We start from the raw sequence: 56,020 nt of genomic DNA on the forward strand, positions 1-56,020 counted from the left end.
CGAAGGCCACGTAGGCGGTCACCAGGAGCATGATCACGCCGAGCACCACCACGATCCGGTCCAGTGCCACACCGGCCCGCTTGCTCACGAACACGCCGACCGCCAGCAGCGCGGTGAGGATCCCGCCCCACGTGGGGTCCAAGCCCAGCAGCGCGTCCAGGCCCAGGCCGCCGCCGGCGGTGTTGCCAATGTTAAAGACCAGCCCGCCGACCGCCACCAGGACCGCGATAAACCAACCGAGGCCCGGCAGCACCCGGTTGCCGAGCTCGTGAGCCTTGAGCCCCGAGACCCCGACGATCCGCCACACGTTCAACTGCACCGCGATGTCGACGACGATGGATACGACGATGGCGAAGGCGAAGGCCGCCCCGAGCTGGACGGTGAAGTTCGCGGTCTGGGTGATGAAACCCGGACCGATGGCGCTGGTGGCCATCAGGAACAAGGCCCCGAGAAGAGCGGACCTGCCCGTATCTTTCAGTCCCGAGGTGGTCTCCTCGGTCTCGGGGGTGCCCCCGGAGGGAGTGGGCGTAGCAGAGCTGGACATGGCGGGGCCTCCTCGGATCCGGAGCGGCGCCGGCACTCCTCGGCCGCGCAGTCGCTCGAGACGTGATCTGAATCACCCCCTCGAGTGTAATGATTGTTGAACAATACATTCAACTGCTGGACGTAATACTTTGGAGAAAATTTGCCCGTCTCTCCGTGGTCGCGGTCTCAGCCCGTCGCAGGTGCCCACCAGGATTCCGACGGAAGCCCCGGGATCTCATCGAGTCCGGATGATCCAGGGCGTCGTTGCGGATCAGGGGACCATTCAGGACTCGATCTACACCTGGGGTCATCAGGACCGACCCAGCAAGGGACTCTGCCCGGGTGTCAGCAACGGTCGAAAAGGGCGCGGTAGCGACGGGGCGATATCTGCATCATCGGCCCCGGGCCGAGACGGCCTCAGATTCTCCGCTGCGGCAGCTCCCGGATCCGCCGGTACAGGGTCGCCCGGGACATCTCGAGGTCGCGGGCGACCTGGGTGACCCCCCCCGGCATCGATCAGGCGCACTGCTGCTCGGATCTGGGAGTCGGTGAAGGTTGGGCGCCTGCCGCCGAGGTCCTTACCGGCGGCCCGGCGTTTGGCCACCGAGTCGGTGACCCGTTCGCGTTTGATCTCCAGCTCCATCTGGGCCAGGGCGGCCTTGACGGTGAAGACCATCGAGCCCATCGAGGTGTGGGTGCCCACATCTACCACACCGAGATCGAGCACCCGCAAACGGAGGCCCCTGCTACGCAGCTGCTCGGAGAAGGCCAGCATGTTCTGCATCGACTGTGATGCCCGCACAGGAACCTCAACTGCACCACCACCATCGGGGTGGGTGTCCGATAGCCGGCCTTATGTAAAGCAACGGGGTTCCTGGTTGCGTCTGTCGTGCTCCGCCCTGGTGGTTACCGCTCTGACGGATGCTCCCATCCGAGCCGCAGGAACTGACACGGCGGCTCCAGGCTTCCTTCCGGTTCACAGCGGTTACAGGCGGGTTGTGGTGGATTGTGGGTCGGGATCGTTGCAGTACGACGCCCCTCGAGCAGGCCCTGACCTGCTCGAGGGGCGTCGCGTCAAAGGGGCGTGGTAGGGGTCAGCCGCGGTGGCGGGTGCGGATCAGGGCGGTCACCCCGGCGGCCAGACCGAGCAGACCGGCCATGAGCCCAACCCATACCAGAGGACCGGTCCCACCGGTGGTGGTGTCCTCGGCGGCGGCGGTGGCCTCGTGAGCGGCCCCGTGACCGCCGGCCTGCGCCTCGGTGATGGTCACCGAGGGGGCGGGGCGTTCGGGCTCCTCCTGGCCCTCGGTGGCCGGCTGGTCCCAGGCGACGGTGCGCCCGTCGGTGTAGGTCTGGGAGACCGGCAGCAGGATCTGCTTGCCCGCCTCCTCCGGCAGCGGACCGACGGAGATGGTGAAGGTCTGGAACTGGCCGGGGTCGATGGCATGCTCCTCATCGGCCGTCCAGATGATGGTCGAGGCCGCCTCGGTGATCTGCCCCGCCCCGGCAGGCACCGGGGTGGCCAGCTTCTCCTCGGTGATCTCGGCCGTCCAGCCCTCCACGGGTTGGGTGCGCACGGAGGCGAAGGGCGTGTCCTCGGGCAGGTCCAGTTCGATCTTGGTGGTGGAGGCGGTGTCGGACTCGGTGGGCACCGAGAAGGTGACCTGGGTGTATCCGCCGGCCGCAGTGGAGGTTGCATTCGCCGTGACGTGGGCGGAGGCCGGGGACAGGCCCAGGGCCATGAGCCCGGCCGTGGCCGCGGCGACGCAGCCGCACCTGCCCAGGCGCGCGGTGAGAGAGGTGTTCGTCATGTGGGGTGTTGCCTTTCATCGGCGCCGTCGTGTTCCGGTGGCGCTGGGGAAACGTCAGGGTCCGCGATGCAGGGCGCCGCGCAGCACCCCGGGTATCACACCCGGTCGATGGCCCGCAGCACCCCTGCTGCCGGGGGGCCCCGCACCCGGTCCCGGCGCAAGCCGCGCCATGCCAGCACAGGTTGCTCCGCGGCCGGCATCAACGACCGTGCCGCGGCGGGAAGACCAGTTGGACGGACGAGGCCGAGCAGTGGTCGCAGCCACTCCAGGGCCAGCCACAAGGCGGCCTCGGCCCGGGTGATCACCAGGGCGATGACCAGCACCGCCAGCACGTGCCCAGCCAGCATGGCCGCCCCGTGTCCCGAGGGGCCGTGATGGCCTGCCTCCAGCACCAACCCGGTCGGGCAGGCAGTGTCCGGGCCCAGATGAGTGCTGTGATGGCTGTCAGGGACCGCAGCGCAGGCAGGAACGGTGGAAGTCAGCAGGAAGGCTTCGTGCAGGCCCCACTGGGCTACTCCGAGAAGCACAAGCAGGGGCCCCAGGGTCAGCCGGCGCCCGCTGGCCCAGGTGACCGGGCCCAGGACTCCTGCTGCCAGACCGATCAGGACGATCAGGGGTGGAAGGCCGCCCCCGCCGGCCAGGTGCCCGACGGCCGCCAGGGCGAGGACGACGGCGGTGACCAGCAACGCACGCGCAAGGCGCAGCGGGGCACGCTGTTCCATTCCCTGCTCCTTGCTCCTAAGTGGTCGCCATCCGGGGTGCCCTGGGCTGGCGGACTTGCCTCAGGGCAGCCCGCCGGCCCGGGGCGTCTTGGGGTTCTCAGCTCCCGTATCCGCGGCTGCCGTCGTCCCCTGCTTGCAGCGCCTCGAGGGGTTCTGCCAGGGCCTGCAGGTAGGAGTTCCGGAATCGTCCGCGCAGCAGCACAACGATCGGGTAGGTGATCCACCAGAGGCCTTTTCCCGGGCCGCTGAGCGAACGCAGAGTGAACCACACCGAGTCGTCCGGGGAGCGTTCGACGATGAAAGCCACTTCCCCGCTGACGGGATGCCCGGCCAGCGTGCCGAAGGCGAAGCCCTTGCGGTGGGGCTCGTCAAGCACGTAGACGACGCGGGTGGGCATGCTGATCGGCAGGGGGCCGAGACGACGGCGCAGCTGCACCGCTGCGCCGGGTGCTACCGGCGGCAACGCCGCCGCGGACCGTCCGTGGGGCGCCGACTCCCCATCGGCGTTGTGGGGGTGACCCAGGGGGACGACGGAGTAGCCCGCCCGGCGCTGGAGGCCCCAGGAGAGGATTTCCTTGCCTGCGTGCTCCCAACGGGCTTGGCCGACTCCGATCTGTACGCGTTCCTGGCTGATCCGGTTCCGGAACGGCGAGGTGCCCCGGTAGTCCTCCACCTGGGTGGCGCCCACCGGTGCGTAGTTGAAGGGTGGTTCTCGGCGTGCTGAGTGGGGCATGGTCAGGTTCTTTCCGGGTAGAGGGAGCAACGGCTGCGCCAGTTCCGAAGGAGTGCGCAGGAGTGTTCGGGGCGGGGAAGTCCTTCTGGGGGTCTGCAGCCCCGTGGCGGGGCGGGGCCCGTGGTCAGACCGCCACTGGTGCGGTGATCGTCGGGTGGTGGCGGTAGTCCTGGATCTCGATGTCCTGCCAGGTGTAGTCGAAGAGCGTGTCGGGTTTCCGGGTGAAGGCCAGGCTGGGAGCGGGGAACGGGGTGCGGGAGAGTTGCTCGCGGACCTGTTGGAGGTGGTTGTCGTAGATGTGGCAGTCCCCGCCGGTCCAGATGAACTCCCCGACGTTGAGCCCCAGCTGCTGGGCCATCATGTGGGTGAGCAGGGAGTAGGCGGCGATGTTGAACGGGACGCCCAGGAACATGTCCGCGCTGCGCTGGTAGAGCTGGCAGGAGAGTTTGCCGGGCCCGTGCTGTTGTGGTTGGACGTAGAACTGGAAGAAGGCATGGCACGGGGGCAGGGCCATGTGCGCCAACTCGGCCACGTTCCACGCCGAGACGATGTGGCGGCGGGAGTGCGGGTCCGTGCGCAGGGAGTCCATCACGGCGGTGATCTGGTCGATGTGCCGGCCATCCGGTGTGGGCCATGACCTCCACTGGACCCCGTAGACCGGTCCCAGTTGGCCGTCCTGGTCCGCCCATTCGTCCCAGATGCTCACGCCTTGCTCCTGCATCCACTCCACGTTGGAGTCCCCGCGCAGGAACCACAGCAGTTCCACGGCCACGGACTTGAAGTGCACCCGTTTGGTGGTGACCAGGGGGAACCCTTGGGTGAGGTCGAAGCGCAGGTGCCGGCCGAACAGGCTGCGGGTCCCGGTGCCGGTGCGGTCGGAGACGGGGGTGCCGTGTTCGAGGACTTCTCGTAGCAGGTCCTCGTATGGGGTGGGGATCATGCGGGGGTCTTTCTGGTCAGCGGTGGCGGGGGCGCAGGTAGGTGCGGCCGGAGGCGTCCTTCTCCATGACGTAGTCCTGCTGGAGGTTATGGTACCACTGCCGGGTCTGCTCACTGGGTTGGTCTTGACCGTGCAGGTTGCGGGGGCTGCGTTGGGCTGGGCCGTAGAAGCGCATCGCGAGGTCGTCGAAGCGGCGGAACCAGCTGCGCCGGGGCTGTGAGTACTCGTGGGGTGTCGGCATCTTTTTCAATGGTGTCTTTCCGGTGATGGCGGGGCGTAGCAGGGGCTGTCCCCTGCTACGCCCCGCGGATGACCGAGGTGGTCAGTAGGCGACGGCGAACCGCTGGCGGGAGTGGGCCGGGGTCTCGATCTCGTCGAGGATCGCTACGGCGTAGTCCTCGGCCGAGATGGCGCTGTCACCGGCCTCGTTGGTGATCAACTCCTCGGCGGCGGTGCGGTAGTTGCCGGTGCGCTCACCGGGGGCGATCTGGGCGGCGGGGCTGAGGTTGGTCCAGTCCACGTCGGTCACGGTGCGGTAGTACTCCAGCGCGTCGCCGTGGGCGTGCATGATCTGCAGCAGCGCTTCGGGCAGACCCGGGGTGTCCCAGACCTGGCCGCCGTCGGGGGTGTGCAGGGAGCCGGCGCCGCCGACGACGACCAGGCGCGGGGCCTGCTCCCCCAGGGTGCGCAGGCCCTCGACCAGCGCGCGGGCGGCCAGGGTGATGGTGGCCAGGTGACCGGGCCCGTCCCCACCGCCCACGGCGCTGACCACCACGTCCTGGCCCTGGGCGACGGCAGACACCGAGGCCGGGTCCAGGACGTCACCGGTGGTGACCTTCAGGCGCGGGTCGGCGTCGGTGAGCTTGGCGGGGTCGCGGAGAACGGCGGTGACGGTGTGGCCGCGCTCCAGGGCCTCGGTGACGATGCGGGAGCCGATGGTGCCGGTGGCACCGAGAACAGCGATGTTGACCATGAAGGGGTGTCCTTTCGGGGAACAGGGTGGGGTGGGGAAATCAGGAAGCGGCGGGCGCCAGGTGCGCGCCCAGAGCCGCGGTGAGGGCCTGGGCCGATGCGACCGGCCCGCCCAGGCGGTGCACCCCGGTGGTGGTGTGCAGCAACAGGGTCGGGTACTGGCTTACGCCCAGACGGCGCAGTGCCCGGAAGTCCTCCTGCGCCTCGGCCCGGGTGGCCGGATGCGCGTAGGCCTCCGTGACGGCGTCGACGTCGAGATCGTGCTCGACGGCGATGGAGCGGTACACCGCCGCATCCCGCAGGTCGCGGCCCTGCAGGTACCAGGCGTCCTGGATCGCGGCGGCGAACTCCACGGCCCGTTCGGGGGCCTGTCGGCGCAGGGCCACCAGGCCGGTGGCCGCGGCGGTGGAGTCCATGACCGTGGTGCCCTCGGTGAGCATCCGCTGATACGGGTCGCCGAAGGCCACACCGGTGAGCGCGGCGATGCGCTCATTGGCGGCCGGGATGTGCGGGTAGTTGCCGATCGGCCCGGCCGCCGGACCGGTGAACAGGCCTCCGGAGAGCACCCGCAGCTGGATCCGATCGGCGTTGGCGGCCGCGAAGCCGTGCAGCGCCGGGGCGAATCCGTAGCACCAGCCGCAGTAGGCGTCGAAGGCGTAGGTGAGCTCAACTCGAGTCATGAAGGTCTCCTCCAATGGTTGTTCCGGGCCACGCGCCTGCGCACTTCCGCCATGCCTGGTGGCGGCTCGCCCCGGTGATTAATTACCAATCTAGGGAAGAGCCCTCGGGTGATCGAGGTACAGTGACGACTCATCATGGTGAAAAAAGGACACGTTGAGGTTCAGCAGATCCACTACCGACCCCCCGGCCAGGACGCCGGCGGGATCGAGGTGATGTCGTTGGCCCAGCTGCACCAACGGATGCAGCGCCGCCCGGGCCTGGCGAGGGCGCAGCGCCTGAACTTCCACCAGCTGCTCACCGTGGAGCAGGGGATGGTGCGGCACATGGTCGACTTCACCGACTACACCGCCACCCCCGGAGCGTGGTTGTGGGTGCGTCCGGGCCAGGTGCAGCACTTCCGGGACCTGACCACCGGATCGGGGTGGCTGGTGCTCTTCCAGCCCGGGGTCCTGGACACAACGACCTCCGCCCAGACGCGGCTGGATGATCCGTTCGGCCGCGTCCACCGGGACCTGGCCGGGGAGGACGCCACGGCCATGGAGGAGGCACTGGGCCACCTCGTCCACGAGTACGAGGCCACGACCCCGCTTCCTGCGCCGCTGCGGGCCCGCATCCTCCAGCATCTGCTGGCCGTGGTGATGCTGCGACTGACCCACCAGGCCACACCGATCGGCAGCCCCGCCCCCGAGCACACCGAAGCCTTCCTGCGCTTGCGCACCGCCGTGGAGGAACACTTCACCCGCACCCGCCACGTCAACGACTACGCCCGGATCCTGGGCTACTCCCCCCGCACCCTCACCCGCGCCACCACGGCCGCCGCCGGTGTAGGCGCCAAGGAGTTCATCGACCACCGGGTCGTCCTGGAAGCACGCCGGCTCCTGGCCCACGGAGACGATCCCATCAACCGCGTCGCCGACCGGCTCGGCTTCGACGATGCCAGCAACTTCGTCAAGTACTTCACCCAGCGCGCCGGCATCACCCCCTCAGCATTCCGCCGTCAATTCCAGGCCAGCTAGGAAATATTGCCCGACCCCGCTGTAGGTCGCACCAGAGGCAACCAGCTAACCGGCAACACGGCAGCGCGAGGGTTGCGGCAAAATATTGACCAGACCGCAAGGGCCAACATATCCTTTGGCAAGGACTGATATATCAAAGACCCGCACATTTCCCCGCCTACCCTTACTGACGGCAGGGACACTCGAACGCCCGCTTCCCTATTTCGGAAGACGACATCCACCAGGCTCCGACAGCATGGAAATATTCATCTGCCCGGAAGACCTGCTCTTCAGCAACCCAGATGATAAAAATGCCTTATCTTGACGATCGGCACCGCACCATACGACAGTCCCCGGACAGGTCTTATGCTCTGGAGGTGGCGGGGAAAGACATCGCACAAGTCGAGGCCGCCAAAGCAGAAATCCCACCGGGGACACCGATCAACATCGCGTTCCTCGGAAACGAGGATCATGCCCAACGCATCAACGCTGCACGAGTTATACGCGCGTGCGGATTCGATCCCGTCCCCATCATTTCCTCACGCCGCTTGCACTCCGAACAAGACCGCGATGACCTCCTCGACGCCCTGAGCGCAGCGGCTGCACCGGCCCGGGTCATCCTGGTGGGCGGCGATCCGACGGTCCCGGCCGGTCCCTTCGAGGACTCGCTGGCCCTCCTGGGAAGCGGCCTCCTGGAACGCCATTCCATTCGCCAGGTGGGGATCGTGGGCTATCCGGAAGGACACCCGAAGATCGACACCGACACGCTCTGGCGCTGTTTGAAATGGAAGGTCGAATTTCTCCAGGACGCAGGCTGCTCGGTCGAGATCACCACGCAGTTCGGATTTGACGCCGATGCCGTCGTGCAATGGATGACGCGATTGCGCCACGAAGGAATCGACACACCCGTGCGCATTGGCGTGCCGGGACCGGCCAGCGTCGGAAAACTCCTAAGATACGCCCAGCGATTTGGCGTGGAACCATCGGCGGCCACCGCCCGACGGTACGGACTGTCCACGGCCGAACCTGATCGGCGAGTCGGCCCTGAAAGGTATTGGGATCAACTCACGACCGGGCTGGAAGGCGGGGATTTCGGAATCGTTCTTTATCACCTTTATCCATTCGGCGGGATGCTGGAAGGCGTTCGTTGGATGAACCGCCAAATGTCGAGCCTCTACGGCCCGTCACCCACTACATGAGCATTCTGCTGTACCTGTGGGGGAAGTACATGCGGTTGAGCAACACGCCTTAACGACCCCAAAAGCAACTATGACTGTCCGGCCCGGGGCAGGGCCTCCTCGGCGGCGACCCAGCCGAGCATCGCGCACTTGACCCGGGCCACGAACCGGGAGACCCCGGCGAAGGCGGCGGCGTCGCCGAGGACCTCCTCGTCGGGGACCACGGTGCCGCGGGACCGCAGCAGCTCCCGGAACGCCCCGATCAGCTCCAGTAGCTCGGCCCGGGTCATCCCGGGGGCGGTCTCGGCCAGCACGGAGGCCGCGGCCATGGAGATCGAGCAACCCGCCCCCTCCCAGCTGAGCCGCTCCACCACCGGCTCCGCGCCTCCGGCGCCGGTCGCGAGCTCAACGCGCACGGTGATCTCGTCGCCGCAGGTGGGGTTGTACTGGTGGGACTCCCCGGCCCCGTGCCCGGGCGCCGGGGCGGTCAGGCCCTCGCCGGTCCGCCGCTTGGCGTGGTCGAGGATGACCTCCTGGTAGAGCGCGTCCAGGCCGTTCACCGGGTGCTCCCCACGCGGAAGTAGGTGCGGACCCCGGCGAGCTCGGCCAGGAACCGGTCCACGTCCTCGGCGGTGGTGTAGAGGTAGCCGCTGGCCCGGGTGGAGGCCGTCAGCCCCAGCGCCCGGTGCAGCGGCTGGGCGCAGTGATGACCCACCCGCACCGCCACCCCCGCGACGTCGAGGACCTGACCGACGTCGTGGGCGTGCACCCCGGCCACGTCCACCGCGGCCAGCCCCACCCGCTCCGTGCCCGGGGGCGGGCCGATCAGCCGGACCCCCTCTAGCTGGGCGAGCCCGGCCGCGAGCCGCTGCCCCAGCTCGCGCTCGTGGGCGGCGACCCGCTCCATCCCGATGCCCTGCAGGTACTCCACGGCCGCGGCCAGGGCCACGGCCTGACTGATGCGCTGGGTGCCGGCCTCGAACCGGGTGGGGGCCGGCAGGTACCGGGCGGACTCCATCGTGACTTTGGTGATCATGGATCCGCCGGTGAGGAACGGCGGCATCGCGTCCAGCATCTCGGCGCGCCCCCACAGTGCCCCGATGCCGGTGGGCCCGAGCATCTTGTGCCCTGAGAACACCGCGAAGTCCACCCCCAGGGCCGGGAAGTCCACCGGCAGGTGCGGCACCGACTGGCAGGCGTCCAGCACCGTCAAGGCGCCCACCTCCCGGGCCAGGCCCACCAGGTCCGCGACGTCGGTGATCGCGCCGGTGACGTTGGAGACGTGGGAGAAGGCCAGCACCCGGGTCCGTTCCCCGATCACCTGCCGGGCGGCCTCGTGGTCGAGCAGCCCGGTCTCGTCCACGGGGATCCAGCGCAGGGTCGCCCCGGTGCGGGCGGCCAGCTCCTGCCACGGGATGAGGTTGGCGTGGTGCTCGGCCTCGGTGGTGACGATCTCATCACCCGGGCCCAGCCGGAAGCGGGCGGCCGCGTCTCCCCCGCGACCGGCCGCGGCGTTGGAGAAGGCGTAGGCGAGCAGGTTGATCGCCTCGGTGGCGTTGGAGGTCCACACCAGCTCCCGCTCGGTGGCCCCCACGAAACCGGCCACCACCTGGCGGGCCTCCTCGTAGGCGTCGGTGGCCTCCACGGCCAGGGAATGCGCTCCGCGGTGGACCGCGGCGTTACGGTGCAGGTAGAACTCCCGCTCGGCGTCCAGCACGGCCAGGGGCTTCTGGGAAGTGGCCCCCGAGTCGAGATAGACCGCCGGGCTGTTCGTCAGCAGCGGGAAGTCCTCCCGCAGCGCACGCACCTCGGAATCGGTCAGGGGCGCAACGGGGAGGGCAGTCGAGGAGGTCACTGGGGGTTCTCCGGGGAGGTGGCCGGACCGTCCTCGGGGCGGCGGGGCCGTAGGTAGGTGCGGCCGGTGGCGTCCTTCTCCGTGACGTACTCCTGCTGGAGGTTCTGGTACCACGCCTTGGTCTGCTCGCTGGGCTGGTCCTGGCCCCGCAGGTCCCGGCGGCTGCGCGCGGCCGGCCCGTAGATGCGCATCGACAGGTCGTCGAAGCGCCGGAAGAGGCTGCGCTTGGGTGGGACGGGCTCGTTGTTGTCGGGGCGGGGTCGCTTGCTCATGGTCTTCCTCGTACTAGGTCGTCGTGGTCGGTGGGCCGATGGGCCCTCCGGGTGCGCGGTGGGCGTTCGTCCGCTCAGGCCCGCACCGGCTGTTCCGCCGGTGCGCGGGTCTCCCCGCTCGTGGCGTGCACGGAGGTGCGGGGTGTCTCGTCCACGGTCAGGGTGAAGACGTCGGGTCGGGCGTAGTGCCCGACGGTGTCGAGGTCGAATCTCGCCCGGGTCAGCTCGTCCAGGTCCACCTCGGCGACCAGCACGCCCTCGGTGCCGCGCAGCGGTCCGGCCAGCACCTCGCCCAGCGGGGAGACGATGGTGGAGCCTCCGTCGATCAAGACCGTCTGCGGGTCCTCGCCCTGGACGGGGTGGACGTCTCCGGGCAGGTCCGCCCGGGCGAGGAACTGGTTGGCACTGAGCACGAAGCACCTCCCCTCCAGGGCAATGTGGGTCATGCTGGCCTGCCACTGCTCGCGGTCATCCACCGTCGGAGCGCACCAGATCTGCACGCCCTTGGCGTACATCGCCTGACGGAACAGCGGCATGTAGTTCTCCCAGCAGATGGCCGCCCCCAGCACCCCCACCGCGGTGGCCACCGCCGGCATGGTCGATCCGTCGCCCTGGCCCCACAGGTAGCGTTCGGCGGCGGTGGGCATGAGCTTGCGGTGGGTGGCCACCAGGCCCTCGGCCGGGGTGAAGAACAGCACGGTGCAGTACAGGGTGGACCCGTCGCGCTCGATGGCCCCGACCACCAGGTGGGTGCCCAGCTCGGCGGCCAGCCCGGCCAGGCGATCGGTCTCGGGCCCGGGCACCGCCACGGCCGCATCCGAGTAGCGGCGGAACAGCTCCCGCCCCTCCGGGGCGCGGGAGCCGACGGTGATCCCGAAGTCCAGGCCCTTGGGGTAGCCGCCGACAAACGCTTCGGGCAGCACGATCAGCTCCGCCCCTTGGGACGCGGCCTCGCGGATGTAGTGCTCGGCCTTCGCGAGGGTGGCTGCGGTGTCGAACAGGACGGAACCGGCCTGGACGACGGCCACTCTCACAGATGTCATACCCAAAATTGTCCTCCCCACTCCATCAGAAGGGAAACTAATATGGGCGATGATGACCATCGACGAACGTGATTTCCGGAGTGTGGACCTCAATCTGCTGGTGACCTTCGAGGTGCTCATGCGCGAACGCCACGTCACCCACACCGCCCACGCCCTGGGCATCAGCCAGGCCGCCGCCAGTGCGGCCCTGGCCCGGCTGCGCCGGCTCTTCGACGACGAGCTGTTCACCCGCACCAAGGACGGAATGGCCCCCACCCCGAAGGCCAAGGAGATCGCCCCGCGCATCCGGTGGGCGCTGCGGGAACTGTCCGGGGTGCTGTTCGAGGAACCCGTCTTCGACCCCGCCGCCGGCGACCGGGCGTTCGTGCTGGCCATGTCCGACGACATCGAGGCCCGCATGCTGCCCCGGATGCTCCAGTACCTGCAGGCGGAGAAGCTGGGAGTGTCTGTGCTGGTGCGCCAGTCCAACCGCTACACCGTCGAGTCCCTGCTGACGGAGGGTTCCGTGGATCTGGCCATCGGGGCCCTGCCCGGGTTGGCCGAGAGTTTTCAGCGGGAGGAGTTGTTCTCCTCCGGCTATGCCTGCCTCTACGACGGGCGCCGCTTGGGGCTGGGCACCCCGCTGGGGCTGGAGGACTACCTGGCCATGCCGCACCTGTTGGTCTCCTACGACGGGCGGCGCGGGATCGTCGATGATCTGCTCGAGGCCCGCGGGCTGCGTCGGCGGATCATCGGGTCCACCACCCACTTCTCCGGGGCGTTGACCCCCTTGAAGACTGCCGACGTGGTGGTCACCCTGCCGCGCCACGCCGCCGAGGCCTTCGCCGCGACCACCGACCTCGTCCTCTCCGAGCCCCCCATCCCGTTCCCCCGGTTTACGGTCTCGATGGCCTGGACCCCCCAGCGCGAGAACGATCCGGCCCAGCAGTGGCTGCGCGGTTTCATCCGCGATTGCCTCGGCAGCTGACGCGTCTCACCAGCACTCTCCGCCCCTCGGGCCTCCCAGGAGCGGCAACTCAGGCAGTAGGCATTGGAAGCTCGCGGATGCGCCGGTAGAGGGTGGCCCGGGACATGCCGAGGTCGCGGGCGACCTGGGTGGCCGGTTCCCCGGACTCGATCAGGCGCAGGGCGTTGCGGATCTGGGAGTCAGTGAAGGTCTGGCGTCGCCCGCCGAGGTCCTTGCCGACGGCCCGGCGTTTGGCCACCGAGTCGGTGATCCGCTCCCGCTTGATCTCCAGCTCCATCTGGGCCAGGGCGGCCATCACGGTGAAGACCATTGAGCCCATCGGAGTATGGGTGTCCACATCTCCCCCACCCAGGTTCAGCACCCGCAACCCCGCACCCCTGCCCCGCAGCGCCTCGGCGAAGACCAGCATGTTCTGCGTCGACCGCCCCAACCGGTCCAACGTGGTGATCACCAGAGTGTCACCCTCCTCGAGCGCTGCCACCGCCCGGCCGAACTCCGGACGCGACGCGCGTTTCCAGACACTCCATGATCGACATAGAGGTCATCGCGCTGCACGCTGGCATGTAGGAGATCAGACACTTGGCGATCTGCGTCCTGCTGCCGCGTCGACACTCGGACATACCCGATCAGCTTCCCCAAGTCCACCCCTATGTGTCTCGCAACTAACGTTGAGTAGCTGATTCTAGGGGCGTGGATAAAGCACATAGATGCAAGACATGCTCCACCGCGGAAACATGCGCGCGCAGAATCTTTGGACGAGACGTCTCGCATCCCTTGGCTTCCAAGGCATACAGCGGTCACTGTCGCGACTGTCGCTTCCAGTCATCGGCAAGGTCAAGAAGAGTGACACATCGAGCGCGACGGGAGTACCTTCCAAGGGTGGAGTTTGTCGAGGCGGATGGGCTCAAGATCGCCTACGAGCGGGTCGGTGAAGGCCCTCCTCTGGTCTTTGTCCATGGCGCGGCCGAGGACAGTCGCATCTGGCAACCGCAGCTTGCTGGCCTGGCCGACGAGTTCACAGTCATTGCCTGGGACGAGCCAGGGGCCGGCCGGTCCTCAGACCTGCCGGAGGGCTTCGCCTTGGCGGGCTTCGCGGACGGACTCGCGGCGCTGATCGAGACGCTTGAACTTGGTCCTGCGCATATCGCCGGCCTGTCCTGGGGCGGCACCGTGGTGCTCGAGTTCTACCGCCGTCATCCTGGGCTCGTCGCGACCCTGATCATGATCGACACCTACGCCGGCTGGAAGGGATCGCTGCCCCTGGACGAGGTAAGAGCGCGGGTTGCCGGCGCCCGCCGGATGCTCACCGGGCCGCTCGAGGACTTCGATCCCACGCTCCCGGGGCTCTTCGCCAACGATCCGCCGGCGAAGTTCGTGCCTTTGCTCGCCGCCATCGCCGCCGATGTCCGCCCCGCCACCCTCGAGCACGAGCTGGCCATCATGGCTGAGACCGACCTGAGCGATCTGCTGCCTCACATCGCCGTCCCCACCCTGTTGATCTGGGGAGACTTGGATGTTCGCTCGCCGCTCAGAATCGCCCGCCAGTTCCAGGAAGCGATCCCGGAAACGGAGCTCTTCGTGATCGAGGGCGCAGGACACATGAGCAATCTCGAGCGGCCTGAGCAGGTCAACGATGTCGTGCGCGAGTTCTGTCGCACCCACTCGTCGCGAACAGGATAATGACGTAGACAACCTCGAGGCGGCCGGGCCGTGACCTCTCACCTGTCCAACGGTCAGCTCGTGCGTGGCAAGGGCCACCCCGGATCCCAATGGTTCGGCTTTCCTATGACAGTCCTGGACTCGCACCGTCACAGCGAGAGCCTCGGGGAGGGCTGGACCGGCGGTGTGGAAGACTCCAGCCCACCCGCGGTGCGCCTCCGATCCCAGGACCAGCACAGGGTCGATCACGACCCCGAATCACCCCAGGACCGGGCCCGCCGGCAGGAACTCCAGCAACGCGGCCAGTCGCTGCTGCGGGACGGGAAGACGAGGCAGGCCACCGAGGCTGACGGCGGCCTCGAGAACAACGCCCCCCGTGCCACGGGGACCCGTCCCATGACCCGGCACCACGCACCGGTGTCGCCGGTGGGCGTTAACGGTCCAGCGTGCGGCTCGGTGTCGTTCCGTAGAGCTGTTGGTAGTACTGGGCGAAGCGGCCCGGGTGGGTGAAGCCCCACCGGGCGGCGATCGCCTTCACGGTGTCCCCGGCCTGGGGATCAGCGGCTTGCAGGTCGCGGTGGGCCGCATCCAGCCGTGCCCGGCGCAGGTACTGTCCGGGGGTCAATCCCAGCGGGTGGTTGGCGCGAAAAGCCCGCACCAGGGCCTTCGTGGTCGTGCCCGCCGCCCGGGCCGCGTCCTCCACGGTGACCGGCTCCGGGGCGTGGTCGTCGAAGAACTGGACCGCGATCCGATACCGCTGGGACTGGGCCTCCATGGACAGATACCGCCCCTGGCGGTCCCCGAGCAGCGGAAAGCACTCCAGCAGGCCCACGCTCAGGTGGCGGGCCAGCTCGGCCCGCACCAACGGTTCGGCGAAGGCCTCTGAGTCCCGCACACCGGCCCCGTAACGGATCAACCCTGACCAGTACCGTCCCAGCTGGGCACTGAGCGGGGCCGAGGACGCGAAGCCCACCGGGGCCTCGGTGCCGTAGACGGTGTCGGCCGTGGCTTGCACCAGATCCACCGGTAGATGCGCCATGGTCACATCCACGTCCTGGGCCACCACCAGGGACGGGTGCTCGGGGCGGAACAGCACCGAGGACCCCGCCGCCGCGTTGCCAGTCTCCCCGCGGATCCGCCAGTCATACCGGGCGGCTTGCACGTGGGCCACCGTGAACACCTCGGTGTCGCCCCACATGGAAATCGTCCCGCCCACATGCACCGATGACACAGCGATCTGCTCATCCCCGGCCCGGGAGAGGCTGTAGGAGAAGTCCGGATCGGTGGAGCTGTAGCCGAACCGCAGCCCGGTCCGCTCCCCGAGCACGGAAAGCACCTCCGGGTCGGTGATCACCAGCTCGTGGCGGAACATCTCACCCATGAACCAGTTCCCTCTTCCACCACAGGAACCGTTCCACCAGGCTCCGCTCTCCAAGGCCATTGCGCGGCCCCGCCACAAGGCCCGCATCATTGTGACCCGACCCCCCAGCGTTGTCCACGTCTCAGAGACGGGAATTGAGGCGCCACACCCCTCGTGCGGCCCCCACCACCGGGCACGGAGCCGGGGCCGTGGCCGCCGGCTGCCCGACAGCACTGGCAGCCCACGACGCCACCGTCGCCCAGGACTCCCTCCCGTCCCACGATGCACAGCGCCTCCAAGAGGTCTCGACCATGGTCCCGGCCAGACACCTCTTCAGGAGGGTGCTCGACGGCTTCGAGGACCAGACCTCCAGGCCCACCGCTGACCGGTCCCGCCCCGGACCCGGGAAGAAGGAGATCTTCCGCGATGACCCATCTCGCCCCGCCTGCCCAGGGCCACGAATCAGTCCCGCCACCGGCATCGACGCCAACCGTTGGGGGCCTATTACAGTGACGGCCATGGGGAAACTGCTCTACGAGGACATGATCCCAGCTCGGGCCATTGACGCTCCGGATGAGTTCATCGCCGAACGCTCCCCGGCGCTGGAGCAGCTGCGCTCCACCCTGGCCGCCCACGGCCTCGACCCCGACGGACTGCTCGACGGCACCCCCGAGACGGTGGCGCCGGTGTGGGAGTGGATCACCGCCCAGGCCGACGCACTCGGCGTCGACCCCAGATCACTGGAGGAGAACCCCACCCGCCCCTCCTGGCCCAGCTGGGCCCGCCACGGGATGCTGGTGGACCCCCACCCCCCGGCCGAGACGCTGACCCTGGTCGACGGCTTCACCTCCTACCTTGCCCAGGTCATCACCACCGCGGTCCCCGACGCGCACTGGATCGTCGGGGTGCACCGCCTCGATGACCACCCGATGCGCAACTACCCCGTCCTCGCCGCCGAGCACCACCAGATTTTCCTCCCCGGGATCCCGCTCTACAGCGCCTACCAATCCGCCCACGGCCGCGACCCGTTGAGCGGGACCGAGATGCTCAACCACACCCGCCGCACCATCGCCGCACTGCGCGGCGAAGGGCCCAGTGGCCGAGGCCGCCGAGGAGCCGCTGGTAACCGTGGTGGCCGAGGTGGACTGCTTCGACGTCGGACTGCGCGCCAACCTCGCCAAGGACCACCCGGCACTGGTGGACCGAATGATCGCCGAACTCACCGACCGAGACGGGGCCACCTCGGTCTACCGCTACGGACCCGAAGCGCTGGTCGTCGACGCCCCGGACTGGGACGAGACCCGCCTGAAGCTGTGGCTGACCCTGTGGCTGCAACGCAACCTCCACACCGACGACTGAGCACCACCGCACTCCATCGACCACTCAGGATCGGCGCCAGCCCACACGGACCCCAACTCCCCACAGCTCAGAGCTGCTCACGCCATGAGGACAGCCCGCTCGGAATGTCTCGCAACCAAAACGACTCACAACCCTTACCTTGCGGAGAGCTCCGCAATCGACTCGCCTCTCATGGGTGCACGCAGGACATGCGCACTGCCCGTCGGCGGTCCTGCTCTAGAGCTCGATCTCGTCCAGGTCGGCCCCGACGATGAGACGGCCGCTGTATCCCTGCTGCGCTGCCTGCCACTTCTCGAGCGGCCAGCTGCCGGGTACGAAATGGTTGAGCACGAGCGTCGGGACACCGGCCTTCTCCGCGATGGCACCTACCTCTTCGACGGGCGTGTGGGACTTGATGAGGTGCCGATAGGCGGCCTCGTCCTCGGCACTGCGGGGCTCTGGGTAGCGCTGTGCCGCCCATTCCGTGGCGATCACTTCGTGCACCAGCACGTCCGCCCCTCGCGCCATCCGAACAAGGTTGTGGCTGGGGCCGGTGTCACCGGAGAAGACGACGCTGCCGTCCTCGGTGTCGAAGCGGAAGGCGAAGGACGGGAAGACCGGAGCGTGCTGGACGAGAGTCGCTGAGACCTTCACCCGGTCGTCCTCGTAGAAGACCACCGGCTTCATCCGCGGATGCGGATCACCGTTCGGGTCGTCGACGAGCCGCTCCGGCAAGGGGATGTCGTAGCCGGCGAACATGTCCTGCGGAGCCGGCATGCCCCCGTCGATGGAGCGGTCGTTGAAGTCCGTGGCGAAGGCCCGCACGAGCAGGTCGACCATCTCCTGGGTGCCCGGGGTGGGATTCTCAGGCGCGGTGATGGGCGGCATCGGGTGGGTGCCGGTCTTCGGCGGCAGGACCCCGCGATTGCCAGGTCCCCAGACCGGGACAGGACGGTCCGCGGCCACCAGACCGTTGTAGGCACCCAGGCTGAGGATGTTGGACAGATCGCTGATGTGGTCCGAGTGCAGATGAGTGAGGAAGATCGCGCGCAGGTCGCTCAGCGCGGCCCGGGACTCCCAGTTTCCGAGCTTGGCGTCCATGAGCCGGAACCCGACGCCCTCACCGGTGTCGATGAGGTAGTAGCGGTCACCGACGACCAGCGCGCTGGCGATGCCCATCCGCGGCGGCTCGGTGGCGCCCCAGCCCGGTCCGCCGCTGGTGCCCAGGAGGACGACCTTGGTGCGTGCGTCGGAGCGCAACGGCGCCCTGGCCCCCGCCGCCGAGGCAGCAGTGACCGGCGTCAGCAGCGGAACAGCGCCGACAGCGGCGAGACCGCCGAGCACCGTGCGCCGCGACAAGGGATGTTGCTGGGATGACATCATGGACTCCTGGAGGAGGCTGCAACGGGACGCATTTCACACTAATGCGAAGACCGTCAGCTCGACAGACGGTGGGGCATTGGCCCTCCCCGTTCACCACGAGCGCGCCGGCCGGGCGATCCGTCCCCGTCAGGAGCAAAAGACGTCCCGGCCGCCTCAGCGTCCCGCCCTCGGGAACGGATCGGGTCCCACGACCTGCGTGCCGCACAACTCCCGGGACGAGGAACTGCCATCCACGTTCCGGCTGGAAAAGCTGCCCCTCGCCCTGCGGCTCGGCATCCTGGCCGATGGCCCTGCACGGCGCCCTGCGAGCGCTACAGCCCCTCGTGCGCCATGTTCGCGAACCGGGAGTAGTGGCCCTGGAAGGCCACCACGATCGTCTTGGTGGGACCGTTGCGGTGCTTCGCCACGATCACATCGGCTTCGCCGGCGCGCGGCGACTCCTTGTCGTAGACGTCGTCGCGGTGCAGCAGGATCACCATGTCGGCGTCCTGCTCGATCGAGCCCGACTCACGGAGGTCGGACACCATCGGCTTCTTGTCCTGACGCTGCTCCGAGCCGCGGTTCAGCTGCGACAGCGCGATGACCGGGACCTCGAGCTCCTTGGCCAGCAGCTTCAGGGCACGGGAGAACTCCGAGACCTCCTGCTGACGGGACTCGACCTTCTTGCCGGAGCTCATGAGCTGGAGGTAGTCGAGCACCACGAGCTTGAGGTCGTGCTTCTGCTTGAGCCGGCGGCACTTCGCCCGGATCTCCATGAGGGACATGTTCGGGGAGTCGTCGATGAACAGCGGCGCGGAGTCCATCTTGCCCATCGTGGTGGCGATCTTCGCCCACTGCTCGTCCTGCAGCCGCCCCTTGCGCAGGTCCTGCATGTTCAGCGTGGCCTCGGCGGAGAGCAGGCGCATGGCGATCTCGTTGCGGCTCATCTCGAGGGAGAAGATCACCGTGGTCTGGTTGTGCTTGATCGCCGCGGACCGCGCGACGTCGAGGGCCAGGGTGGACTTGCCCATGGCCGGGCGGGCCGCGATGACGATCATCTGCCCGCCCTGGAAACCCTGGGTCAGCTCGTCGAGCTCGATGAAGCCGGTGGGCACGCCGCGCATGCCCTCCCCGCGGGAGCCGGCGGCCTCGATCTCGTCGACCGTGGACTCGATGACCTCCTTCAGCACCGTGTAGTCCTCGGAGGAGCGCCGCTCCGCCACCTGGTAGATCTCGGCCTGGGCGGCGTTGACGATGTCGTCGACCTCGCCGTCCGAGCTGTAGCCGAGCTGGACGATCTTGGTGCCGGCCTCCACGAGCCGGCGCAGCACGCCGCGCTCGCGCACGATCTCGGCGTAGAAGCCCGCGTTGGCCGCCGTGGGCACGGAGGAGATCAGGGTGTGCAGGTACGCGGGACCGCCGACGCGCTCGATCTCGCCGCGCTTCGTGAGCTCGTCCGCCACCGTGATGGCGTCGGCCGGCTCGCCGCGCCCGTACAGGGAGATCACGGCCTCGTAGATGGACTCGTGAGCGGGCTTGTAGAAGTCGACGCCGCGCAGGACCTCCACCACGTCCGCGATCGCGTCCTTGGACAGCATCATCCCGCCGAGCACGGACTGCTCCGCGACGTTGTCCTGCGGCGGGGTCCGGCCGAACTCCCGGTCGCTCCCGGACGAGCGCTCCGACACCATCGACACCTGGTCCACCTCTTCCCCGCACACCCTGCGGACAGCACGGTGCGCACACGACGACACCGCCCGACCTTCCGGGCAGCCCCTCTATTCTCGCACCGACCGCGGACACGGCTTGCCGCTCCGGCCCGTCCGTGGACACCATGGATCATGACGCTCGCCACAGACCTCAGCGGCCCCTGTTCGTGGGACGTCCGGACCACCCGGGCGGAACTGGCGGCGGGCCGGATCAGCCACGTGGAACACCTCGACGCCCTGCTGGAGCGCCTGCCCACGGCGCAGCGGCTGGGAGCGGTGATCAGCGCGGACCCGGAGCTGGCCCGGGCCCTCGCCCACGCGCTGGACCGCCGGGAGACGTGGGGCCCGCTGACGGGGATCCCGCTGGCGGTCAAGGACGTCGTGGACGTCGCCGGGTTCCCCACCACCGGCGGGACGCGGGCGCTCGAGCAGGACGTGGTGGTGCAGGACGCCCTCGGGGTCTCGCGCCTGCGGGCGGCGGGCGCCCTGTTCACCCTGAAGACCAACCCGCACGAGCTGTCCTTCGGCACCACCTCCAGCAACAGCTCGTACGGACCGGTGCACCACCCCGCGGACCCGGCACTGAGCCCCGGTGGCAGCAGCGGGGGCTCGGCGGTGGCCGTGGCAGTGGGCCTGGTCCCGGCCGCCGTCGCCGCGGACACCGGGGGCTCGGCCCGCATCCCTGCCGCCCTGTGCGGGATCGTGGGATTCCGGCCCACGCTGGGCCGCTACCCGTCGTCGGGCGTCCTGCGGATCGCCCACTCGCGGGACACGATCGGCCCCATGGCCCGGACCGTGGACGACGTCGTGCTGCTGGACGCCCTGCTCGCGGGCGAGCACCCGCGGGCCGTGCCCAGTGCGCGGCACCTGGAGCTCGACGACGAGGGCCCCGGCCCGCTGCACGGGGTCCGGCTCGGCGTGCCCGAGCTGTTCCTCGAGGACCTGGAGCCTGGAGTGGACACGGTCTTCGGCGCGGCCCTGCGAGCGCTCGAGGCGGCGGGCGCGGAGCTCGTGGGCGTCGACGTCCGTCCGGCCCACGAGCTGGCCGCCACGGCCGGCATGACGATCGTCCTCCACGAGTTCCTGCCCGACCTCCAGGACTATCTGGACGCGCGCGGCACGGGACCCTCCCTCGCGGAGGTGCAGGACGGGATCGGCAGCCCGGACGTGCGGCGGATCTGGGATCTGGCGCAGGTGTTCCGCGCCGCCGACGACGAGTACCGGGCAGCCCAGGAGGAGCGCCGGCTCGCCCTGCGGCTGTACACCGGGGCGATGCAGGCCCAGGGGGTGACGGCCCTGGTGCAGCCGACCTGCCCGTTGACGGCCCGGCCGATCGCCCACGACGAGACCGTAGAGCTCAACGGCCGGCAGGTGCCCGCCTCCGGCACCTTCACCCGCCACTGCGACCTCGCCGGCATCATCGGCACGCCCGGGATCAGCATCCCCGCCGGGCGCACCGCGGAGGGCCTGCCGGTGGGCCTGGAGCTCGCCGCGGGGCCGGGGGCGGACGCCGTGCTGCTGGACCTGGCCCGCACCGTGGAGGCACTGCTGCGCGACCAGTGAACCGCCGCGGGTCCTTTCGGGGGACAGCGCAACAATTCACAGCCACAACCATTGACGAATCCAACGGTCTGCCTCTACGGTGAGGGCACCGATGTGCGTGATGCATCTCACAGCGGATTCGCCGGTGCCGGGCGCCGGAAGCACCGACCCGAGGAAGAGGACCACCATGAAGCACCCGTTCGCCGGAGCAGTCGCCGTCGGAACCGTCCTGACGTTCGCCCTCACCGCCTGCGGCGGCGGGGGGACCACCGGCGGGGGCGGGGACGGTGAGGAGCTGCAGCCCCTCACCATCGGCGTCATCCCCATCGCGCCGTCCGCGCCCGTGCAGCTCGCCCTGGACGAGGGCATCTTCGAGGAGCACGGCCTGGACGTCACGATCGAGACCGCTCAGGGCGGCGCCGCCATGCTCCCGGCCGTCTCGGGCGGCTCCATGGACATCGGCGTGGGCAACCCGCTCTCGGTCATCCTCGCGAAGGGTCAGGGCCTCGACATGAAGATCCTCAGCGGCTTCAGCAGCTCGATGCCCGAGGGCGAGGACATCACCGGAGTCGCCGCCAACCGGGACGCCGGCATCGCGTCCTGGGCCGATCTCGCCGGCAAGCGGGTCGCGGTGAACACGGTCAACGGCCAGGGGGACCTGACCATCAAGGAGGCCGTGAGCCAGGACGGCGGCGACCCCGACGCCGTGAACTTCGTCGAGATGCCCTTCCAGGACATGCCGGCCCAGCTGGAGCGCGGGGAGATCGACGCCGCCTGGGTCCCGGAGCCGTTCCTGACCCAGCTGATCAACGGCGAGCAGACCGCGCTGGTCGGCTACAACTACCAGGACACGGTGCCGGGCCTCGACACCATGGTCACCTTCAGCAGCACCGCGTTCACCGAGGAGAACCCGGAGGTCCTCGAGAGCTACAACGCCGCGATCGAGGAGGCGCTCCAGTTCGCGCAGGACAACCCGGACCGGGTGCGGGAGACCATCGTGAGCTTCCTCAACATGCCGGAGGAGGTCGCCACGGACCTGCGACTGGAGGAGTTCGACGCGGAGGTGGACCGCGACGAGCTCGAGACGCTCGCCGAGCTGATGCTCAAGTACGACGTGATCGACAGCGAGGCGAACCTGGACGAGATCGTCCAGGCGGGCTAGGAGCGCGGGGACGGCCGCGCCGGCGGGAACTCGTCGGCGCGGTCGATGGCCTCCTCGGCCATCCGCCGGCCGAGCTCGATGAGCTCCTCCGCGCGGTGGAAGTCCAGCAGCCGTCCGGCGCTCTTCGGCACGGTGATGAGCAGGTCGGGCGGATAGCCGGCCAGCCGGTAGCGCAGCACCATGGACTGCAGCACCTCGAGGGAGAGCTGCATGACGTCGAGCGTGCGCAGCCCTGCCGGCAGGGCGTCGAACCTCTCCTGCACGAGCTTCTCCACAGCACCCTCCACGGCACCCTCGGCGGCGTCCAGAAGCGCGTCCTGGGCGGCGTCCTGGGCGAGTGCCTCGGCGGCGTCCGCCGGGACCTCCCCGGCGGGGCGCAGGAGACGGGCCGAGGCGCCACGGCCGCGTGCCTCCGCGAAGCGCTCCAGGACGCTGCGCGCCAGCTCGCGGTCCAGGACGTGGGAGGCCCCCCGCCGGAACCGCTCCGCCCACTCCTCGGCAGGACGCACGGCAGCCGTCTCGTGGGCGGGGACCCTGCCCTCCCCGGACTGCTGGCCCGCGGAGAGGGAGACCGCCACCGTCACGTCCGCGCGGGTGGCGACGGTCGCGGCGATGGGCACGGGGTTCATGATCCCCCCGTCCGCGAGCAGCCGGCCGTTGAGCATGACGGGGGTGATGATGCTGGGCAGGGCGATCGACGCGCGGACGGCCACGTCCACCGGGCCCTCCTGGAACCAGACCTCCTTGCGCGCGAGCAGGTCCGTGGCCACCGCCGTGAACGGGATGGGCAGGTCCTCGATGAGCCGGCCGTCGAGCAGCTCGCGCACCTGCGCCATGATCTTCTCCGCACGGATCACCCCGGGCGACGAGGGGGACGGGTCCAGCAGCCGCAGCACGTCCCGCTGGCTCAGGCCCCGGACCCACTGCGCGTACGCCTCCAGCTGCCCGGCGGCGTGGAGCCCGCCCACGAGCGCCCCCATCGAGCTCCCCGCGACGGTCACGATGTCGTAGCCGCGCTCCTCGAGCACCTGGATCACGCCGATGTGGGCGTAGCCGCGGGCGCCGCCGCTGCCCAGCGCCAGGGCCACGCGCGTGCGTGGGGACATCCACCGCTCCTCTCCCGCAGGCACCGGCCACTGGACCGGCCGGTGCCTCGAGCCTAGCCCGCCGCCCACGGACGGCGGCTCCCCGACCGGCTTGCGGAGGACCGGAAAGCCTACCAGCCGACAGAGTTTTCCACCCTGTGGACAACCGGTGGAAAACGCCGTGGGCGGCTGTGCACAGGATGGGGAGAACCCTGTGGAAAGTTACGCACAGGACGCCACGAAGAGCGCTTTGACCAGGGGAAACACCGGTGCACAGCCTGTGCAGGGCGGTCCTGGACAACACCGGCGCCGTCCACAGCGACGAGTTTCCCGGCTCGTGTCCCGGCCCAGGTCCGGAGCCCTCTACGCCCCGAGCGCGGCGGGGGCCGGCACAGGACGGCGGCCGTCACCGTCCGGCCCGGGCCACCGCGGGGCGGGCCCCCGGAGACGGTCCGCCGGGCCGGACGGGCGTCAGAGGACCGACGCGAGCAGCGCCAGCCACAGCAACGGGTGGCAGAGCACCGACAGGCCGAGCAGCACCAGGAACCGGACCCGGTCGGACGGGAACCCGATGGCGCCCGCGAGGGCCACCACCGCCGTCACGGTCGCCCCCACTGCCGCCGCGACGAAACCGATCACGAAGAACGCCATGGCGGTCTCGGCTCCCGCGGAGTTCCCGCCCAGGAACGCCACGACAAAAGCCAGTACGGTGAAGAGGAGGCACCCCACGCCGAACCAGTAGAGGGCGGACGGCGAGACGCGGGAGATCAGGGACTGCATGGGCCCATTGTCCCCCGGGGAGCTCGGCAGCTCCGACGCACCGCCCCACGAGTGCCTGCACGCCCGACCGACGCACCCGAGCCACCCAGGAGATCCCCGTGGACGACAACCAGCGCATGTGGGAGGACCGGTACGCCTCCGGGGCGTCCTCCCCGGACGGCGCCCAGCCGCACCCCGAGGTCGCCGCCGTCCTGGACCGTGCGGCCGGGGAGCGCGCGGGCGGCCCGCCGACCGCCCTCGACCTCGGCGCGGGCACCGGCCGCCACACCCTGGCCCTGGCGGCGTCCGGCTACGACCCCACCGCCGTGGACTTCTCCCCCAGCGCCGCGCGGACCATCACCGGCGCTCTGGCGGAGCGCGGTCTGCCGGGCCGCGCCCTGGTCGCCGACCTGCGGACCTGGACCCCGGAGCAGGAGCAGAGCTCCGGGCCCGACGCCGTGCCCCCGCTGTTCGACCTGATCGTGGCCGTGTACTTCCAGCACGACCTGTCCCTGCTGCGCCGCGCCGCCGAGTGGCTCGTCCCGGGCGGGCGGCTGCTGTGGATCACGCACGCCCCCGGCAGCGTCGAGGGCCCGCCCCCCACCGTGCCCCGGCCCACCCTGCAGGAGACCGTCGCCGTGCTCGAGGGCAAGGGACTGGACCTGGTCCGCGCCGAGCAGGTGCGCACCACCGACACCGCGCTCGACGTCGTCCTCGAGGCCGTCCAACCCCACTGACGGCTGCTGCCGGCCGGTCACCGCCGAGCCCCCGCGAAGACGGAGAAGGCCCCCGCGGCGCACCGCGGGGGCCTTCTCCGTGCCGATCGGACCGGGGGAACCGGTCAGGCGGGGACGACCTCGAACTCGACGTTCGCGTTGACGTCCTCGTGCAGGCGCACGGAGGCCTGGTACACACCGGTGGTCTTGATGTGCTGGTTGAGCTCGACCTTGCGCTTGTCCACGGCGCCGAGGCCGGCGGCCTCGACGGCCTTGGCGACGTCCTCGGCCTTGACGGTGCCGAAGAGGCGCCCCTCGGAGCCGGCCTTGACCGGGATGGTCACGGTGGCGGAGGTCAGCTTCTGGGCCAGGACCTGGGCGTCCTCGAGCGAGGCGACCTCGCGCGCGGCGCGGGCGGCCTTGATGCTCTCGATCTGCTTCTCGCCGCCGCGCGACCAGGGGGTCGCGAAGCCGCGCGGGAAGAGGTAGTTGCGGGCGTACCCGTTCTTGACCTCGACCACGTCACCGGCAGCGCCGAGACCCGTGACCTCGGTCGTCAGGATGATCTTTGCCATGAGTGTCTGTCCTCTCTGATCAGCGGCCGGCGCCGGAGTAGGGCAGCAGCGCGACCTCGCGGGCGTTCTTGATCGCCAGGGCGATCTTGCGCTGCTCCTGCACGGTCACACCGGTGACGCGGCGGGCGCGGATCTTGCCGCGATCGGAGATGAACTTGCGCAGCAGCGCAACGTCCTTGTAGTCGATCTCAGTGACTTTGGCAGCCTTGAGCGGGTTCTGCTTTGGTTTGGGCTTACGGAGTTCAGCCTTGGCCATCGTGGTGCTCCTTGTTCTTCGAGTGGAGCCCGCGGCTGGTCACCGCGGGATGGGGTGGATGGGAATGGTACGGAAGGTCTAGAACGGCGGTTCGTCGTCCTGGCCGCTGCCCCAGTCGTAGTTCCCGCCGGAGGACTGGCTCCAGGGGTCGCTCTGGGGTGCGGCCTGCGGAGCGGACTGGCGCCCGCCGCCGGAGCGGCCGCCCTGGCCGAAGCCACCGCCCTGCTGGCCACCGCCGCCGAACCCGGAGTCGCCCCCGAATCCGCCGCCGGCCGGGGCGCCGGCGCCGAAGCCGCCGCCCTGCTGGCCGCCGCCCTGCTGGCCGAAGCCACCGCCCTGCCCGCCGGAACGGGCGTTGCGGTTGACCTTCGCGGACGCGTAGCGCAGCGAGGGACCGACCTCGTCAACGTCGAGCTCGGTGACGGTGCGCCGCTCGCCTTCCTTGGTCTCGTAGGACCGCGACTTGAGCCGACCCTGGACGATGACGCGCATGCCCTTCTGCAGGGACTCCGCCACGTTCTCGGCCGCCTCGCGCCACACGGAGCAGCGCAGGAACAGGGTCTCCCCGTCCTTCCACTCGTTGGACTGGCGGTCGAAGGTGCGGGGCGTGGACGCAACGGTGAAGTTGGCCACGGCCGCACCCGACGGGGTGAAGCGCAGCTCGGGGTCAGCGGTCAGGTTGCCGATTACGGTGATGACGGTGTCACCAGCCATGTGGACCTCCCGGGTCGAGGATGTTCGCGGTCGTGCGGGACGTGCTGGGATCTCTGAAGCATCTCACCGGGGGCCCGGTGGAGGCGCCCTCGGTGATCAGTTGTGAGGTCCTTACTCGGCGGAGATCTTCTGCTCTTCCGGGCGGATGATCTTGGTGCGCATGATGGCCTCGTTGAGGTTCAGGACGCGGTCCAGCTCCTGGGTGGTCTGCGGCGTCGCGGTGAAGCGCACGACCGCGTAGATCCCCTCGGTCTTCTTCTGGATCTCGTAGGCGAGGCGACGACGGCCCCAGATGTCGACGTTGTCGACGGTCCCGTTGTCCTTGGTGACGACCTCGAGGAACTTCTTGAGAGTCGGCTCCACGGCACGATCCTCGACCTCGGGGTTGATGATCACCATCAGTTCGTACTCACGCATGTTCGAACCCACCTCCTTCGGGCTGAGCGGCTGCGGTCCTTCCGCAGCAGGAGGTTCTGTAGCGTCGTCCGCGCGCCGGCGCCGCACGTCGGGCGGCGGGCACACAGACCTCACAACACTACTACACCCGCGGGCCCGCGCGGAACGGGGCCCGCGCGGAACGGGGCCCGCGCGGAACGGGGGCCGGTGGACCGGGGCGCTCAGTACCGGTAGGCGCTGCGGGCGATCGAGGCGTTCACGAGGGCCGTGCGGAACGGCATGGTGAAGACGTCCAGGAACATCAGCAGCATCCACGGGATCAGGAACAGGATCCCGACGCCGACCCCCGCCAGGGTCCAGCCCAGGCCGCCGAGGAACAGGTAGATCAGGCCCCAGATCGGCTGGCGGAGATAGAACTTGTGGATGCCCAGCCAGCCCAGGAAGAGCCACAGGACGTAGGCGAGGACCACGGACTTCCCGCCCACGACGTTGACCACGGGCGGTCCGGGATGCGCAGCGCCGCGCCCGCCGGACGGCTGCCCGTACGACTGCCCGAAGGGCGCCCGGGAGTACCCGGCACGGCCGGGGTCGTTGTTCAGCGGGACGGGGCGGTAGTACTCGGGCTCGGGAGCCACGGGGGGGTCCTTTCGGGGCGGAGGGGTCTCGGGCGGCCGCCCACGGGGGACGACCCGACCGGTGCAACGGCCCCCCGGCGAGCGCTATTCCGGGGCGCGGAGGCCCGCGGGGCGCCCGGCCGGCGGCGGCGCCGAGGAGCCACTGGGCCGACACGGGGGCCATTGCCATTAGGATACGCTTTTCTTGTCAAATGCTCGCCGCGCGGTCACCCGATCACCGCGCCCTCCGGAAGAGGCACCGATGCGTCGTCGTTCCCTGTACGCCACCACCGGCATCCTGACCGCACTGACGGCGGTGGTCACGGGCTGCGGCACGCTCGGCCTGGGCGAGCAGCCGGCCGACCTGCAGATCTACTCGGCACGGCACTACGACCTCGAGGGCGCGTTCGGCGAGTTCACCGACGAGACCGGCATCAGCGTCGAGTTCATCACCGGCGACGACGCCGAGCTCCTCGAGCGGCTCAAGGCCGAGGGGGACGACAGCCCCGCGGACGTGTTCATGACCGTGGACGCGGGCAACCTCTGGAACGCCGCCCGGCAGGACGAGCTGGCCGCGCTGGACTCCGCGGCCCTCGAGGAGGCGGTCCCCGAGGACCTGCGCGACCCCCAGGGCCGGTGGTACGGCCTGGCGATGCGCGCGCGCACCGTGACCTACAACCCGGACAACGTCGACACCGCGGAGTTCGACACCGCGGAGACGTACGCGGGGCTGGCCGACCCGAAGTGGCAGGGCCGGCTGTGCATGCGGGACGCCACCTCGGCCTACACCCAGTCCCTCGTGGCGAGCCTGATCGACCTGCACGGCCGGGAGCGGGCGCTCGAGATCGTCGAGGGCTGGGTCGACAACGACGTGCAGATCATGAGCAACGACATCCTGCTGCTCGAGGCGATCGACGCCGGCACGTGCGACGTGGGGATCAACAACCACTACTACCTGGCACGCACCCTCGAGGAGAACCCCGACCTGAACGTCGACCTCTTCTGGGCCAGCCAGGACGGCGCCGGCACGCACGTGAACATCTCGGGGGCCGGCGTGGTCGAGGGCTCCGACAACGCCGAGGACGCCCAGCGGCTCGTCGAGTGGCTCGCGACCGACGGCCAGAACGCGTTCGTGGACGCCAACCACGAGTTCCCGGTCAACCCCTCGGTGGAGCCCGAGCCCACGATCGCGGCGTTCGGCGAGTTCGAGCGGATGCCCCTGAACGCCGAGGCCTACGGCGACCTCAACGCGGAGGCCGTCGACCTGCTGGCCGAAGCCGGCTACCAGTGACCGAACCCGCCGTCCTCGCGGACACGAGGACACCGGCCCGCCGGCCGCGCCGGGCGCCCGGGTCCGGGCGCCCGGCGTGGTCGCTGCTCGTCGTCCTCGTCGCCGTGGTGGTGGCCACCCCGGTCCTGGCGGTGGTCGTCGACGGGCTGGGCAGCCTGGGCACCACCACCCCGCCGCGCGGCGTGGGCCGGATGGTGCTCACCACGCTGATGCTGATGCTGGGCGTGGGCGCGGGCACCCTCGTGGTGGGCGGCGGGCTCGCGTGGCTGGTGACCGCCTTCCGCTTCCCCCTGCGGGACGTGCTGGTCTGGCTGCTGGTGCTGCCGCTGGCCATGCCGGCCTACATCCTCGGCTTCGTGTTCCTGTCCGTCTTCGACGTGGCCGGGCCGGTGCAGGGGGCCCTGCGCGCCGTCCTGGGGCCGGACGTGTGGGTGCCCGAGGTCCGCTCGTTGCCGGCCGCGGTGCTCGTGATGTCCCTGACGCTCTACCCCTACGTGTACCTGCTGGCGCGCTCCGCGCTGGTCGAGCAGACGACCGGGACCTACGACGCCGCGCGGACCCTGGGCGCCGGCCGGGGACGCGCGCTCCGGCGGGTCCTGGTCCCCCTGGCCCGGCCCTCCCTCGCGGCGGGACTGGCGCTCGTGATGATGGAGACGCTCACCGACTTCGCCACGGTGCAGTACTTCAACGTGCAGACGGTGTCCGTGGGCGTCTACCTGGTGTGGAAGGGCACCTTCGACTTCCACTCCGCGACCCAGCTGGCCGTGCTCGTGCTGCTGTTCGCGGTGGCCGTGCTGAGCGGTGAGCGGCTGCTCCGGGGCCGGGCCAGGTTCCACCAGCGGGGCGGCCGCGGCCAGGGCCTGCAGCCGCGGCGGCTCACCGGCTGGCGTGGCTGGGGCGCCACGCTGCTGGCCCTGGCCGCGCTCTCCGCCGGGTTCGTCGTGCCCGTGCTGCAGCTGCTCGTGTGGGCCGTCGGCCAGGCCCTGGGCGACCCCGGCTCCCTCTCGGACCCGCGCTTCGCGCAGTACCTCGGCAACAGCCTCGTGGTCGCCGGGATCACCGCCGTGGCCTGCGTGGCGCTCTCGCTCGTCGTCGCCCACGGGGTGCGGATGGGCGGCGGCCGGGTGGTGTCCTCCGCGGCGCAGCTCACGACCTTCGGCTACGCCGTGCCCGGCGCCGTCGTGGGCATCGGCGTCCTCATCGCCTTCGCGGGGCTGGACACCGCACTGAAGCGGGCAGGCGTGCCCGGGGGCACGGGACTGCTGGTGACGGGCTCGGTGCTCGGCATCCTCTACGCCTACGTGATCCGCTTCCTCGCCCCGGCCTACCAGGCCGTGGACGCGAGCCTGGCCAAGATCTCCCCCACCGTGACCTTCTCCGCGCAGAGCCTCGGGGCGTCCCCGCTGCGGGTCCTCACCCGGGTGCACCTGCCCATCGCCCGCCCGGGGGTCGCCACGGCCCTCGTCCTCGTGGTGATCGACGCCGTCAAGGAGCTGCCCATCGTGCTGCTCCTGCGCCCGTTCGGCTTCACCACGGCCTCCGTGTGGGTCTACGAGCTGGCGCGCGAGAACTTCTGGGAGAAGGCGGCCCTGCCCGCGCTCGTGATCGTGGCGGCGGCGGTCGTGCCCGTGTTCGTCCTCGTCCGTCAGGCCCACCGGGCGGACCACCACGGAGAGGTGCCCCGATGACCGTGCAGACCACGAGCGCGCAGACCGCCTCCGGCCGCGGCGGGACCGTGCCCGCCCTGGTCCTGGAGGGGCTGAGCCGGCACTACGGGTCCTCCGTCGGCGTGAGCGGGCTGGAGCTGACGGTCCCGCCGGGCGAGCTGGTGACGCTCATCGGCCCCTCCGGCTGCGGCAAGTCCACCACGCTGCGCCTCGTGGCGGGCCTCGAGCGCCCGGACGAGGGCTCGATCCGCATCGCCGGGGACGTGGTGGCGGACCGGCGCCGGTTCCAGGAGCCCGAGCGGCGGCGGGTGGGCCTGGTCTTCCAGGACCACGCCCTTTTCCCGCACCTGACGGTCGCGAAGAACGTGGCCTTCGGCCTGGACCGGCTCCCGCGCGCCGGTCGGCGGGCCCGCGTGGGCGAGGTCCTCGAGCTCGTGCGGCTGGGGCACCTCGCGCACCGCTACCCCCACGAGCTCTCCGGCGGCGAGCAGCAGCGCGTGGCCCTGGCGCGGGCGCTGGCCCCCCGCCCCGCCGTCGTGCTCCTCGACGAGCCGTTCTCCAGCCTGGACGAGTCGCTGCGCGCGCAGGTGCGCCGGGACACCGTGGCCACGCTGCGCGAGACGGGCACCACCGCCGTGCTGGTCACCCACGACCAGACCGAGGCCCTCTCGGTCGGCCACCGCGTGGTGGTCATGCACGACGGGGTGATCGAGCAGTCCGACACCCCGGAGCGGGTCTTCGAGCAGCCCGCCACCCGCTTCGTGGCCTCCTTCATGGGGGACGCGGACTTCCTGCCCGCACGCGTCCACCGCGCCCTGCTGACCTGCGAGATCGGCATCGTCTCCACCGTGCCGGGGTGGGCGGACAGCGACGTCGACGTCGACGTCGTGCTGCGGCCCCACGAGGTGGCGCTGGAGCCGGACCCCGGCTCCCCGGCGCGGGTCAGCGCGGTCGAGTACCACGGTGCGTTCGTGCTGCACCACGTCCGGCTGGCCTCCGGCCGCACGCTGCGCTCCTGGCAGCCGCACCACGTGCGCCACCCGGTGGGCACCCCCGTCGCGGTGAGCGTCACGCCCGGGACCACCCCCACGCTGCTCGTCGAGGACCGGGCCGTCACCACCCCGCCACCGCGGTCCCCCGACGGCACGTCGAACCGGCGATCCCGCATGTCCGACGAATTAGGCAAGACTTTCCTTCGCTAACGTTCTTCTCTAACCTGGGGCAGGTGACCACCCCACCTGACCTCGCCCGGGTCGCCTTCGCCACCGATCTCGCCCGCCACGGGGACCGCCCCGCCGTCCTCACGGGCGAGCGCGCCCTGAGCTACCGGGAGCTCGCGGAACGCGTCGACGACGTGGCCGCGCGCCTGGGGACCGAACGCCGGCTGGCCGTGCTCGCCGCGGCCAACGACATCGACTCCCTCGTGGCCTATCTCGCCGCCCTCACGGCCGGCCACCCGCTGCTGCTGGTCCCGGCGGACAAGCCCGCCGCCCTCGACTCGCTGGTGGCCGCCTACGACCCCGACGTGCTGCTGCGCAGCGGCGGGGACGGGACGCCCGTCCTGGAGGAGCGGCGTCCCGGGACCCGGCACGAGCTGCACCCGGACCTCGCCCTGCTGCTGAGCACGTCCGGCTCGACCGGTTCCCCGAAGCTCGTGCGGCTCTCCCACGAGAACCTGGCGTCCAACGCCGAGGCGATCGCCGAGTACCTGGCCATCGGTCCCGACGACCGCGCCGCGACCACGCTGCCGATGAGCTACTGCTACGGGCTGTCGGTGCTCAACAGCCACCTCCTCCGGGGCGCCGGGCTGGTGCTGACGGACCTCTCGGTGGTCGACCCTTGCTTCTGGGAGCTGCTCCGGCAGCGGCGGGCCACGTCCTTCGCGGCCGTGCCCTACACGTTCGACCTGCTCGAGCGGGTGGGGTTCGAGGAGATGGACCTCCCGCACCTGCGGTACGTGACCCAGGCCGGCGGGCGGCTCGCCCCCGAGAAGGTCCGCCACTGGGCCCGGACCGGCCGGCGCCGCGGCTGGGACCTGTTCGTGATGTACGGGGCCACGGAGGCCACGTCCCGCATGGCCTACCTGCCGCCGGAGCTGGCGGAGGAGCGCGCCGGGACGATCGGGGTGCCCATCCCGGGCGGGGCGTTCCGGATCGACCCCGTGGACGGGCTGCCGGACGGGGAGCTGGTGTACACGGGCCCCAACGTCATGCTCGGCTACGCGGAGCGCCCCGAGGATCTCGCCGCGGGCCGGACCGTCGAGGAGCTGCGCACCGGGGACCTCGCCCGGCTCCACCCGGACGGGCTCCACGAGGTCGTCGGCCGCCGCAGCCGGTTCGTCAAGATCGTGGGCCTGCGCGTGGACCTGGGCCAGGTCGAGCGGATCCTCGCCGAGCTCGGCGTGACCGCGGCCGCCGCCGGCTCCGACGAGCGGCTGGTCGTGGCCGTCGAGGGCGAGCAGGACACGTCCCTGCTCGCCAAGCTCGTGGCCGAGAGCATCGGGCTGCCGCGCCCGGCCGTCGAGATGCACGCGGTCGGGCAGCTGCCCCGTCTGGGCACGGGCAAGGTGGACTACCCGGCCGTCGCCGCCCTCGGCGCCGGCCGCCCCGCCGCGGCACCGCCGGGGCCCCGGGCGGAGGGTCCCGAGGACGTGCGGCGGATCCTCGCCGAGGTGCTCGACCGCCCCGACGTCGGCGACGACGACACGTTCGTCTCCCTCGACGGGGACTCGCTGTCCTACGTGGCGGCCTCCGTCCGTCTCGAGCAGGCCCTCGGGCACCTCCCCACGGACTGGCACCTCACCCCCGTCCGCGACCTGGCGGCGCGGTCCGCCCGCCGGCCGCGGCGGCTCGTCTCGTTCCTGGAGACCGGCATCGTGCTGCGGGCCGTGGCCATCGTGCTGATCGTGATGACGCACGTGGAGCTGTTCACGCTCCAGACCGCCCACGTGCTCTTCGCCGTGGCCGGGTACAACTTCGCCCGGTTCCAGCTCCACGGCGAGCGGCTGCCGAGGCTGCGCCGCCAGCTGCGCAGCCTCGGCCGGATCGTGGTGCCCTCCGCGGCGTTCATCGCCGTGGCCCACCTGCTCACCGACGACTACACCTGGGCCAACGTCCTCCTGCTCAACGGCATCGTGGGGCCGCAGCACCTGACGAGCCAGTGGCACTTCTGGTTCGTGGAGATGCTCGTCTACGTCCTCCTGGCCGTCACGGCGCTCATGGCGCTGCCGTGGGCGGACCGCGCCGAACGGCGCCTCCCGCTGGCCTTCCCGCTCGCGCTGCTCGCGGTCGGGCTGGTCAGCCGGTACGACATCGTGGACCCGGGGCTGCCGAAGCCCGCCCCGGTGTTCTGGCTCTTCGCGCTCGGCTGGGCCGCCGCCCGGGCGCGGACGGTCCTGGAACGGTCCCTCGTCACCCTGCTGACCCTCCTGACGGTGCCGGGGTACTTCGACAGCACCCTCCGGGAGGTCACCGTGATCATCGGTGTCCTCCTGCTGCTGTGGGTGACCGCGCTGCCCGTCCCGGCCGGCCTGCGGCGCGTCACGGGGTGGCTGGCCGCGGCGTCCCTGTACATCTACCTCACCCACTGGCTCGTCTACCCCGCCCTGGTGCCGGTCTCGCCCGTCCTGGCCGTGGTCGCCTCCCTCGCCGCGGGGGTGGCCTACTGGGTCCTGGCCGACCGCGTGCTCGGCGGTCTCCGGCGCGCGGCCGCGCGCACGGGGGCGCCCGCCGAGGAGACGCCCCTCGCGGCTACTCCAGGCCCACGCTGATCTCCGCGCTCTGCCCCGTGGAGCGCACGGTGGCCCGGACGGGGAACTCGATCCGCTCCGTGACGGTCTCCCCGTCCTCCTCGTAGCTCAGCCGCGCCTCCGCGGGCCGGTGCGGATCCGCCGTCCAGCGCAGCGGGTCCTCCGGGTCGGGGACCAGGACGAGGGCGGGCCGGGAGACCAGCCGCCACCGGACGTCGGTGATCTCCGGGTCCGGTGCCCCGGTCGCCGTTGCGGAGGTCGCTGAGGGCTCCAGCGGCGCCGATCGGCGCCGGGACGAGGGGCAGCCCTCGGGGGACAGCTCCTCCGACGCGGTGCAGCCCTCCAGCCACTCCTCGATCCGCTCCTCGACCTCCTGCCACATCCTCGGCGAGGGCTCGATCCGCAGGGCCACCGTGGCCGGCCCCGGCTCCCGGAACGCCACGGTGTGCGGTTCCAGCGGCGGGTCCGCCGCGTAGTAGGAGTTGCCCGGCAGACCGATCGCGTAGTCCCCGGGCAGGGCCTCGAAGCGCCACGTGCCACCGGGGCCCCGGGGGTCGGGCACCCGCTCGTCCGGGTCCGGGCGGACGGTCTCCCCGTTGACCGAGAGCTCGTCGAGGGGGGCGGGCAGGTGGATCGACAGGGGTGCCGCGTCCGGGGAGTCGAGCTGCCACTGGTCGTTGAACGGGCCGCTGCGCCGCACCTGGTGCACGGAGTAGACGTGGGTCTCCTCCCGGTCCCGGGCGCCGTCCGGCCCGTCCCACCACACGCGCGCCCGGATCTCGGCGCGGCTCCCGCTGCGGTCCACGCCCAGGATCTCGTGGCCGCTGATCCGCCCCGCCGCATTGCGGTACACACGGTTGGCGAAGATGCTCAGGGTGGGGTCGGCCACGACCGCCTCGGTGCGGGACAGCAGCTGCCGCGAGCGCCCGTTCTCGAGCCCGCTGAGCCACGTGACCACCGGGTCCTGCGGCTCCCGGTCGACGAAGACCCAGTTGACCACGGAGCTGAACACGCTCACGAGCACCACGACGACCGTCAGCCAGTGCAGCAGCGTCCGCCGCAGGCCCCGGGCGTCGACCGCGGAGAGCGCCTCGCCGGCCTCCCGCTCCCGTGACACCGACACCGCAGCTCCCGTCCCCCTGGGCCCGCCCGGCGCTCGCGCCGGACCGTGCGGGCCGCGTCCCGGCCCGCCAGCTCACATCGTAGGGCCGGCGCCGCGGCGGGGGCGGGAGGCCCGCTAGAGCGCGCGTCTCCGGGTGGCCAGGACCCCGGCCGCCACGAGCACCAGGCCCCAGGCCCCGTAGACGAGGCCGGACTCCACGTGGGTGAGCACCGGGTCGGCGGTCTGGTACACCGTGGTCAGCTGGGTGCCGGCCGCTCCCGGGGAGTACGGCTTGACGTCCTCGAGCCACTCGAAGGACAGCGCGAACAGGACGATCTCCAGGACCATCACCAGCACCACGAGCACCACGATGCCCCAGGTGGTGGACTTCAGCAGGGCGCCCAGGCCGAAGCCCAGCCACGCGGTGATCATGTAGAAGACGCCCACCGCCAGGACGTTGAGCAGGACGGCCTCCTGCCACACGTCATAGCCGAGGTCCCCGCCCGCCAGGATCGGCTGGACGAGGAGGTGGCACAGGAGCGCGCTGAGCGCCCCGAAGAGGAACGCGACCACGGAGAGCACCACGGTCTTGGCGAGCATCACCGGGGTGCGCCGCGGCACCGCCGTCATGGTGGTGCGGATGGCACCGGTGGAGTACTCGGAGCCGATGAACAGCACGGCCAGTGCCCCCAGCAGCAGCATGACGAGCTGCAGACCGCTGTTGGCGCTGGTCATGGCCAGGTACTCGCTGAAGCCCATCCCGTCCGGCAGAGCCATGTCGGACTGCGCGGCGATCTGCTGGTCCGACTCGGCGACGAGCGCGTCCTGCTGCTGCTGGACCTCCTCCTCGGTGAGCCCGAGCTCCTCCGGGGACCGCCCGTCCAGCGACTCGTCGACCTGCTCCTGCGCGGCCTGCTCGTTGAAGCTCTGCAGTGACGTGGTGCTCCAGGCGCCCAGCGCCGCGAACCCGAGGGAGAGCACCAGGGCGACGCCGAGCAGGATCCAGTGCGAGCGCAGGGAGCGGAACTTGATCCACTCCGAGCGCAGGACCCGGACGGAGCCCAGCCCCACCCGGGCCGCGGGGCCGGACGGGCCGGTGCCGTCCGCGGTCCCGGGCTGCGGGCGGGGGGCGGTCGAGGTGCTGGTGCTCATGCTCGGTCTCCGGTTCGTGCGGCGGCGCCCGCCCAGGGCGCCGGGTCGGTCGGTGCGGGAGCGCCGCCGGAGCGGTACTCGACCTCGTTCTGGGTCATGGCCATGTACACGTCCTCCAGGGAGTCCGTGAGGGGGGTGAGCTCGTGGACCAGCACCCCGTGGGACAGCGCGGCCTCGGCGATGCGCCGCGGCTCCGGCCCCGTGACGAGCAGCCCGTCGTCGTCGAACTCCGTGATGCCGGCGTCCGTGCCCTGCAGGGCACGGCGCAGGGCCTCCCGGTCGGTGGTGCGCAGCCGGGTGCGCGTGCGGCCCCCCGCGAGGATCTGCTGGATGGGCGCGTCGGCGAGGATCCGGCCCCGGCCGATCACCACGAGGTGGTCGGCGGTCTGGGCCATCTCCGACATGAGGTGGGAGGACAGGAAGACCGTGCGGCCCTCCGCAGCGAGGTACTTGGCGAGGTGGCGCACCCACACCACGCCCTCCGGGTCCAGTCCGTTGACGGGCTCGTCCAGGATCACGGTGTGCGGGTCGCCGATCAGCGCCGCGGCGATGCCGAGGCGCTGGCCCATGCCGAGGGAGAACCCGCCCACCCGCTTGTCCGCGGCGGCCCCGAGCCCGGTGAGGTCCACGACCTCCTGGACGCGGGACGTCGCGATGCCGTGGGTCGCGGCGAGCGCGGCGAGGTGCGCGCGCGCGGTGCGCCGGGGGTGGACGGCCTTCGCGTCCAGCAGCACCCCGACCTCCGCCAGCGGGGCCCGGTGCTGGGCGTAGGGCCTGCCGTTGACGCGGGTGTGGCCCCGGGTCGCGGACTCCAGCCCGACGACGAGGCGCATCGTGGTCGACTTGCCGGCCCCGTTGGGCCCCAGGAACCCGGTGACCCTGCCGGGGCGGACGGTGAAGCTGACGTCGTCCACCGCCGTCTTGCCGCCGTAGGTCTTCGTCAGGTTCTCGATCTCGATCACCGGCGCTCCTCCCGAGCACTCGTCGTTCTTTCCCGCCCCAACCTACGGGAGAGCCGGTGCGGGACGGCACCACCGTCAGGATGAGCCCGCGCGTGCGTGGCGCCGCCGGTCTCCCCCTCCCGGCGGAGCCGGAGCGCTCAGCCGGGCTCCGACAGCCCGATCCGGCGCGCCCGGCCGCCCCGCAGGACGTCGACCGCGACCGCGACCACGAGGAGCACGAGGAGCAGCACCCGCACCGCGGCGAGCAGGTCCTGCGCGTCCCAGCCGATCAGGCCGAGGCCCGGCAGCACCGGCCAGGCCGGCTCGGGCAGGACCAGGGTGGTCCACCACAGGACCTCGACGAGCTGCCAGGCGGCGAACTCGGGCCAGCTGCGCCGGCTGAGCACCACGAGGGGCGCCAGCCACAGCACGTGGACGAGCGAGTAGCTCGGGCCGGAGAGCACCAGCACGGCCAGCAGGAGGAACGCGACCTGGACGACGCTGGGCTCCTGCCGGGTGAGCAGGGTGAGCACGAGCACCGCCACGAAGCCCAGCACGAGGGCCAGGAGCACCCACTGCCCCGCGCCCGCCGGGTCCGGGGCCGCCCCCGTGCGCGCCTGCTCCACCCGCGCCCAGACGCCCCACGGGGAGGAGCCCTCCACGGGCCCGTCCCACGGCGTGCCGAGCTGCCGGGCCCACCGGTCCCGGGCCGTGAGCAGGAACGGCCCGTTGACCAGCGCCCAGGTGAGCACCGTCCCGGCCAGGACCACCGCGAAGTCCCGGAACTGCCGGTACCGGACGGCCAGGAGCAGCACGGCCAGCAGGACCACCAGGGGGAACAGCGCCACGGACGCCGCGAGGCCCAGGACGATCCCCGCCGGCACGGGGCTGCCGCGGACGTGGCACAGCAGCGCCAGCATCATCAGCAGCACGGCCCACAGGTCCCACGTGCCGAAGCCCACCAGGACCACGGCCGGCGCGAGGGCCAGCACGAACGCGTCCACCCCGCGCCGTCCGGAGAGCGCGGAGACCACGGCGACCGTGCCGATCCACGCCAGGGCCAGCAGCAGCACGGACAGGTCGGCGAACACCCCCCGGTCCACGTCCGCGCCGGGCAGCGCGGAGAGGCCGTCCGCGAGCCAGCCGACCACCGTGGTGATCATCCCGACCAGGGCCGGCTGGTCCCCCGCGGGCCCGCCCGTGAAGAACCCGCCCGCCCCGGAGGCCTCGCCGGGCGCGACCTCGGTGGCGCACAGCGCGGGCAGGCTCTCCGCGGCGCCCCACCCGGGCACCCGGCAGGGCAGGCGCAGCAACCAGGCCGTCATGACCGCGTAGAGGCTCAGGCCCACCAGCAGCGCATGGTGGCCGCTCCGGGAACCGCCGAGCAGGTTCACGGCTCCTCCCGCCGTCCGCGCAGCACGTCCGCCGCCACGCGAACCACCAGGTACCCCACGGCGAGCGTGTGCAGGGCCACCGCGGTGAAGTAGACGTCCTCGGCCGGCGCGAGCCCGTCCCCGCCCGCGGTCAGGTGGCCCAGCCAGTTGAACACCGCCGCCCAGTGGAGGACCTCGACGAGCTGCCACACCACGAACTCCGCGACCCGGGGCCGGGCCAGGAGCACGAGGGGCACGAGCCAGATCACGAACTGCGGCGAGTACACCTTGTTGGTCAGCACGAACGCCGCGAGCACGAGGAACGCCAGCTGCTCCAGCCGCGGCTCCGCGCGCGCCGCGAGCCCCAGGACCAGGACCAGCGCGCAGGCCAGGGTGAAACCGGCGAGGGCCAGGACGTTGACCTCCTCGGCCGAGAGCGGCTGGACGCCCAGCCGCGGCGCCGCGACCTCGTTCCACCAGTGCCACACGGAGGAGAAGCCCGCGCCGCGGTCCTGGCTGAACCGCCAGAACCAGCTCCACTGCTCCGGGTCCGCCAGCGCGAAGGGGAGGTTGACGGCCGCCCAGGCCCCCGCTGCGCCGGCGGCAGCCCGCAGCGCGGGCCCCGCCTCGCGGCGCCGCACGGCCAGCACGACGACCGCGCCGAGGAGCAGGAACGGGAAGAGCTTGAACGCGGTGCCGACGCCCAGCAGGACCCCGCCCAGCCCCCACCGGTCACGGCGGAACGCGAGCAGCGCGGCCACGGTGCACAGCACCGGCCACAGGTCCCAGTTGATGAACCCGGTGACCACCACGGCGGGGGCCAGCGCCGCCAGCACCGCGTGGGCCGGGTGCGCCACCATCCGGCCCAGCAGCAGCACGGTGGCCGTCCAGACCGCCGCGAGGAGCACCGCGTTGACGTCAAAATATATGCCCTGCCCGACATGCACAGTCGCGAGCGGGTCGAGGGCGTGCGCCAGGACACCGGTGGCGCTCGCGACCACCGTCTGCAGCACGGGGTACTCCAGCAGCGCCGAGGCGTCCAGGTAGGGGAACCGGCCCTCTGCCATGCCACGGGAGGCATACAGCGTGGGCAGGTCCGAGTAGCAGAGCTGCCGGAAGGTCTCCGGCTGCTCCCAGGTCACCAGCCGGCACGGCAGCTTGGTCAGGTAGGCCAGCAGCGCGGCGTGGAGCGCGAAGCCGGCCGGCACCCACGGCCCGGCCCGGAGCTCCGCCGGACGCCCCGCGGACGGCACCGTGTCCCGGTCCGCCGTGCCGGCCCGGGTGCTCACAGGGTGTCCGCGGCCCAGGCGCGGAGCCGCCGCTCCGCCTCCTCCGGCCCCAGCTCCCCCTCGTCCAGGCGCAGGTCCAGCAGGAACTTGTACGCCCTCCCCACCGCGGGCCCCGGCGGGATGCCGAGCACCACCATGATCCGCTCGCCGTCCAGCTCGGGCCGCACGGCGTCGAGCTGCTCGCGCGCGGAGAGCTCCTCGATCCGCGCCTCGAGGTCGTCGTAGGCGGCGGCCAGCCGGGCCACCTTCCGCCGGTTCCGGGACGTCACGTCCGCCCGCGTGAGCCGGTGCAGCCGCTCGAGGCACTCCCCCGCGTCCCGGACGTAGCGGCGCACGGCGGAGTCGGTCCACTCGGCGTCCCCGTAGCCGTAGAAGCGCATGTGCAGCTCCACCAGCCGGCCCACCGTCCTGATCGTCTCGTTGTCGAAGCGCAGGGCCCGCATCCGCTTGGCGGTGAGCTTCGCGCCCACCACCTCGTGGTGGCGGAAGCTCACGGCCCCGGAGTCCTCGAAGCGCCGGGTCGCGGGCTTGCCGACGTCGTGCATGAGCGCCGCGAAGCGCAGCGCGAAGTCGGGGCCGGGCACGGGGCCGTCCGGACCCGACTCCAGGGCCGCCGCCTGCTCCATGACGGTCAGGGAGTGCTGGTAGACGTCCTTGTGCCGGTGGTGCTCGTCCGTCTCGAGCCGCAGCGCGGGCACCTCGGGCAGCACGACCTCGGCGAGCCCCGTGCTCACCAGGAGGTCGACGCCCCGGCGCGGCCGGCGTCCGCAGACCAGCTTCACGAGCTCCTCCCGGACGCGCTCGGCCGACACGATCGCGATCCGCTCCGCCATGCCGGTCATCGCGGCCCGGACCTCGGGTGCCACCTCGACGTCGAGCTGGGACGCGAAGCGCGCGGCACGCATCATCCGCAGGGGGTCGTCCGAGAAGGAGTCCTCCGGGGCGCCCGGGGTGCGCAGCGCCCGGGCGTGCAGGTCCTTGATCCCGCCGTGCGGGTCCACGAGCTCCAGCTCGGGCAGCCGCAGCGCCATGGCGTTGATGGTGAAGTCGCGGCGGAAGAGGTCGTCCTCGAGCGAGTCGCCGAAGGCCACCTGCGGCTTGCGGGAGTCGGCGTCGTAGGCCTCGGCCCGGTACGTGGTCACCTCCAGCTGGACGTCGCCGCGGCGCATCCCGATGGTCCCGAAGGCGCGGCCGATCTCCCACACCGCGTCCGCCCACCCCGTGACCACGGCGAGCGTCTCGTCGGGCGTCGCATCGGTGGTGAAGTCCAGGTCCAGGGCCGGGCGGCCGAGGAAGAGGTCCCGCACGGGACCGCCCACCAAGGAGAGCTCGTGGCCGGCGGCGGAGAACCGCCGCCCCAGGTCGAGGGCGGCGGGGTGGATCGCGTGGGCGTCGGGGAGCTGCGTCATGGTGCCGCCCATTGTTCCAGACCCCGGGGCGCGGACCCGGCCGCGGCCCGGCCGCCGCAGCCCCTCCCGCGCTCCGGCGGGAGCCCAGGCGATTGTGGCAAGGTAGGAGACATGGCTTTCCCCGTCCCCAGCGCACCGAAGAAGCGGCCGACCGCGCCGGCCGCTGCGCTGCCCACGGTCGAGGAAGTCTCCGCCGGGGGGATCGTCGTCGACCTCGGCACGCCGTCCCACCCGGTGGCCATCATCGCCCGGATCAACCGTGGCGGACGCCTCGAGTGGTGCCTGCCCAAGGGCCACCCCGAGGGCGCGGAGACCAACGAGGAAGCCGCTGTCCGCGAGATCGAGGAGGAGACCGGCATCGCCGGGGAGGTGCTGAGCCCGCTGGGCAGCATCGACTACTGGTTCACGGTCTCCGGCCACCGCGTGCACAAGACGGTGCACCACTTCCTGCTGCGCGCCACGGGCGGGCACCTCACCACGGACAACGACCCCGACCACGAGGCGGTGGACGTCGCGTGGGTGGACATCGACGACCTCGGCCGGAAGCTGTCCTTCCCCAACGAACGGCGCATCGCCGACATCGCCCGTGAATACATCATCCACCAGCTCTGAGACCGCGGAGCCCGCCGGGGCGTCCCCGGCGAGCGCCCCGGCGGCCCCGGCCCGCCGCTCGGGAGCGGCCTCCAGCGCCATCATGGCCTCGGGCACGCTCGTCTCCCGCGCGCTGGGGTTCATCAAGACGGTGCTCATCACGGTGGCCATCGGCTCCGTCACGACCGTCTCCGACGTCTTCGAGCTCGCCAACACGCTGCCGAACCTTATCTACGTCCTCGTGGCGGGCGGCATCTTCAACGCCGTCCTGGTGCCCCAGATCATCAAGGCCTCCAGGACCGCCGACGACGGCGGGGCCGACTACATCTCCCGCCTGATCACCCTCGCCGTGCTCGCCCTGCTGGGCGTGACGGCGGTCGTGGTGCTGCTGGCGGGGCCCATCGTGCGGACCATGGGGACCGACTGGTCCGAGGCGCAGCTCTCGCTCGGGCTGACGTTCGCGCTGTTCACGTTCCCGCAGATCTTCTTCTACGGCCTCTACACCGTGGTGGGGCAGGTCTTGAACGCCCGCGGCGCCTTCGGCTGGTACATGTGGGCGCCGGTGGTCAACAACGTGGTGGCCATCGCCGCGCTGCTCGTGTTCGTCCAGCAGTTCGGGGCCTACGCCGAGACGGAGCACACCCTCCAGAACTGGTCCCCGGCCAAGACCTTCTGGCTGGCGGCCATGGCCACGGTGGGCGTCGCCACCCAGGCCCTCGTGCTGTTCTGGCCGCTGCGCCGGCTCGGGCTGGGGCTGCGGCCGAAGTTCGGCTGGCGCGGCATCGGCCTGTCCACCGCGGCACGGCTCGCGGGCTGGACCCTCGCCACCGGCATCCTCGCGAACCTGGCGTTCCTGACCCTGACCAAGGTCGCGGCGATCCCCACCGGCTACCGCCCGGAGTACCTCGCCATGGACCCGCCGCAGCAGATCGCGGGCGTGGCGGCCCTCAACCAGGCCTCGATGCTGTACTCCCTGCCGCACGGGGTGATCGGGCTGTCCATCGCCACGGTGCTGTTCAACCGGATGGCCGCGGCCTCGACCGACGGGGACCGGGCCGGCATGGTCTCCTCCCTGTCCTCGAGCCTGCGCATCACCGGCGTGGCCACGGTCTTCGCCACCGTCGCCCTCGTGGTCTTCGCCGGCCCCCTGGGGATGCTCTTCAGCGGCGGCGTCCCCTCCGCGGGGGCCGTGATCGGCCAGGTGATCACGGTGATCGCGGTCGGCGCGCCCTTCATGTCGGTCTCCTTCATGCTCGGCCGGGCCTTCTACGCGCAGGAGGACGCCCGCACCCCGTTCCTGGTGCAGGTCGGCGTCGCCCTGTTCACCGTGGTCTCGGCCCTGCTGATCTGGTCGTTCGTCCCGCCACACCTCATCGTCTTCGCGGTCGCCGGGTGCTACGCGGCCCAGAACGTCCTGAGCGCGCTGATCTACCACGTGGTCCTGGTCCGCCGGATCGGGGACTACGACGTGGCCCGGATCGTGGACGCCCACACCCGGATCCTCGTGGCGTCCCTGCTCGCCGGCGCGGTGGGCGCCCTGGCCCTGTTCCTGCTCGGCGGCTATGACCCCGCCGGCTTCCCGTGGACCAACCAGCTGACCGCGATCGCGACCGTCGCCGTGGGCGGGACCGTCATGGGGATCGCCTACCTGGGCGCCCTCAAGCTCTGCCGCGTCCGGGAGCTCGACAGCCTCGTGCGGCCGCTCCTCGCCCGGCTCGGCCGCTGACCGTGTGACGCGGCTCTCGGCCACAGGATGCCGGGACCGGTAAAGTGCTGAGTGGCCGGCGACGTGGGCCAGGAACACCCCTCCTGCCCCGCCGGCCACCCCCGCCCGCGAATTCCGGCCCCCTCCGCGAATTCCCGACCCCCAGGGAGCCAACGTGCCCGCACCGATGAAGCTCGGTTCCGTCCTCGGCGGCCGCTACAAGGTCGTCACCGACGTGCTGGCCACCGCCGAGGGCGACCACGTGCTCGAAGGACAGGACCAGATCCTCGGCCGTCGCGTGTCGATCCTGCTGCCGGCCGAGCGGCACACGTCCCTGCTGGTGGAGAACGCCCGCTCGATGGCCAACGGCAGCATCGGCGCCCCCTTCCAGATCCTCGACCTGGGCCAGGCGGAGGCGCACACCTACCTCGTGACCTCGCACACCCCGGCCGCGGACATGCTGGATTCCCTGCTCGTGGAGCCGGACGACGTCGAGGACGAGTCCCTCAGCGACGACATCTTCGGCGCCCCGCGCGGCAGCGGGGCCGGGAGCTACGTGTACGACGAGCCGGACCCCACCAGCCCGACCCCCGTGGTCGCGACGGAGGCCTCCGACGACCTCGGCGGCGCGGCCCCCCTGCCCAAGGTCACCCGGTGGCGGGACGACGACTCGTACGAGGACGCCGCGCCCGCGCCCTCGGTGCGCACCCGGCTCGGCCGGCCCGTGCGGGTCAGCGCCACCTCGACCCGCTCGACCCTCTTCGACCGTGCGGCGGCCAGCGGCACCGCGGCCTCGGCCGTCCGCACGGCCGGGACCGACATCGACCCGGGCTACGACGGCGACAACCGCTACGACAGCTACGACAGCTACGACAAGTACGACGACTACGACAGCTACGACGACGGGCGCCCGGACACCGCCCACGGGCCGGAGGAGGCCCCCGCGGCCGCGCCGCCGCGGAAGAAGGAGCAGACCGCGGACCGGCCCCAGAAGAGCGGCAGGGGTCTGCTGCTGCTCCTGGTCCTGCTGCTGGCCCTGCTGATCGGCGCCGTGGTGTTCAGCTTCGACCGGCTGGGCGGGCTGTTCGCCGGGCCCGGGAGCCCGGAGCCCGCAGTGAGCGCGCCCGCCGAGGAGCAGGCCGACGTCGGGCAGGAGCAGCCGAGCGCGGAGCCGGAGGCCCCCACCGCCGTACCGGAACCCCGAGCCGTCACCCGGGTGGTGCCCGCCGACCCGGGCTTCATGGCCGACCAGGACGCCCAGCTGGGCCAGGCCGTCGACGGCAACCCGTCCACCTACTGGATCAGCTACGGGTTCTCCGACCAGAACTTCGGCAACCGCACGCCGAGCGTGGGCCTCGCGGTGGAGCTCGAGGAGCCCGCGCCCGTGGAGACCCTGAGGCTCAACCAGTCGGCCGGCTCGGGCGGGCTCTTCGACGTCTACGTCAACGACGCCCCGACCCTGGACGGCGCCGACCAGGTGGCCTCCGGCTCCTTCACGGGCCCGGAGATCACCGTGCCGCTCTCCGCCGCGGCCCGGGACGGGGAGCACGGGTACGTGATCGTGAACTGGACGCAGCTGCCGCAGCTGACGAACCCCATCGCCGGGTTCAACTACGGCCTCCGGATCGGGGAGATTCAGCTCGACTGAGGGCTCCTCTCCCCCGCCGGGCCCGGCACGGCGGGGGAGGCACCGGAATATCCGCCGCGCGCGCCCCGTTGTGCCAGTGGTCCCTGCGGTCGGCGTGCCCGGCCGCTCCTTGTACGGAAGGTCTGCAGAACAGTGAGCCCCGACTTCGGTCCCGTGATCAACGCCTTGAACCTCGTTCCCTCGGCCGGCGAGCCGACGGCCACCACGGACGACGAGACCGTCCACGAGGTGATCATCGTGGGGTCCGGTCCCGCCGGGTACACCGCGGCCGTCTACGCCGCGCGCGCCAACCTCTACCCCATCGTGTTCGCCGGGTCCGTGACCGCGGGCGGCGAGCTGATGAACACGACCGAGGTGGAGAACTACCCGGGGTTCATCGACGGCATCCAGGGCCCGGAGCTGATGTCCAACATGCAGCAGCAGGCGGAGCGCTTCGGAGCCGACATCCGCTACGAGGACGTCGTGGCCCTCGAGCTCGAGGGCGAGGTCAAGACGGTGACCCTCGAGGACGGCTCCGTGCACCGCGCCCACGCCGTGATCCTCGCGACCGGCTCCGCCTACCGGGAGCTCGGCCTGCCGGACGAGAAGCGGCTCTCCGGCCACGGGGTGAGCTGGTGCGCCACTTGCGACGGCTTCTTCTTCAAGGAGCAGCACATCGCGGTGGTGGGCGGGGGCGACTCCGCACTCGAGGAGGCCACGTTCCTCTCGCGCTTCGCCTCCAAGGTCACGATCATCCACCGGCGGGACAGCTTCCGCGCGTCCGAGATCATGCAGCAGCGCGCCTTCGACGACCCCAAGATCGAGGTCCTGTGGAACGCCGAGGTCGTGGGCATCAACGGTGCGGACAAGGTCCGCTCCGTCACCGTCCGCGACACGGAGTCCCGGCAGACCACGGAGCTGCCCGTGACGGGCCTGTTCGTCGCCATCGGTTCCGACCCGCGGACCGAGCTGGTCAAGGACCAGCTCGAGCTCACCGTGGACGGCACCATCGCGGTGGACGGCCGCAGCTCCACCACGAGCCTCGCCGGGGTCTTCGCCGCGGGCGACGTCGTGGACGCCACCTACCGCCAGGCCATCACGGCCGCGGGCTCCGGATGCGTGGCGGCCGTCGACACCGAGCACTACCTCGCCGCCCTGCACGACCGCTCGGTGCTGCACAGCTGAGCCGTCCCGGTCGAGGCGCCCGCCGGCGCCCTGACCGGCATGGGCCATAATCGAACCGGATCCGCCTCTCGCACGAGTTCCACCCAGAGCGCGCCGAGCATGCCGTGAGCGTGCCGGCGCCAGGACAAGGAGAAACATGAGCGCCGCCAAGAACGTCACCGACGCCGACTTCCGCACCGAGGTCCTCGAGTCGGACAAGCCCGTCATCGTCGACTTCTGGGCCGAGTGGTGCGGCCCCTGCCGCATGGTCGGCCCGGTCCTCGACGCGATCGCCGCCGAGCACGCCGGCGCCGTCGAGGTCGTCAAGCTCAACGTCGACGAGAACCCCGCCGTGGCCTCCCAGTACGGCATCACCTCGATCCCCGCCATCTACCTCTTCTCCGGCGGCGAGGTGGTCAAGAAGGCCATCGGCGCCAAGCCGAAGAGCGCCCTGGAGAAGGAGTTCGCCGACTACCTGGTTCCCGGGAACTGAACGGTCCCCGACATCCGCGACGCCTCCGGCTCGTCCGCCCCTCCCCCTGCCGGGGCAGGGCGGACGGGCCGCCGTCCTGGCACCCCGCCGACCATCTCGACCCGTGGGACACCCGTGAACAACGACGACACCGAACCGATGCTGCGCCGGACCATGACGAGCCGACGGGTGGTGAGCCTGCGGGAGCGGCTCATCCGGGCCGGCGTCACCGTGGCCTATCTCGCGCCGCAGGACGTCAACAACCCCTCCTACTTCGACGACCACGTCGACGCCGCCGTGCGCGCCTTCCAGCAGGAGCGCGGGCTCATCGTCGACGGCCTGGTGGGCCCGGAGACCGACCGGTGCCTCAACGAGGCGCAGTACGCCCTCGGCGACCGCCCGCTCTATGTCGACGAGCACCGTCCTCTGCGGGGCGACGACGTCACCATGCTCCAGCACAACCTCTCGAGGTTGGGTTTCTACTACGGCCACCTCAACGGGGTGTTCGGCAGCAGCACCCACCACGCGGTCATGGAACTCCAGCAGAGCCTGGGCCTCGGGACCACCGGCGTGGTGGACCGCGAGACCATCGCGTCCCTCGCCCGGATCAACAAGAACATCACGTCCTCCAAGGCCTTCTCGCTGCGCGAGTACCACCGCCTCGAGCGCGCCACCTCGGCCCTGCGAGGGCGCTCCGTCGTGCTGCTCCCGTCCGGGGCCGCCGGCCAGCAGCCACCCGCCGCGGCGGCGCCGAGCTTCCGCGACCGCGCCGACGAGGTGACCGGCGACGTCGCTCTCCGCGCCTACGAGCTGCTGCACGAGATCGGCGCGGACCCCTCGGTGGTCTCCCCCGGACGAGAGCTCCGGGACCGCCGCGGTGAGCCCGTCCGGACCGTCGACTCCGCCCACGAGGTCGTCACCGGAGGCCGGTCGGACTCCGTGGTGGTCACCCTGCACTGTGACTGGAACTCCTCCCCCGCAGCCGGTGGGATGGCCTCGTACTACTGGGGGGAGCAGGACCGGTCCGAGATCTACTCCCCCATCGGTGAACGCGCCGCGGTGCTGGTGCTCAAGGAGATGGTCGCCCGGACGGGCGCGCTCGACCTCGGCACCCACGCCCGGCAGTGGGACCTGCTGCGATCCCAGGACGCGCCGACCATCTGGCTCGACCTCGGCTATCTCTCCAGCCCGGCCGACCGCGCCGCCCTGGCCGATCCCGAGCACCGGAACCACCTGGCCGAGGCCGTCGTCTTCGGCCTGCAGCGGATGTTCCTGCTCGCCGAGGACGACGTTCCCACCGGGACCATGAGCGTCGACGACGTCGCCGAGTACAACGGTCGCTGATCCGCCCAGGGCCGCGCGCCCAGCAGAGAAGCCCCGGTGTTCCACGTGGAACACCGGGGCTTCTCTTCGCCGGGACCGGTCTAGGTGCGGTCCATGCCGGGGTCCAGCACTTCGATGATGCGGTTCAGGTCCTCCACCGAGGCGAACTCGATGGTCATCTTGCCCTTGCGGGCGCCCAGGGCGATCCGGACGCTCGTGTCCAACCGGTCGGAGAACGCCTCCGCGATGTAGTCCAGCCGCTCCTTGTGGCGGCCTGCCGGAGCGGCCGCACGCGACGGCTTGCGCTTCCCCGTCTCCGTCAGCTGGACGGCCTCCTCCGTGGCCCGCACCGACAGACCCTCCGCCACGATGCGTTGCGCGAGCCGCTCCATCTCCGCGGGGTCCGGGAGGGAGAGCAGGGCGCGGGCGTGCCCCGAGGACAGCACGCCTGCCGCGACGCGGCGCTGGACGAGCGGCGGCAGGCGGAGCAGGCGGATCGTGTTGCTGATCTGCGGACGGGATCGTCCGATCCGGCGGGATAGTTCCTCCTGCGTGGTGCCGAACTCGTCGAGGAGCTGCTGGTAGGCCGCCGCCTCCTCCAACGGGTTCAGCTGGCTGCGGTGCAGGTTCTCGAGCAGGGCGTCCCGCAGCAGGTCGTCGTCCGCGGTCTCCCGCACGATGGCCGGGATGGTGGGGAGACCTGCTCGCTGCGTGGCGCGCCACCGACGCTCACCCATGACGAGTTCGTAGGACTGCTCGCCGTCCTCGCGGGTCGGCCGCACCACGATCGGCTGGAGCACGCCGAGCTCACCGATGGAAAACGCCAGTTCCGCCAGCTCCTCCTCGTCGAAGATCTGACGAGGCTGCTTGCGGTTGGGGTGGATGGACGCCACGGGGATCTCGGCGAAGGTGGCTCCGGGCACCGCCGCCAGCTCCGCGGCACCGGTGTCCGTTTCACGTGGAACGTCGCCCTGCTTTTCTGCGGTCGTCTCGGCGCCGAAGGGTGCGGGTGAGTCCGCGGACTCCGCCGTGCCGTCCAGTCGTTCCTCCGCGGACGCCGCCACGGCCGCCGTCCCGGCCGTATCTGCATCCGATGTTTCACGTGGAACAACGCCCTGCTGCCCCGGCGCCGTCGATCCGGGCACCGGGACCTCGCCGACGGGCGACGGCGCGCGGTCGGTGACTGTCGACGACCTACCGTCCTCCGGAGCACCGGCCGACGGCACGAAGAACATGTCGGACGGCCGGCTGACCAGGGTCGTGTTGCGCAGCGCCTCGCCCATGTCCATGCGTGCCTTCACGGCCTTCTGCCGCGCCGCAGGACTGACGGACCGCCCACGGCCACCGGAACCGGGCCGCTTCGGGGGCTCTGCCGACACCGTACGCTTCGATGAAGCGGGGGCCCCATGCGCCTGGCCGTCCGCCCATTGTCCGCCCTCGGACGGAGCGGCAGAGCCGTCGGCGTCTTGCGGGCCTGGGGTGACGGAGCTGCTCGCCGTCTCCGTGTCGGCGCCTCGGCCGGGAGTCGGGGCAGCCTCCGGCGCAGGACCCGCGATGGACTGCGGTGTTCCACGTGAAACGCCCGAAACCGGCGTGGCGGATCCGCTCGCCCCATCGGCGTCGTACGTCGGCGTGTCAATGGGGGCGGCGCCGGCGTCCGGGCCGTCTTTCACCGCGCCTTCCGGGGCCGGTGCACTGGGGATCAATGCCCCCAGTCCTCGGCCCAGACCACGTCGTCGTTCGCTCACGGTGTTCCTCTCCCTCGCCCGGCAATCCGGACAATTCTAGCGGAGCCGCGCATTCCGACGTGCCGTTTCACGTGGAACGGTGGGTTTCGTCCGGGTCCCGGACCGGCAGAGCACAGCGCCCCCCTCCGCAACGAATACGGCGCAGCGCCCACTATCGGACGCGCAGAGGACAGTGCCCCCGCCGGAACGGCTTGGGCACAGGAGACCCAACTCCGCAACGGCTTAGGCACAGCACCCACCGCAGGAACCGACGAAGCACACAACCCACTTCCGGACCGGCAGAGCGCGGCGCCCGCCTCCGGGGGAGGCGGGCGCCGGGCGGGGGAGTCGTCGGGGCGGTGGCTCAGCGCGGGGGGCGCTGGGCGATCTCGGCTGCAGCCTCCAGGTAGGACAGCGCACCCGTGGAACTGGGGTCGTAGCTGATGACGCTCTGCTGGTAGCTCGGCGCCTCGGAGATGCGCACGGAGCGGGGGATCATGGTCTCCAGGACCTCGGCGGGGAAGTGGTTGCGCACCTCTTCCGCCACCTGCGACGCGAGATTGGTCCGCCCGTCGTACATCGTCAGCAGGATGGTCGAGACCGACAACTCGGGGTTCAGGTGCTTCTGGATCATCTCGATGTTCTTGAGCAGCTGGCTGAGCCCCTCCAGCGCGTAGTACTCGCACTGGATGGGGATCAGCACCTCGGTGGCCGCCACGAACGCGTTGAGGGTCAGCAGCCCGAGACTGGGCGGGCAGTCGATGAAGACGTAGTCGAGCCGCTCCAGTCCGTCGGCCTCGCGCTGTTTCGCGTACGCCTCCAGGGCCCGGCGCAGCCGGTGCTCCCGCGCCACCATGGAGACGAGCTCGATCTCCGCGCCGGCCAGGTCGATGGTGGCCGGAACGACCCAGAGGTTGTCCGCCTCGGCGGAAGGCTTCACGGCATCGGCGATGGGCATCTCGTCGATCAGCACGTCGTACGTGCTGTCGACCTCCGAGTGGTGCTCGACACCGAGGGCCGTCGAGGCGTTGCCCTGGGGGTCGTTGTCGATCACCAGCACGTTCTGCCCCTGCCGGGCCAGCGCCACGGCGATGTTGACCGACGTGCTGGTCTTGCCCACGCCGCCCTTCTGGTTGCTGATCGTGAAGATCCGCGTTGCGGCGGGCTTCTCCAGCTGGACCTTCTTCAGCCTGGCGCGTCGCCTGGTCTCCTCCACGAGCTTCCTCCCCAGCGGCGTGTCCTCCGCCATCGTTGTGGTCATGTTGGGCAGCTGTCCGTTCGTTTCACGTGAAACACGGGTACCCCGGTCCGGAACAACCTTGACCGGTTGATCGAGTGGATCGGGGGGGAACTCGGCGTCGAACCCTCGCGGACCTCCCGCGCCGTCGTCGATCGGCATCTGACTGCGCACCTTCCCGGTTCGTCTCGAACTCGTTCCGTCGGAGCACCGCCTCCTGTGGGGGAGGGGCGCCTGGGGCCGCGCCGCAGGTCAGGTCGCCGCCGGCCTGGGGCCGAGCTCGGCGCACCGCCCGTGGCACACTCCTCCCAGCCTACCGCCGACGCCGCGCGCAGCGGGCGGTGGCCCTCAGAGCCGGACCCGGACCACCGTGGTGGGCTCCTCGAGCAGTCCTCCGCCGGCCGGGACGATCTCGGTGGATCGGGCGCCCAGGCGGTCCAGCTTCTTCTGCGCCTTGGCCACCTCCTCCGCCGCGGACCGTCCCTTCAGGGCGAGGAGCTCACCGGTGCCCCGCAGCAGCGGCAGGGTGATGTCCACGAGGCCCACCAGGGCCGAGACCGCCCGGGCGGTGACCACGTCCACCTCGCCGACCTCGTCCTTGGCCTGCTCCGCCCGGGCCCGGAGCACGCGCACGTTGCGCAGACCGAGGTCGGCCACGACCTCGTCCAGCCACTGCACCCGCCGCTCGAGCGGCTCGATGAGCGTGATCCGCAGGTCGGGTCGTGCCAGAGCCAGGCAGAGCCCGGGCAGGCCCGCGCCCGAGCCGACGTCGGCCACACGGGCGTCGGCCGCGATGAGCTCCTCCACCACGGCGCAGTTGAGCACGTGGCGGCTCCACAGCCGGGGCACCTCGCGGGGACCGATGAGCCCCCGGACGATGCCCGAGGACGCCAGGTGCGCCACGTAGCGTTCCGCCAGGGGCAGCCGCTCGGCGAACAGCCGCTCGGCGGCGCGCCGCTCCTGCTCGTCAGGGACCGGGGGGTCCTGCGGGGCGGGGGAGGTTCGCTGCTCCGCGGACATCAGCCCTGCGGAACGGACACGACGATGTGCCGTGCCGCCCCTTCGCCCTCGGACTCGCTGACGAAGCCCTGCTCGGCGACCACGTCGTGCACGATCTTGCGCTCGTAGGCGGACAGGGGGTCGAGGTGCACGCGCTCCCCGGTCTCCCGGGCCTCGCGCACGGCCGCGAGCGCCAGGTCCTGGAGCTGGCCCGCCCGGCGGAGCCGGTAGCCTCCGATGTCCAGCACGAGGCGGGAGCGGCGCTCCGTGGCGGCGAGGACGGCGAGCCGCAGGAGCTCCTGGAGCGCCTCCAGGACCTCCCCGTCCTGGCCGACCAGCACTGCGAGGCCGTCCTCGTCGTCCCCGTCGGCCACGACCGACAGGTAGGTGCGGCCGTCGCGGACCTCGATGTCGATGTCGCCGTCGAGGTCTGCCGTGTCCAGCAGCTCCTCGAGGTAGTCGGCCGCGATCTCGCCCTCCTCCTCGAGCGGGTCGGCCGTGGCGTCGTCCTCGCCGCCGTGCCGCCCGGTGGCTCCGGGCTCGGACGCCGGCCGGTCGGTGCTCCCGGACCCGAGTGGCTGCGGGGCCGGGGTCTCCGTCTCGACGACGCGCCCGGCGCCGTCACCCGGCGCGGGGGGCTGCACGTCGTCGGCGTCCTGGGTGGTCTGCCGGATGTCGGTCATGTCGTCTCCTGGGGCCGTGGAAGCACGGGGCCGGATGCGCCGGCCCCGTGCGGGGAGGTGGTCGGGCCGATGCGGTCGGCCGCGGTCAGCGCGCCTGTTTCCGTTTCGCCTGCTGTTTCTGGCGCTTCTTGCCGACCGGCTGCTGACGCTGCCCGGCGGCGGCGCGGGCACGCTGCTCCTCGATGTCGGCCTCGTGCTCCTCCTGGGTCTTGCCGAGCGGAGGGAGCCCCTTGGCGGCGCGGCGCTCGTTGAGCTCCTGCTCGGCCTGCGAACCGGGGGTCGGGTTGTTGCGGATGACCCACCACTGCTGGCCCATGGACCAGACGTTGGAGACGGTCCAGTAGATGAGGACGCCGATGGGGAAGTTGATGCCACCGATCGCGAAGACCAGGGGGAACAGGTACAGCATCATCTGCTGCTGGCGGTACATGGGGGAGGCCTTGGCCGCCTCGCTCATGTTCTTGGCCGTCAGCTGCTTCTGGGTGAAGAACTGCGAGGCGGACATCGCGATGATCATCACGACCGCCAGGAGGATCGTGGCCACGTGGTTGCCGTCGCCCGGGTTGAGCAGCGTCGAGAACAGCGGGGCCCCGAAGAACGTGGCCTCGTTGAAGGACTGCACGGTGGCCGCGTTCAGGACGTGCACGCCTTCTCCGGCGGCCGCCGACTTGGGCACGCCGTTGAGCACCTGGAACAGGCCGAAGAAGATCGGCATCTGCACCAGGATGGGCAGGCAGGCGGAGAAGGGGTTGGAGCCGTGGCTCTTGTACAGCTCCATCTGCTCCTGGGCCATGGCCTGCCGGGACAGCTGGTCCTTCTTGCCCTTGTACTTGGCCTGGAGCTTCGCCATCTCGGGCTGCAGCTCCTGCATGCCGCGCATGGACTTGATCTGCTTGAGGAACAGCGGGATGGTCAGCGTGCGCATGACCAGGGTCAGGCCCACGATGCACAGCACCCAGGTGATGCCCGCGGCGGGATCCATCCCGATGGCCGTGAGCAGTTCGTGGAACACCCACAGCACGGCGGAGACGACCCACCTGAAGGGGAAGAGGATCATTTCGAACAGGTTCATGGGGAAGGCTCTCCTTGGGCCGCGGGACCGGTGCCCCCGGCGGGGTGGTGCTGGTGGCGCTCGGCAAGGGTGGGATGGTTCAGCAGGACGATCCGGGGAAGGGACGCGAAGTCGGGGAAGACCCGGCCCCCGTCCGGGACCCTGTCGATCCCACCCGCCGCCCAGGGGTGGCAGCGGAGGAGCCTGCGGACGCTGAGGCCCAGCCCGCGCACGGCGCCGTGCACCGTGACGGACTCGAGGGCGTAGGCCGAGCAGGAGGGGAAGTACCGGCAGACGTCCCCGTACAGGGGGGAGACGATCGTCCGGTACAGCTTGAGGCCTGCGATGAGCGCGTTCTGGGGCAGGAACCACAGCGCCTGCCACGCCGACGCCGGGCGGACGAACTCGTGGGGAGCCGCGGCGAGGAGGTCCTCGGGCGCGTGAGCGTGCTCGCTCATGACTCCGGCTCCTCCCGTGCGGGTCGTCGGTCTTCTGCGGTGGTCGTCGGCCCGGCGGTCCCGGCCCGCGCGGACGCCGTCCGCCATGCCTTCGCGTAGTCGGCGGCCAGCTCCGCCCAGTCCGCGCGGGCGGCGGGCGGCAGCGCGCGCACCACGACGTCGTAACCGTACGGGTCCTGCCTGACCGTGGTCTGGGCGAGCTCCCGGAGGCGTCGCTTCACCTTGTTGCGGCGCACGGCGTTGCCCACGGCCTTCGAGACGATGAAGCCGAACCGGGACGGGTGCTCCTCGCCGGTGGGACGCACATATACGACGACGTTCCGGCGCCCGTTGCGGGCGCCGGAACGCGTGGTGGCCGAGAACTGGACCGAGGTCCGGATCCGGTGCTGCTCAGGCAGCACGGTCCCGCTCCTGCCCGGCCGGTGGCGGAGGCGGCTCGGGCACAGCGCCGACCGCCCGTCGCGGGGCGGTCGTCGGAGGCGCCGGTGCCGACACGGACCGGCTCAGGCGGAGAGCTCGGTGCGGCCCTTGCTGCGGCGGGCGGCGAGGATGGCGCGGCCGGCGCGGGTGCGCATCCGGGCACGGAAGCCGTGCTTCTTGGCGCGACGGCGGTTATTCGGCTGAAAAGTCCGCTTGCTCACTGGTTACTCCAAAGGCGTCAGGGTGTGCGCCCGTCCTCGTGACTCGTCCGCACCGGTTCGGCGCGGGCGAGGGGAACGGTCACAGCGGTGCTGGTGGATGCGTCCGAGCATGCGGATGGGCATGACAGTGGACACAGAAGACTACTTCACCCTAGACAACGGGCAGGGGGCGGTCAAATCAGCGCGGGGTGGCCGCGGGCCCCGGCGCCGCCGGGGGAGGAGCGGGACGGCCGGGGAGGAACCGGAGCGATGGGTGCTCGAGCGCCGGGCCGGGCGCCGGGCTGCCCGGCCCCGCTGTGCAGTTCACATCCTACCCACAGCTGTGCACGGATCTTCATCACATCCTGTGGAAAACCTGTCCCCCCGGAGCCGCGGAACCACGCGGATCCGGGTCCGAACTACACGTCTGTAGTTCCCGGAGCCCCCGGA

54 protein-coding genes and 3 pseudogenes are annotated in these 56,020 nt (G+C 71.1%); 18 read left to right on the forward strand and 39 right to left on the reverse strand.

The genetic code is table 11. The annotated features are described in order from the left end of the window. From ABD220_RS05445 to ABD220_RS05485, 9 genes and pseudogenes are all read right to left on the reverse strand, one after another. Positions 1–544: pseudogene (locus ABD220_RS05445) on the reverse strand (hypothetical protein); the annotation flags it as partial. Between the two features lie 398 nt (positions 545–942). Next, positions 943–1,324 (reverse strand): annotated as a pseudogene (locus tag ABD220_RS05450) (recombinase family protein); the annotation flags it as partial. Between the two features lie 295 nt (positions 1,325–1,619). After that, entirely contained in the window at positions 1,620–2,336 is a 717-nt protein-coding gene (locus tag ABD220_RS05455) for a YcnI family copper-binding membrane protein (protein WP_344120523.1), read from the reverse strand. Positions 2,337–2,431: 95 nt separating this feature from the next. Continuing rightward, positions 2,432–3,058 carry a hypothetical protein gene (locus ABD220_RS05460; protein ID WP_344120525.1) on the reverse strand — a complete coding sequence of 209 codons (627 nt, stop codon included), beginning with the start codon at positions 3,056–3,058 and terminating at the stop codon, positions 2,432–2,434. A 97-nt stretch (positions 3,059–3,155) separates the two neighbouring features. Then, positions 3,156–3,791 (reverse strand): DUF1990 domain-containing protein, encoded by a 636-nt coding sequence (locus ABD220_RS05465; RefSeq protein ID WP_344120526.1) that lies wholly within the window; start codon positions 3,789–3,791, stop codon positions 3,156–3,158. Between the two features lie 124 nt (positions 3,792–3,915). Next, positions 3,916–4,731: a thymidylate synthase gene (locus ABD220_RS05470; RefSeq protein ID WP_344120527.1), complete on the reverse strand. Its 816-nt coding sequence runs from the start codon at positions 4,729–4,731 to the stop codon at positions 3,916–3,918. Positions 4,732–4,747: 16 nt separating this feature from the next. Further along, positions 4,748–4,972 (reverse strand): hypothetical protein, encoded by a 225-nt coding sequence (locus ABD220_RS05475; RefSeq protein ID WP_344120529.1) that lies wholly within the window; start codon positions 4,970–4,972, stop codon positions 4,748–4,750. An 81-nt stretch (positions 4,973–5,053) separates the two neighbouring features. Beyond that, complete coding sequence (locus ABD220_RS05480) at positions 5,054–5,704, reverse strand: NAD(P)-dependent oxidoreductase (protein WP_344120531.1); 651 nt, start codon at positions 5,702–5,704, stop codon at positions 5,054–5,056. A 40-nt stretch (positions 5,705–5,744) separates the two neighbouring features. Further along, complete coding sequence (locus tag ABD220_RS05485) at positions 5,745–6,383, reverse strand: DsbA family protein (RefSeq protein ID WP_344120533.1); 639 nt, start codon at positions 6,381–6,383, stop codon at positions 5,745–5,747. Between the two features lie 219 nt (positions 6,384–6,602). On the opposite strand from ABD220_RS05485, the gene ABD220_RS05490 reads away from it, so the two are divergent. Beyond that, positions 6,603–7,400, forward strand: a complete 798-nt coding sequence (locus tag ABD220_RS05490; protein WP_344120535.1) for a helix-turn-helix domain-containing protein — start codon at positions 6,603–6,605, stop codon at positions 7,398–7,400. 290 nt (positions 7,401–7,690) lie between these two features. After that, positions 7,691–8,578: a methylenetetrahydrofolate reductase gene (locus ABD220_RS05495; RefSeq protein ID WP_344120536.1), complete on the forward strand. Its 888-nt coding sequence runs from the start codon at positions 7,691–7,693 to the stop codon at positions 8,576–8,578. 68 nt (positions 8,579–8,646) lie between these two features. Here ABD220_RS05495 and sufU read toward each other — a convergent pair whose 3' ends face one another. The 4 genes from sufU to ABD220_RS05515 form a co-directional block, all read right to left on the reverse strand. Continuing rightward, complete coding sequence (gene sufU / locus ABD220_RS05500) at positions 8,647–9,117, reverse strand: Fe-S cluster assembly sulfur transfer protein SufU (protein WP_344120537.1); 471 nt, start codon at positions 9,115–9,117, stop codon at positions 8,647–8,649. Continuing rightward, positions 9,114–10,412: an aminotransferase class V-fold PLP-dependent enzyme gene (locus ABD220_RS05505; RefSeq protein ID WP_344120538.1), complete on the reverse strand. Its 1,299-nt coding sequence runs from the start codon at positions 10,410–10,412 to the stop codon at positions 9,114–9,116. Before ABD220_RS05505 ends, sufU begins: the two co-directional genes overlap by 4 nt. Beyond that, positions 10,409–10,684 (reverse strand): hypothetical protein, encoded by a 276-nt coding sequence (locus tag ABD220_RS05510; protein ID WP_344120540.1) that lies wholly within the window; start codon positions 10,682–10,684, stop codon positions 10,409–10,411. Before ABD220_RS05510 ends, ABD220_RS05505 begins: the two co-directional genes overlap by 4 nt. Positions 10,685–10,758: 74 nt before the next feature. Further along, on the reverse strand, positions 10,759–11,727 hold the full coding sequence (locus tag ABD220_RS05515; RefSeq protein WP_344120542.1) for a nitrilase-related carbon-nitrogen hydrolase: 969 nt from the start codon (positions 11,725–11,727) through the stop codon (positions 10,759–10,761). A 52-nt stretch (positions 11,728–11,779) separates the two neighbouring features. Between ABD220_RS05515 and ABD220_RS05520 the strand changes: the two genes are divergently transcribed. Then, positions 11,780–12,694, forward strand: a complete 915-nt coding sequence (locus tag ABD220_RS05520; protein WP_344120544.1) for a LysR family transcriptional regulator — start codon at positions 11,780–11,782, stop codon at positions 12,692–12,694. Between the two features lie 49 nt (positions 12,695–12,743). Here the strand turns inward: ABD220_RS05520 and ABD220_RS18045 are convergent, their stop codons facing one another. Both ABD220_RS18045 and ABD220_RS18050 read right to left on the reverse strand, forming a co-directional pair. Continuing rightward, positions 12,744–12,989 carry a helix-turn-helix domain-containing protein gene (locus ABD220_RS18045; protein ID WP_425552516.1) on the reverse strand — a complete coding sequence of 82 codons (246 nt, stop codon included), beginning with the start codon at positions 12,987–12,989 and terminating at the stop codon, positions 12,744–12,746. Then, positions 12,966–13,465 (reverse strand): annotated as a pseudogene (locus ABD220_RS18050) (recombinase family protein); the annotation flags it as partial. The pseudogene ABD220_RS18050 and the gene ABD220_RS18045, both read right to left, overlap by 24 nt. Positions 13,466–13,573: 108 nt before the next feature. On the opposite strand from ABD220_RS18050, the gene ABD220_RS05530 reads away from it, so the two are divergent. Continuing rightward, positions 13,574–14,374, forward strand: coding sequence for an alpha/beta fold hydrolase (locus ABD220_RS05530; protein ID WP_344120545.1), 801 nt, complete (start codon positions 13,574–13,576; stop codon positions 14,372–14,374). 412 nt (positions 14,375–14,786) lie between these two features. On the opposite strand, the gene ABD220_RS05535 is transcribed toward ABD220_RS05530, so the two are convergent. Continuing rightward, the gene (locus ABD220_RS05535) at positions 14,787–15,734 is read right to left on the reverse strand and encodes a helix-turn-helix transcriptional regulator (RefSeq protein WP_344120547.1); all 948 of its coding nucleotides are present in this window, start codon (positions 15,732–15,734) and stop codon (positions 14,787–14,789) included. Positions 15,735–16,808: 1,074 nt separating this feature from the next. Here ABD220_RS05535 and ABD220_RS05540 point away from each other — a divergent pair. Next, on the forward strand, positions 16,809–17,072 hold the full coding sequence (locus tag ABD220_RS05540) for a hypothetical protein (protein WP_344120548.1): 264 nt from the start codon (positions 16,809–16,811) through the stop codon (positions 17,070–17,072). 216 nt (positions 17,073–17,288) lie between these two features. On the opposite strand, the gene ABD220_RS05545 is transcribed toward ABD220_RS05540, so the two are convergent. Both ABD220_RS05545 and dnaB read right to left on the reverse strand, forming a co-directional pair. Further along, on the reverse strand, positions 17,289–18,434 hold the full coding sequence (locus tag ABD220_RS05545; protein ID WP_344120550.1) for an MBL fold metallo-hydrolase: 1,146 nt from the start codon (positions 18,432–18,434) through the stop codon (positions 17,289–17,291). 311 nt (positions 18,435–18,745) lie between these two features. Beyond that, positions 18,746–20,104 (reverse strand): replicative DNA helicase, encoded by a 1,359-nt coding sequence (gene dnaB, locus ABD220_RS05550; protein ID WP_344120829.1) that lies wholly within the window; start codon positions 20,102–20,104, stop codon positions 18,746–18,748. Positions 20,105–20,254: 150 nt separating this feature from the next. On the opposite strand from dnaB, the gene ABD220_RS05555 reads away from it, so the two are divergent. Then, positions 20,255–21,685, forward strand: a complete 1,431-nt coding sequence (locus ABD220_RS05555; RefSeq protein WP_344120552.1) for an amidase family protein — start codon at positions 20,255–20,257, stop codon at positions 21,683–21,685. 166 nt (positions 21,686–21,851) lie between these two features. Further along, positions 21,852–22,826, forward strand: a complete 975-nt coding sequence (locus ABD220_RS05560) for an ABC transporter substrate-binding protein (RefSeq protein WP_344120554.1) — start codon at positions 21,852–21,854, stop codon at positions 22,824–22,826. Here ABD220_RS05560 and ABD220_RS05565 read toward each other — a convergent pair. Together ABD220_RS05565 and ABD220_RS05570 are read right to left on the reverse strand one after the other, a co-directional pair. Beyond that, positions 22,823–23,932 carry a patatin-like phospholipase family protein gene (locus ABD220_RS05565; protein ID WP_344120556.1) on the reverse strand — a complete coding sequence of 370 codons (1,110 nt, stop codon included), beginning with the start codon at positions 23,930–23,932 and terminating at the stop codon, positions 22,823–22,825. The genes ABD220_RS05560 and ABD220_RS05565 overlap by 4 nt on opposite strands. Positions 23,933–24,382: 450 nt before the next feature. After that, entirely contained in the window at positions 24,383–24,691 is a 309-nt protein-coding gene (locus ABD220_RS05570; RefSeq protein WP_344120558.1) for a hypothetical protein, read from the reverse strand. Positions 24,692–24,789: 98 nt separating this feature from the next. Between ABD220_RS05570 and ABD220_RS05575 the strand changes: the two genes are divergently transcribed. Continuing rightward, positions 24,790–25,407: a class I SAM-dependent methyltransferase gene (locus tag ABD220_RS05575; RefSeq protein WP_344120560.1), complete on the forward strand. Its 618-nt coding sequence runs from the start codon at positions 24,790–24,792 to the stop codon at positions 25,405–25,407. Between the two features lie 104 nt (positions 25,408–25,511). Here ABD220_RS05575 and rplI read toward each other — a convergent pair whose 3' ends face one another. The 5 genes from rplI to ABD220_RS05600 all read right to left on the reverse strand — a co-directional run bounded on the left by rplI (position 25,512) and on the right by ABD220_RS05600 (position 27,962). After that, positions 25,512–25,961 (reverse strand): 50S ribosomal protein L9, encoded by a 450-nt coding sequence (rplI, locus tag ABD220_RS05580; protein WP_058873269.1) that lies wholly within the window; start codon positions 25,959–25,961, stop codon positions 25,512–25,514. Between the two features lie 19 nt (positions 25,962–25,980). Next, positions 25,981–26,217: a 30S ribosomal protein S18 gene (gene rpsR / locus ABD220_RS05585; RefSeq protein WP_017835048.1), complete on the reverse strand. Its 237-nt coding sequence runs from the start codon at positions 26,215–26,217 to the stop codon at positions 25,981–25,983. Positions 26,218–26,295: 78 nt separating this feature from the next. After that, positions 26,296–26,931, reverse strand: coding sequence for a single-stranded DNA-binding protein (locus ABD220_RS05590; RefSeq protein ID WP_344120572.1), 636 nt, complete (start codon positions 26,929–26,931; stop codon positions 26,296–26,298). Positions 26,932–27,042: 111 nt separating this feature from the next. Next, the gene (gene rpsF, locus ABD220_RS05595; protein ID WP_035924389.1) at positions 27,043–27,348 is read right to left on the reverse strand and encodes a 30S ribosomal protein S6; all 306 of its coding nucleotides are present in this window, start codon (positions 27,346–27,348) and stop codon (positions 27,043–27,045) included. Between the two features lie 200 nt (positions 27,349–27,548). Beyond that, complete coding sequence (locus ABD220_RS05600) at positions 27,549–27,962, reverse strand: TM2 domain-containing protein (protein ID WP_344120575.1); 414 nt, start codon at positions 27,960–27,962, stop codon at positions 27,549–27,551. 241 nt (positions 27,963–28,203) lie between these two features. On the opposite strand from ABD220_RS05600, the gene ABD220_RS05605 reads away from it, so the two are divergent. From ABD220_RS05605 to ABD220_RS05620, 4 genes are read left to right on the forward strand one after another with little or no spacing between them, the layout of a single operon-like run. Beyond that, complete coding sequence (locus ABD220_RS05605; RefSeq protein ID WP_344120577.1) at positions 28,204–29,232, forward strand: extracellular solute-binding protein; 1,029 nt, start codon at positions 28,204–28,206, stop codon at positions 29,230–29,232. Continuing rightward, the gene (locus ABD220_RS05610) at positions 29,229–30,920 is read left to right on the forward strand and encodes an ABC transporter permease (protein WP_344120580.1); all 1,692 of its coding nucleotides are present in this window, start codon (positions 29,229–29,231) and stop codon (positions 30,918–30,920) included. The genes ABD220_RS05605 and ABD220_RS05610 overlap by 4 nt, the downstream gene beginning before the upstream one ends. After that, a complete protein-coding gene (locus ABD220_RS05615; RefSeq protein WP_344120582.1) occupies positions 30,917–32,101 on the forward strand; it encodes an ABC transporter ATP-binding protein in 1,185 nt (394 codons plus the stop codon). Before ABD220_RS05610 ends, ABD220_RS05615 begins: the two co-directional genes overlap by 4 nt. A gap of 23 nt (positions 32,102–32,124) precedes the next feature. After that, positions 32,125–34,668 carry an AMP-binding protein gene (locus tag ABD220_RS05620; protein ID WP_344120585.1) on the forward strand — a complete coding sequence of 848 codons (2,544 nt, stop codon included), beginning with the start codon at positions 32,125–32,127 and terminating at the stop codon, positions 34,666–34,668. Here the strand turns inward: ABD220_RS05620 and ABD220_RS05625 are convergent. From ABD220_RS05625 to ABD220_RS05650, 6 genes are all read right to left on the reverse strand, one after another. Then, complete coding sequence (locus ABD220_RS05625; protein WP_344120587.1) at positions 34,649–35,770, reverse strand: hypothetical protein; 1,122 nt, start codon at positions 35,768–35,770, stop codon at positions 34,649–34,651. The genes ABD220_RS05620 and ABD220_RS05625 overlap by 20 nt on opposite strands. A 114-nt stretch (positions 35,771–35,884) precedes the next feature. Continuing rightward, positions 35,885–36,901: an ABC transporter permease subunit gene (locus ABD220_RS05630; RefSeq protein ID WP_344120589.1), complete on the reverse strand. Its 1,017-nt coding sequence runs from the start codon at positions 36,899–36,901 to the stop codon at positions 35,885–35,887. After that, a complete protein-coding gene (locus ABD220_RS05635; protein WP_344120591.1) occupies positions 36,898–37,863 on the reverse strand; it encodes an ABC transporter ATP-binding protein in 966 nt (321 codons plus the stop codon). Before ABD220_RS05635 ends, ABD220_RS05630 begins: the two co-directional genes overlap by 4 nt. Before the next feature lie 137 nt (positions 37,864–38,000). After that, on the reverse strand, positions 38,001–39,236 hold the full coding sequence (locus ABD220_RS05640; RefSeq protein ID WP_344120593.1) for a glycosyltransferase 87 family protein: 1,236 nt from the start codon (positions 39,234–39,236) through the stop codon (positions 38,001–38,003). Next, positions 39,233–40,504, reverse strand: coding sequence for a glycosyltransferase family 87 protein (locus ABD220_RS05645; protein ID WP_344120595.1), 1,272 nt, complete (start codon positions 40,502–40,504; stop codon positions 39,233–39,235). Before ABD220_RS05645 ends, ABD220_RS05640 begins: the two co-directional genes overlap by 4 nt. Beyond that, positions 40,501–41,913, reverse strand: coding sequence for a CCA tRNA nucleotidyltransferase (locus ABD220_RS05650; RefSeq protein WP_344120597.1), 1,413 nt, complete (start codon positions 41,911–41,913; stop codon positions 40,501–40,503). The genes ABD220_RS05645 and ABD220_RS05650 overlap by 4 nt, the downstream gene beginning before the upstream one ends. Positions 41,914–42,024: 111 nt before the next feature. Here ABD220_RS05650 and ABD220_RS05655 point away from each other — a divergent pair, with 111 nt between their 5' ends. The 6 genes from ABD220_RS05655 (at position 42,025) to ABD220_RS05680 (ending at position 48,816) form a co-directional block, all read left to right on the forward strand. Then, positions 42,025–42,525: an NUDIX hydrolase gene (locus tag ABD220_RS05655; protein WP_344120599.1), complete on the forward strand. Its 501-nt coding sequence runs from the start codon at positions 42,025–42,027 to the stop codon at positions 42,523–42,525. Between the two features lie 82 nt (positions 42,526–42,607). Next, positions 42,608–44,230, forward strand: a complete 1,623-nt coding sequence (gene murJ / locus ABD220_RS05660; protein WP_344120830.1) for a murein biosynthesis integral membrane protein MurJ — start codon at positions 42,608–42,610, stop codon at positions 44,228–44,230. Between the two features lie 154 nt (positions 44,231–44,384). Continuing rightward, positions 44,385–45,857 carry a hypothetical protein gene (locus tag ABD220_RS05665; protein ID WP_344120600.1) on the forward strand — a complete coding sequence of 491 codons (1,473 nt, stop codon included), beginning with the start codon at positions 44,385–44,387 and terminating at the stop codon, positions 45,855–45,857. Between the two features lie 165 nt (positions 45,858–46,022). After that, positions 46,023–47,021: a thioredoxin-disulfide reductase gene (gene trxB / locus ABD220_RS05670; RefSeq protein WP_425552517.1), complete on the forward strand. Its 999-nt coding sequence runs from the start codon at positions 46,023–46,025 to the stop codon at positions 47,019–47,021. A gap of 136 nt (positions 47,022–47,157) precedes the next feature. Then, the gene (trxA, locus tag ABD220_RS05675) at positions 47,158–47,493 is read left to right on the forward strand and encodes a thioredoxin (protein WP_344120603.1); all 336 of its coding nucleotides are present in this window, start codon (positions 47,158–47,160) and stop codon (positions 47,491–47,493) included. A gap of 114 nt (positions 47,494–47,607) precedes the next feature. Continuing rightward, the gene (locus ABD220_RS05680; protein WP_344120605.1) at positions 47,608–48,816 is read left to right on the forward strand and encodes a peptidoglycan-binding protein; all 1,209 of its coding nucleotides are present in this window, start codon (positions 47,608–47,610) and stop codon (positions 48,814–48,816) included. An 80-nt stretch (positions 48,817–48,896) separates the two neighbouring features. Here ABD220_RS05680 and ABD220_RS05685 read toward each other — a convergent pair whose 3' ends face one another. The 8 genes from ABD220_RS05685 to rpmH all read right to left on the reverse strand — a co-directional run bounded on the left by ABD220_RS05685 (position 48,897) and on the right by rpmH (position 55,591). Further along, positions 48,897–50,096, reverse strand: coding sequence for a ParB/RepB/Spo0J family partition protein (locus ABD220_RS05685; RefSeq protein WP_425552513.1), 1,200 nt, complete (start codon positions 50,094–50,096; stop codon positions 48,897–48,899). A 790-nt stretch (positions 50,097–50,886) separates the two neighbouring features. After that, positions 50,887–51,783, reverse strand: a complete 897-nt coding sequence (locus ABD220_RS05690) for a ParA family protein (protein ID WP_344120607.1) — start codon at positions 51,781–51,783, stop codon at positions 50,887–50,889. Between the two features lie 324 nt (positions 51,784–52,107). Further along, positions 52,108–52,779, reverse strand: coding sequence for a 16S rRNA (guanine(527)-N(7))-methyltransferase RsmG (gene rsmG / locus ABD220_RS05695; RefSeq protein WP_344120609.1), 672 nt, complete (start codon positions 52,777–52,779; stop codon positions 52,108–52,110). After that, complete coding sequence (locus ABD220_RS05700; protein WP_344120611.1) at positions 52,779–53,441, reverse strand: Jag family protein; 663 nt, start codon at positions 53,439–53,441, stop codon at positions 52,779–52,781. The genes rsmG and ABD220_RS05700 overlap by 1 nt, the downstream gene beginning before the upstream one ends. Positions 53,442–53,526: 85 nt before the next feature. Then, positions 53,527–54,513, reverse strand: a complete 987-nt coding sequence (gene yidC / locus ABD220_RS05705; protein WP_344120613.1) for a membrane protein insertase YidC — start codon at positions 54,511–54,513, stop codon at positions 53,527–53,529. Beyond that, positions 54,510–54,950, reverse strand: a complete 441-nt coding sequence (gene yidD, locus ABD220_RS05710; RefSeq protein WP_344120615.1) for a membrane protein insertion efficiency factor YidD — start codon at positions 54,948–54,950, stop codon at positions 54,510–54,512. Before yidD ends, yidC begins: the two co-directional genes overlap by 4 nt. Then, positions 54,947–55,351 carry a ribonuclease P protein component gene (rnpA, locus tag ABD220_RS05715; protein ID WP_344120616.1) on the reverse strand — a complete coding sequence of 135 codons (405 nt, stop codon included), beginning with the start codon at positions 55,349–55,351 and terminating at the stop codon, positions 54,947–54,949. The genes yidD and rnpA overlap by 4 nt, the downstream gene beginning before the upstream one ends. Positions 55,352–55,453: 102 nt before the next feature. After that, entirely contained in the window at positions 55,454–55,591 is a 138-nt protein-coding gene (gene rpmH, locus ABD220_RS05720) for a 50S ribosomal protein L34 (protein WP_019181680.1), read from the reverse strand. Positions 55,592–56,020 lie beyond the last annotated feature (429 nt).

This window comes from Kocuria aegyptia (assembly GCF_039530085.1).
Taxonomy (GTDB): domain Bacteria; phylum Actinomycetota; class Actinomycetes; order Actinomycetales; family Micrococcaceae; genus Kocuria; species Kocuria aegyptia.

Bases quoted from the DNA above. Each gene is read 5' to 3' on its own strand.
- ABD220_RS05495 (WP_344120536.1), top strand. From the start codon at position 7,691: ATGCCTTATCTTGACGATCGGCACCGCACCATACGACAGTCCCCGGAC.
- ABD220_RS05520 (WP_344120544.1), top strand. From the start codon at position 11,780: ATGACCATCGACGAACGTGATTTCCGGAGTGTGGACCTCAATCTGCTG.
- dnaB (WP_344120829.1), bottom strand. From the start codon at position 20,104: ATGGTGTCGGAGCGCTCGTCCGGGAGCGACCGGGAGTTCGGCCGGACC.
- rpsF (WP_035924389.1), bottom strand. From the start codon at position 27,348: ATGCGTGAGTACGAACTGATGGTGATCATCAACCCCGAGGTCGAGGAT.
- ABD220_RS05700 (WP_344120611.1), bottom strand. From the start codon at position 53,441: ATGACCGACATCCGGCAGACCACCCAGGACGCCGACGACGTGCAGCCC.
- ABD220_RS05510 (WP_344120540.1), bottom strand. From the start codon at position 10,684: ATGAGCAAGCGACCCCGCCCCGACAACAACGAGCCCGTCCCACCCAAG.
- yidD (WP_344120615.1), bottom strand. From the start codon at position 54,950: ATGAGCGAGCACGCTCACGCGCCCGAGGACCTCCTCGCCGCGGCTCCC.
- ABD220_RS05455 (WP_344120523.1), bottom strand. From the start codon at position 2,336: ATGACGAACACCTCTCTCACCGCGCGCCTGGGCAGGTGCGGCTGCGTC.
- ABD220_RS05535 (WP_344120547.1), bottom strand. From the start codon at position 15,734: ATGGGTGAGATGTTCCGCCACGAGCTGGTGATCACCGACCCGGAGGTG.
- ABD220_RS05555 (WP_344120552.1), top strand. From the start codon at position 20,255: ATGACGCTCGCCACAGACCTCAGCGGCCCCTGTTCGTGGGACGTCCGG.
- ABD220_RS05460 (WP_344120525.1), bottom strand. From the start codon at position 3,058: ATGGAACAGCGTGCCCCGCTGCGCCTTGCGCGTGCGTTGCTGGTCACC.
- trxA (WP_344120603.1), top strand. From the start codon at position 47,158: ATGAGCGCCGCCAAGAACGTCACCGACGCCGACTTCCGCACCGAGGTC.
- ABD220_RS05465 (WP_344120526.1), bottom strand. From the start codon at position 3,791: ATGCCCCACTCAGCACGCCGAGAACCACCCTTCAACTACGCACCGGTG.
- ABD220_RS05630 (WP_344120589.1), bottom strand. From the start codon at position 36,901: ATGAGCACCAGCACCTCGACCGCCCCCCGCCCGCAGCCCGGGACCGCG.
- rplI (WP_058873269.1), bottom strand. From the start codon at position 25,961: ATGGCAAAGATCATCCTGACGACCGAGGTCACGGGTCTCGGCGCTGCC.
- rsmG (WP_344120609.1), bottom strand. From the start codon at position 52,779: ATGTCCGCGGAGCAGCGAACCTCCCCCGCCCCGCAGGACCCCCCGGTC.
- ABD220_RS05545 (WP_344120550.1), bottom strand. From the start codon at position 18,434: ATGATGTCATCCCAGCAACATCCCTTGTCGCGGCGCACGGTGCTCGGC.
- ABD220_RS05650 (WP_344120597.1), bottom strand. From the start codon at position 41,913: ATGACGCAGCTCCCCGACGCCCACGCGATCCACCCCGCCGCCCTCGAC.
- ABD220_RS18045 (WP_425552516.1), bottom strand. From the start codon at position 12,989: ATGGCCGCCCTGGCCCAGATGGAGCTGGAGATCAAGCGGGAGCGGATC.
- ABD220_RS05605 (WP_344120577.1), top strand. From the start codon at position 28,204: ATGCGTCGTCGTTCCCTGTACGCCACCACCGGCATCCTGACCGCACTG.
- rpsR (WP_017835048.1), bottom strand. From the start codon at position 26,217: ATGGCCAAGGCTGAACTCCGTAAGCCCAAACCAAAGCAGAACCCGCTC.
- ABD220_RS05515 (WP_344120542.1), bottom strand. From the start codon at position 11,727: ATGACATCTGTGAGAGTGGCCGTCGTCCAGGCCGGTTCCGTCCTGTTC.
- ABD220_RS05590 (WP_344120572.1), bottom strand. From the start codon at position 26,931: ATGGCTGGTGACACCGTCATCACCGTAATCGGCAACCTGACCGCTGAC.
- ABD220_RS05565 (WP_344120556.1), bottom strand. From the start codon at position 23,932: ATGTCCCCACGCACGCGCGTGGCCCTGGCGCTGGGCAGCGGCGGCGCC.
- ABD220_RS05480 (WP_344120531.1), bottom strand. From the start codon at position 5,704: ATGGTCAACATCGCTGTTCTCGGTGCCACCGGCACCATCGGCTCCCGC.
- yidC (WP_344120613.1), bottom strand. From the start codon at position 54,513: ATGAACCTGTTCGAAATGATCCTCTTCCCCTTCAGGTGGGTCGTCTCC.
- ABD220_RS05690 (WP_344120607.1), bottom strand. From the start codon at position 51,783: ATGACCACAACGATGGCGGAGGACACGCCGCTGGGGAGGAAGCTCGTG.
- murJ (WP_344120830.1), top strand. From the start codon at position 42,608: ATGGCCTCGGGCACGCTCGTCTCCCGCGCGCTGGGGTTCATCAAGACG.
- ABD220_RS05655 (WP_344120599.1), top strand. From the start codon at position 42,025: ATGGCTTTCCCCGTCCCCAGCGCACCGAAGAAGCGGCCGACCGCGCCG.
- ABD220_RS05485 (WP_344120533.1), bottom strand. From the start codon at position 6,383: ATGACTCGAGTTGAGCTCACCTACGCCTTCGACGCCTACTGCGGCTGG.
- ABD220_RS05470 (WP_344120527.1), bottom strand. From the start codon at position 4,731: ATGATCCCCACCCCATACGAGGACCTGCTACGAGAAGTCCTCGAACAC.
- ABD220_RS05475 (WP_344120529.1), bottom strand. From the start codon at position 4,972: ATGCCGACACCCCACGAGTACTCACAGCCCCGGCGCAGCTGGTTCCGC.
- ABD220_RS05560 (WP_344120554.1), top strand. From the start codon at position 21,852: ATGAAGCACCCGTTCGCCGGAGCAGTCGCCGTCGGAACCGTCCTGACG.
- ABD220_RS05570 (WP_344120558.1), bottom strand. From the start codon at position 24,691: ATGCAGTCCCTGATCTCCCGCGTCTCGCCGTCCGCCCTCTACTGGTTC.
- ABD220_RS05615 (WP_344120582.1), top strand. From the start codon at position 30,917: ATGACCGTGCAGACCACGAGCGCGCAGACCGCCTCCGGCCGCGGCGGG.